Source organism: Acinetobacter towneri, assembly GCF_017498585.1.
Lineage (GTDB): Bacteria > Pseudomonadota > Gammaproteobacteria > Pseudomonadales > Moraxellaceae > Acinetobacter > Acinetobacter towneri.
In genome coordinates this window covers 748,662-806,332 of record NZ_CP071766.1, presented here as the reverse complement: position 1 = coordinate 806,332, position 57,671 = coordinate 748,662, and the positions used below count along the sequence as shown (strand labels likewise).

General features: G+C 43.0%; 52 protein-coding genes, 5 tRNA genes and 1 riboswitch (2 of these 58 cut by a window edge). Of the genes, 17 read left to right on the top strand and 40 right to left on the bottom strand.

The genetic code is table 11. From position 1 onward, the window contains the following. Together J4G44_RS03820 and J4G44_RS03815 are read right to left on the bottom strand one after the other, a co-directional pair. Nucleotides 1–238, bottom strand: the 5' end (the start) of a protein-coding gene (locus J4G44_RS03820; RefSeq protein ID WP_207973867.1) for a Na+/H+ antiporter family protein. The gene continues 1,139 nt to the left of window position 1, outside the view; 238 of the gene's 1,377 nt are visible here — the first part of the coding sequence; it begins with the start codon at nt 236–238; its stop codon lies off the left edge, out of view. A 114-nt stretch (nt 239–352) separates the two neighbouring features. Continuing rightward, entirely contained in the window at nt 353–1,243 is an 891-nt protein-coding gene (locus J4G44_RS03815; RefSeq protein WP_207973866.1) for an alpha/beta fold hydrolase, read from the bottom strand. A gap of 121 nt (nt 1,244–1,364) precedes the next feature. On the opposite strand from J4G44_RS03815, the gene J4G44_RS03810 reads away from it, so the two are divergent. Next, nucleotides 1,365–1,850 (top strand): DUF4442 domain-containing protein, encoded by a 486-nt coding sequence (locus J4G44_RS03810; protein ID WP_096902327.1) that lies wholly within the window; start codon nt 1,365–1,367, stop codon nt 1,848–1,850. A 208-nt stretch (nt 1,851–2,058) separates the two neighbouring features. Beyond that, the gene (locus J4G44_RS03805) at nt 2,059–2,910 is read left to right on the top strand and encodes an alpha/beta hydrolase (protein ID WP_096902328.1); all 852 of its coding nucleotides are present in this window, start codon (nt 2,059–2,061) and stop codon (nt 2,908–2,910) included. A gap of 102 nt (nt 2,911–3,012) precedes the next feature. Here J4G44_RS03805 and J4G44_RS03800 read toward each other — a convergent pair whose 3' ends face one another. From J4G44_RS03800 to J4G44_RS03655, 30 genes are all read right to left on the bottom strand, one after another. After that, complete coding sequence (locus J4G44_RS03800) at nt 3,013–3,369, bottom strand: DNA transfer protein p32 (RefSeq protein ID WP_096902329.1); 357 nt, start codon at nt 3,367–3,369, stop codon at nt 3,013–3,015. A gap of 109 nt (nt 3,370–3,478) precedes the next feature. Next, nucleotides 3,479–4,039 (bottom strand): hypothetical protein, encoded by a 561-nt coding sequence (locus J4G44_RS03795; protein WP_154321134.1) that lies wholly within the window; start codon nt 4,037–4,039, stop codon nt 3,479–3,481. Between the two features lie 151 nt (nt 4,040–4,190). Next, the gene (gene rpoC, locus J4G44_RS03790) at nt 4,191–8,390 is read right to left on the bottom strand and encodes a DNA-directed RNA polymerase subunit beta' (RefSeq protein ID WP_096902331.1); all 4,200 of its coding nucleotides are present in this window, start codon (nt 8,388–8,390) and stop codon (nt 4,191–4,193) included. 157 nt (nt 8,391–8,547) lie between these two features. Continuing rightward, the gene (gene rpoB, locus J4G44_RS03785) at nt 8,548–12,636 is read right to left on the bottom strand and encodes a DNA-directed RNA polymerase subunit beta (RefSeq protein ID WP_131260966.1); all 4,089 of its coding nucleotides are present in this window, start codon (nt 12,634–12,636) and stop codon (nt 8,548–8,550) included. A gap of 307 nt (nt 12,637–12,943) precedes the next feature. Further along, nucleotides 12,944–13,315 carry a 50S ribosomal protein L7/L12 gene (gene rplL / locus J4G44_RS03780; RefSeq protein WP_004975779.1) on the bottom strand — a complete coding sequence of 124 codons (372 nt, stop codon included), beginning with the start codon at nt 13,313–13,315 and terminating at the stop codon, nt 12,944–12,946. A 48-nt stretch (nt 13,316–13,363) separates the two neighbouring features. Then, the gene (gene rplJ / locus J4G44_RS03775) at nt 13,364–13,870 is read right to left on the bottom strand and encodes a 50S ribosomal protein L10 (RefSeq protein WP_004975777.1); all 507 of its coding nucleotides are present in this window, start codon (nt 13,868–13,870) and stop codon (nt 13,364–13,366) included. 321 nt (nt 13,871–14,191) lie between these two features. Next, on the bottom strand, nt 14,192–14,887 hold the full coding sequence (rplA, locus tag J4G44_RS03770) for a 50S ribosomal protein L1 (RefSeq protein WP_004975774.1): 696 nt from the start codon (nt 14,885–14,887) through the stop codon (nt 14,192–14,194). 3 nt (nt 14,888–14,890) lie between these two features. Next, complete coding sequence (gene rplK, locus J4G44_RS03765) at nt 14,891–15,319, bottom strand: 50S ribosomal protein L11 (RefSeq protein ID WP_004975771.1); 429 nt, start codon at nt 15,317–15,319, stop codon at nt 14,891–14,893. A gap of 116 nt (nt 15,320–15,435) precedes the next feature. Continuing rightward, nucleotides 15,436–15,969 (bottom strand): transcription termination/antitermination protein NusG, encoded by a 534-nt coding sequence (gene nusG, locus J4G44_RS03760; RefSeq protein WP_004975770.1) that lies wholly within the window; start codon nt 15,967–15,969, stop codon nt 15,436–15,438. Between the two features lie 7 nt (nt 15,970–15,976). Continuing rightward, nucleotides 15,977–16,417 (bottom strand): preprotein translocase subunit SecE, encoded by a 441-nt coding sequence (secE, locus tag J4G44_RS03755; protein ID WP_004975769.1) that lies wholly within the window; start codon nt 16,415–16,417, stop codon nt 15,977–15,979. Nucleotides 16,418–16,490: 73 nt separating this feature from the next. Next, nucleotides 16,491–16,566, bottom strand: a tRNA-Trp gene (locus J4G44_RS03750). Between the two features lie 51 nt (nt 16,567–16,617). After that, nucleotides 16,618–17,808 carry an elongation factor Tu gene (gene tuf, locus J4G44_RS03745; RefSeq protein WP_004975768.1) on the bottom strand — a complete coding sequence of 397 codons (1,191 nt, stop codon included), beginning with the start codon at nt 17,806–17,808 and terminating at the stop codon, nt 16,618–16,620. 148 nt (nt 17,809–17,956) lie between these two features. Then, a tRNA-Thr gene (locus J4G44_RS03740) sits at nt 17,957–18,031 on the bottom strand. A gap of 14 nt (nt 18,032–18,045) precedes the next feature. Beyond that, nucleotides 18,046–18,121, bottom strand: a tRNA-Gly gene (locus J4G44_RS03735). A gap of 36 nt (nt 18,122–18,157) precedes the next feature. Further along, a tRNA-Tyr gene (locus J4G44_RS03730) sits at nt 18,158–18,241 on the bottom strand. Between the two features lie 55 nt (nt 18,242–18,296). Next, nucleotides 18,297–18,372 (bottom strand) — tRNA-Thr (locus J4G44_RS03725). A 98-nt stretch (nt 18,373–18,470) separates the two neighbouring features. Beyond that, on the bottom strand, nt 18,471–19,964 hold the full coding sequence (gene trpE, locus J4G44_RS03720; RefSeq protein WP_104852931.1) for an anthranilate synthase component I: 1,494 nt from the start codon (nt 19,962–19,964) through the stop codon (nt 18,471–18,473). A gap of 160 nt (nt 19,965–20,124) precedes the next feature. Continuing rightward, entirely contained in the window at nt 20,125–20,796 is a 672-nt protein-coding gene (locus J4G44_RS03715; RefSeq protein WP_207973865.1) for a phosphoglycolate phosphatase, read from the bottom strand. A gap of 61 nt (nt 20,797–20,857) precedes the next feature. Further along, nucleotides 20,858–21,508, bottom strand: coding sequence for an FHA domain-containing protein (locus J4G44_RS03710; RefSeq protein WP_207973864.1), 651 nt, complete (start codon nt 21,506–21,508; stop codon nt 20,858–20,860). Between the two features lie 69 nt (nt 21,509–21,577). Continuing rightward, nucleotides 21,578–23,833, bottom strand: a complete 2,256-nt coding sequence (gspD, locus tag J4G44_RS03705) for a type II secretion system secretin GspD (RefSeq protein WP_179994905.1) — start codon at nt 23,831–23,833, stop codon at nt 21,578–21,580. 60 nt (nt 23,834–23,893) lie between these two features. Next, nucleotides 23,894–24,733: a type II secretion system protein N gene (locus tag J4G44_RS03700; protein WP_004975757.1), complete on the bottom strand. Its 840-nt coding sequence runs from the start codon at nt 24,731–24,733 to the stop codon at nt 23,894–23,896. Then, nucleotides 24,733–25,473: a type II secretion system protein N gene (gspN, locus tag J4G44_RS03695; RefSeq protein WP_096901906.1), complete on the bottom strand. Its 741-nt coding sequence runs from the start codon at nt 25,471–25,473 to the stop codon at nt 24,733–24,735. Before gspN ends, J4G44_RS03700 begins: the two co-directional genes overlap by 1 nt. Before the next feature lie 162 nt (nt 25,474–25,635). Then, nucleotides 25,636–25,962 (bottom strand): H-NS histone family protein, encoded by a 327-nt coding sequence (locus J4G44_RS03690; protein WP_004975751.1) that lies wholly within the window; start codon nt 25,960–25,962, stop codon nt 25,636–25,638. A 145-nt stretch (nt 25,963–26,107) separates the two neighbouring features. Further along, the gene (locus J4G44_RS03685; protein ID WP_004975749.1) at nt 26,108–26,539 is read right to left on the bottom strand and encodes an acyl-CoA thioesterase; all 432 of its coding nucleotides are present in this window, start codon (nt 26,537–26,539) and stop codon (nt 26,108–26,110) included. Between the two features lie 9 nt (nt 26,540–26,548). After that, nucleotides 26,549–27,742: a heme biosynthesis protein HemY gene (locus tag J4G44_RS03680; protein ID WP_207973863.1), complete on the bottom strand. Its 1,194-nt coding sequence runs from the start codon at nt 27,740–27,742 to the stop codon at nt 26,549–26,551. Then, complete coding sequence (locus tag J4G44_RS03675; protein ID WP_207973862.1) at nt 27,743–28,579, bottom strand: hypothetical protein; 837 nt, start codon at nt 28,577–28,579, stop codon at nt 27,743–27,745. Beyond that, nucleotides 28,576–29,355, bottom strand: coding sequence for a uroporphyrinogen-III synthase (locus tag J4G44_RS03670; protein ID WP_004975746.1), 780 nt, complete (start codon nt 29,353–29,355; stop codon nt 28,576–28,578). Before J4G44_RS03670 ends, J4G44_RS03675 begins: the two co-directional genes overlap by 4 nt. 21 nt (nt 29,356–29,376) lie before the next feature. Beyond that, a complete protein-coding gene (hemC, locus tag J4G44_RS03665) occupies nt 29,377–30,297 on the bottom strand; it encodes a hydroxymethylbilane synthase (RefSeq protein ID WP_096901970.1) in 921 nt (306 codons plus the stop codon). 122 nt (nt 30,298–30,419) lie between these two features. Next, a complete protein-coding gene (locus tag J4G44_RS03660) occupies nt 30,420–31,160 on the bottom strand; it encodes a LytR/AlgR family response regulator transcription factor (protein WP_104852924.1) in 741 nt (246 codons plus the stop codon). A gap of 71 nt (nt 31,161–31,231) precedes the next feature. After that, nucleotides 31,232–32,386, bottom strand: a complete 1,155-nt coding sequence (locus J4G44_RS03655) for a sensor histidine kinase (protein ID WP_167845708.1) — start codon at nt 32,384–32,386, stop codon at nt 31,232–31,234. Between J4G44_RS03655 and argH the strand changes: the two genes are divergently transcribed. After that, nucleotides 32,377–33,807: an argininosuccinate lyase gene (gene argH / locus J4G44_RS03650; RefSeq protein WP_171458207.1), complete on the top strand. Its 1,431-nt coding sequence runs from the start codon at nt 32,377–32,379 to the stop codon at nt 33,805–33,807. The genes J4G44_RS03655 and argH overlap by 10 nt on opposite strands. Before the next feature lie 14 nt (nt 33,808–33,821). Beyond that, nucleotides 33,822–34,094, top strand: coding sequence for an oxidative damage protection protein (locus tag J4G44_RS03645; RefSeq protein WP_004975738.1), 273 nt, complete (start codon nt 33,822–33,824; stop codon nt 34,092–34,094). A gap of 528 nt (nt 34,095–34,622) precedes the next feature. Here J4G44_RS03645 and phoU read toward each other — a convergent pair. Together phoU and abuO are read right to left on the bottom strand one after the other, a co-directional pair. Then, entirely contained in the window at nt 34,623–35,345 is a 723-nt protein-coding gene (gene phoU, locus J4G44_RS03640) for a phosphate signaling complex protein PhoU (RefSeq protein ID WP_004975736.1), read from the bottom strand. A 450-nt stretch (nt 35,346–35,795) separates the two neighbouring features. Further along, nucleotides 35,796–37,133, bottom strand: a complete 1,338-nt coding sequence (gene abuO, locus J4G44_RS03635) for a multidrug efflux outer membrane protein AbuO (RefSeq protein WP_104852922.1) — start codon at nt 37,131–37,133, stop codon at nt 35,796–35,798. A gap of 432 nt (nt 37,134–37,565) precedes the next feature. On the opposite strand from abuO, the gene J4G44_RS03630 reads away from it, so the two are divergent. The 7 genes from J4G44_RS03630 (at nt 37,566) to J4G44_RS03600 (ending at nt 44,354) form a co-directional block, all read left to right on the top strand. Next, nucleotides 37,566–38,630, top strand: coding sequence for a hypothetical protein (locus tag J4G44_RS03630; RefSeq protein WP_154321140.1), 1,065 nt, complete (start codon nt 37,566–37,568; stop codon nt 38,628–38,630). A 99-nt stretch (nt 38,631–38,729) separates the two neighbouring features. Then, nucleotides 38,730–38,877: riboswitch (TPP riboswitch) on the top strand. A 102-nt stretch (nt 38,878–38,979) separates the two neighbouring features. Beyond that, complete coding sequence (gene thiC, locus J4G44_RS03625; RefSeq protein WP_179988993.1) at nt 38,980–40,875, top strand: phosphomethylpyrimidine synthase ThiC; 1,896 nt, start codon at nt 38,980–38,982, stop codon at nt 40,873–40,875. Nucleotides 40,876–40,952: 77 nt separating this feature from the next. Continuing rightward, on the top strand, nt 40,953–41,573 hold the full coding sequence (locus J4G44_RS03620) for an NUDIX domain-containing protein (protein ID WP_178865952.1): 621 nt from the start codon (nt 40,953–40,955) through the stop codon (nt 41,571–41,573). 10 nt (nt 41,574–41,583) lie between these two features. Beyond that, nucleotides 41,584–42,390, top strand: coding sequence for a 3',5'-cyclic-AMP phosphodiesterase (gene cpdA, locus J4G44_RS03615; RefSeq protein WP_004975727.1), 807 nt, complete (start codon nt 41,584–41,586; stop codon nt 42,388–42,390). A 212-nt stretch (nt 42,391–42,602) separates the two neighbouring features. Then, entirely contained in the window at nt 42,603–43,130 is a 528-nt protein-coding gene (gene dksA / locus J4G44_RS03610; RefSeq protein ID WP_004975725.1) for an RNA polymerase-binding protein DksA, read from the top strand. 2 nt (nt 43,131–43,132) lie between these two features. Beyond that, the gene (gluQRS, locus tag J4G44_RS03605) at nt 43,133–44,062 is read left to right on the top strand and encodes a tRNA glutamyl-Q(34) synthetase GluQRS (RefSeq protein WP_180168569.1); all 930 of its coding nucleotides are present in this window, start codon (nt 43,133–43,135) and stop codon (nt 44,060–44,062) included. 52 nt (nt 44,063–44,114) lie between these two features. Then, nucleotides 44,115–44,354 carry a zinc-ribbon domain-containing protein gene (locus tag J4G44_RS03600; RefSeq protein ID WP_104852920.1) on the top strand — a complete coding sequence of 80 codons (240 nt, stop codon included), beginning with the start codon at nt 44,115–44,117 and terminating at the stop codon, nt 44,352–44,354. An 11-nt stretch (nt 44,355–44,365) separates the two neighbouring features. Here the strand turns inward: J4G44_RS03600 and ftsW are convergent, their stop codons facing one another. The 5 genes from ftsW to J4G44_RS03575 all read right to left on the bottom strand — a co-directional run bounded on the left by ftsW (nt 44,366) and on the right by J4G44_RS03575 (nt 49,497). Continuing rightward, a complete protein-coding gene (ftsW, locus tag J4G44_RS03595; RefSeq protein WP_207973861.1) occupies nt 44,366–45,562 on the bottom strand; it encodes a putative lipid II flippase FtsW in 1,197 nt (398 codons plus the stop codon). A gap of 19 nt (nt 45,563–45,581) precedes the next feature. Continuing rightward, the gene (gene murD / locus J4G44_RS03590) at nt 45,582–46,928 is read right to left on the bottom strand and encodes a UDP-N-acetylmuramoyl-L-alanine--D-glutamate ligase (RefSeq protein ID WP_026438396.1); all 1,347 of its coding nucleotides are present in this window, start codon (nt 46,926–46,928) and stop codon (nt 45,582–45,584) included. Between the two features lie 171 nt (nt 46,929–47,099). Next, nucleotides 47,100–47,351: a DUF6587 family protein gene (locus tag J4G44_RS03585; RefSeq protein ID WP_004975717.1), complete on the bottom strand. Its 252-nt coding sequence runs from the start codon at nt 47,349–47,351 to the stop codon at nt 47,100–47,102. A 32-nt stretch (nt 47,352–47,383) separates the two neighbouring features. Continuing rightward, nucleotides 47,384–49,240: a ferrous iron transporter B gene (gene feoB, locus J4G44_RS03580; protein ID WP_180044222.1), complete on the bottom strand. Its 1,857-nt coding sequence runs from the start codon at nt 49,238–49,240 to the stop codon at nt 47,384–47,386. After that, the gene (locus tag J4G44_RS03575) at nt 49,237–49,497 is read right to left on the bottom strand and encodes a FeoA family protein (RefSeq protein WP_004975713.1); all 261 of its coding nucleotides are present in this window, start codon (nt 49,495–49,497) and stop codon (nt 49,237–49,239) included. The genes feoB and J4G44_RS03575 overlap by 4 nt, the downstream gene beginning before the upstream one ends. 185 nt (nt 49,498–49,682) lie before the next feature. Here J4G44_RS03575 and xerD point away from each other — a divergent pair, with 185 nt between their 5' ends. From xerD to thrC, 4 genes are all read left to right on the top strand, one after another. Next, entirely contained in the window at nt 49,683–50,600 is a 918-nt protein-coding gene (gene xerD / locus J4G44_RS03570; protein ID WP_004975712.1) for a site-specific tyrosine recombinase XerD, read from the top strand. Nucleotides 50,601–50,750: 150 nt separating this feature from the next. Beyond that, a complete protein-coding gene (locus J4G44_RS03565) occupies nt 50,751–51,566 on the top strand; it encodes a DsbC family protein (RefSeq protein WP_004975709.1) in 816 nt (271 codons plus the stop codon). 199 nt (nt 51,567–51,765) lie between these two features. Continuing rightward, nucleotides 51,766–53,070, top strand: coding sequence for a homoserine dehydrogenase (locus J4G44_RS03560; RefSeq protein WP_004975708.1), 1,305 nt, complete (start codon nt 51,766–51,768; stop codon nt 53,068–53,070). Between the two features lie 57 nt (nt 53,071–53,127). Continuing rightward, nucleotides 53,128–54,267 carry a threonine synthase gene (thrC, locus tag J4G44_RS03555; RefSeq protein WP_004975706.1) on the top strand — a complete coding sequence of 380 codons (1,140 nt, stop codon included), beginning with the start codon at nt 53,128–53,130 and terminating at the stop codon, nt 54,265–54,267. Nucleotides 54,268–54,387: 120 nt separating this feature from the next. Here thrC and J4G44_RS03550 read toward each other — a convergent pair whose 3' ends face one another. Then, nucleotides 54,388–55,479 carry a serine hydrolase family protein gene (locus J4G44_RS03550; protein WP_131260992.1) on the bottom strand — a complete coding sequence of 364 codons (1,092 nt, stop codon included), beginning with the start codon at nt 55,477–55,479 and terminating at the stop codon, nt 54,388–54,390. Nucleotides 55,480–55,694: 215 nt separating this feature from the next. Here J4G44_RS03550 and gacA point away from each other — a divergent pair, with 215 nt between their 5' ends. Both gacA and J4G44_RS03540 read left to right on the top strand, forming a co-directional pair. Then, nucleotides 55,695–56,330, top strand: coding sequence for a response regulator transcription factor GacA (gene gacA / locus J4G44_RS03545; RefSeq protein ID WP_004975702.1), 636 nt, complete (start codon nt 55,695–55,697; stop codon nt 56,328–56,330). A gap of 40 nt (nt 56,331–56,370) precedes the next feature. Then, nucleotides 56,371–57,671, top strand: the 5' portion of a protein-coding gene (locus tag J4G44_RS03540) for a sensor histidine kinase (protein ID WP_207973860.1). 262 nt of this gene lie beyond the right edge of the window; only the first 1,301 of its 1,563 coding nucleotides appear in the window; its start codon is at nt 56,371–56,373; the stop codon falls past the right edge of the window.

Sequence of the window (57,671 nt, the reverse complement as noted above, 5' to 3'; positions counted from 1 at the left end):
ATAAGTCAGGCAAACCTGAACGTGCCAAAGCCAAAGCAAATGCACCTAAAATACCGTAAGCAAGGGCAATTTTTGCACCACCACCTAAGCCATTATTAAACGCATCTAAAGTGCCTTGTAAGCCTAAACCAGCCAGTAAACCACCTGAAACTGCACCAATAACCAAGGCAAAAACCACAGGCACACGAGCCAACGACAATCCGAACATGATTGCAATGGCAGCAAGAATTGCGAACATAAGAGATGAAAATTCAAAAAAGAAGCTATTTTATCAGAGATTATGCAGATTGGAGTTGACCAAACATTCAACTCCGACAAGCGTTTCTGATTTAAATTACTGCAGCATGTGAATTTAAATTACTGCAGCATGTGAATTTGAATGACCTAAGGCAAAATCACGGATGGCAGTAGCAACCGCTTGCGGCTGACTAAGAATCGCCCAGTGATTAGCTGCCAATTCCACACGTTGAAAATCATCTACCCAAAGCGACATTTCATCAATCAATTCAGCACCCACAAATTGATCATATTTCAAGACAATAGCTTGCACAGGGCAAATTGCGTAACGCTGCCGCGGCTTCAATAAACGTGGCATAAAATTAGCGCGATATAAATTGACGCCATAGCGCCCATCTTTGCGGATATTAGGATTGATCGCAATATCTTGATCACGTTCTAAACGCATCACCACCTGACGCCATTGTTCAGGTTGAAAGAACTGCCAAACTGTAGGTGCAAGTGCAGGAAGTTGAAAGGCGGCAATATACCAAGATTTACGCATTTGTTTGAAAAATTTAATTTTATTTTCAGAAAACTGCTTACGCATCCAAAACGCTGCATGATCCAAACATGGGCCTGAAATAGTACTGTAAGATAAAATTCGTCCCTTTAATTCTGGATCCGTCACTGCTTCCCAAGACTGAATTGAACCCCAGTCATGAGCTGCCAAGTGAAATGCACGCTGCCCCAAAACGGCATTAGCAACAGCCATTAAATCTGCAGCCAATTGAGCCAAGCTATAGGCACGAATGGATTTGGGAATGGAGGATTGTCCCGCACCACGTACATCGTAACTCACCACATAAAAATCTTGTACCAACACGGCAATCACGCGTTTCCAGACTACTTGGTTATCTGGATAGCCATGCAGCAAAATCAATGCAGGTGCTGTTTTTTCACCCCAAGTTTTGACATAGAGCTGTTGACGATCAGAGGTTTCAACCCATTGCGTTTGCGCTTGCATATACATCTTTTTTATTTTTATTCACCTTTGTTGCACTCAGCATAACAAAACATGCCATATTGATGCCTAAATTTTAGACTAATATAAGGCATCCAGACTTGAAAGATATAGTTAAAATCATATGAATCTGCTTAAAAAACTACAAAGTATTCCACTTATTTCTAAATATTTTTTAAATCGTTATGCACCCTATCGCGGTGCAGGTATTGAAATTGATCAAATCGATTTAGCCAACCACCATGTCCGTGTCAAAATGCCACTCACCCGCAAAAATCAAAATATTGTCGGCGTACATTTTGGCGGCAGCCTCTATTCCATGGTCGATCCCTTTTATATGCTCATTCTGATGCATCACTTGGGTTCAACATATATTGTTTGGGATAAAGCGGCAACGATTCATTTCCTCGCCCCAGGACGCAGTACGGTGTATGCCGATATTCGCCTGAGTGCCGCTGAAGTCGAGGAAATCAAACAGATCGCAGAAGACTATGCGCCTCTGACACGTCAATATACGCTCAATATTGTCGATGAATCAGGTGTACGAATTGCAGAAGTGCATAAAACGTTATATATCCGACGTAAAAAGCCCAAAGCCGTAGCAACGTAATTTTTAGCTCACATAAAAACGCAGAATCTAATGATTCTGCGTTGTTGGTAATATTATTTTAATCAAAAGACAAAAAGATCAATGTCACCGACAAACTTCTCTACTCTTTTTGAGCAGGTATGAATTAATTAACGTATTACTGTTGATACATCAGTGGATCATAAAAATTATAAACATTGATAGTATTTAAAATTAAAGGATCATTAAAATGAAAAAAAATCTTGTGCCAATCTTTTCCCTACTTTGTTTCTATTCATCGACATCCCTCCATGCTTTGGTGCCGAATACATTTACCAAAGTCCAGACTTTGAAAAATGTGGCTTATGGATCTCATCCTCAACAAGTGATGGATGTCTATTTCCCTGCCAAAGTACTCACAGATCAAACACCAGCCCCGCTCATGATGATGGTCCATGGCGGTGCTTGGAAAATGGGTGATAAAAATCATGCTGCTGTGGTCAAAAATAAGCTGAGTTACTGGACCAAGCAAAACTGGATTTTTGTGTCTATCAACTATAGATTAGTTCCAGATGTGACCGTACAGCAGCAAACTCAGGATATCGCCCAAGCGCTTATTTATATCCAAAATCAGGCACCGCATTGGCATGCTGACTCAAAACGCTTGGTGCTGATGGGACATTCTGCGGGCGCACACCTGGTCAGTCTATTAACCGTTCGCCCCCATTGGCTGGCACCCCAGCCACAGCCTTGGCGTGCTACAGTTGCTTTAGATAGCGCGGCTTATGATATAGAAAAGATAATGCAAACACGTCATGCACGTTTTTATGATCAAGCCTTTGGTGATCAACCTTCCAACTGGAAAGCCCTTTCTCCGATAGCTCAGCTACATCAAGCTTTACCTGCATTTCTCGCGGTGTGCTCAACCATCCGTGCAGATCAACCCTGTACTCAAGCTCGACAATTTATTCAACAAGCACAGAAATTCGGAACTCAAACCCAGTTATTGCCTGTCCGACTTTCACATGCTGAAATCAACAAGTCATTGGGACAAAATAATGCTTATACTCAAGCAGTCAATCAATTTATCCAAACGCATTAATTTTTCAGCTAGCGCATAAAAAACGCAGAATCATAAGACTCTGCGTTGGATGTACTGAAATATAAATACTTCAGTAGGATGGCATGGCTGTTCGTATTCAGATTAACGCTTTTGCTCGATGGCTGCACCAGCACCACCACCAACAGCACCACCGATTGCAGCGCCTGCATTACCACCTATCACTTCTTTACCTAAAATTGAACCAATCGCACCGCCAATTCCACTATAGGTTGCGTTACGGTTAGAACCATCTTGGGTTTTACTTCCAACTGCTGCACCTGCACCTGCGCCTGCTGCTGCACCAACACTACCACCTACGCTGTTACCCGCTGCGCCACCAACGGCACCGCCTAATGCTGCTGCACCAATACGTTGGTCATTTGAACTCATGCTCTCACAACCCGCCATTAACATGGTCGATACAGTTGCAACTGCCAATACGCTAAATACTTTTTTCATCGCGATGTCTCCCCGCTGTTGTTGATTTTAAGTGTAGTGCATCTTGCGGCATCAACTTTGAAAAATCTGTTACCAAGCACAGTAAGATATGAGTATTTCTGTAAAATGCTTAAGGCATCATAAAGGATTCTGTACCCTCTTCTTCAAGTACCACCACATCACGTGTGGTTTTACCATCTTCAGTAAACACAGCATGAGAAACTGTTTCTTTGCTTTCAGGCGTTTTGACCCGATCCAGTTTTAATGTGCGATGAATTGGCGCCTGCCCCTGCTTATATTCCATGCCTTCTGCATCAATCGTTTTCACTTCAGAAATGACTTTACCATCCTGCTTTAGGGTTTTATTCAACTCAATTTTTGAGGTTGGTACAATCACCCCACCTTTTTGAATCACAGGAATACCCAATTGTTTCTCTGAAAACTGTGCTTGATCATCATCAAAAACAACTTCCTTTGCCACAATATCTTTACCCTGATTGCTCACTTCAAAAATCGTGGCTTCTACATGGCGTATAGGCTTTTCACCTGTCACTGTACGAATCACTTCAGTTTTTAGAATAGGCACAATGGCTTTGTCTTTCACCACAATGCTGTTTGGCATTGGTGCAGCCGAAACAGACACACTCAGTAGCATTGCCGATAAACACAGTGTCAGTCCTCTAAATTGCATAAGCTATCCCCTTAGTTTTCTTGATATTTTTAAATTGTTCTTAATTCACTATATGCAATATTGCGGCTTTATTAAAGCAAAATATGCAACTAAAACGTTGGCAAAAAAAAGACGCCTCGAAAGGCGTCTTTAAATGATGCTTTAAAACGAATTAGAGATCGTTAAATTCATCGCTAAATGCTTGGCTTAATGCTTGATCTACATCAGAGAAATCATTCACTAATGCCAATTCAGCAGCTTCAGCTTCTTGACGACGACGCTCTAAGTGGTAAGCAAGACCCGTACCTGCTGGGATCAAACGACCCACAACAACGTTCTCTTTCAAGCCACGTAAATCATCTTCTTTACCTGTTACAGCCGCTTCAGTTAACACACGTGTAGTTTCCTGGAACGATGCAGCAGAAATGAACGAGTCTGTTGAAAGCGATGCTTTGGTGATACCCATCAATTGACGTTCAAACTTCGCTGGGAACTTGTTTTGTGCAAGTACAGCTTGGTTTTCTTGTACCACGCGAATGTAATCCACTTGTTCGCCTTTAATGAAGCTCGTATCGCCACCATCGGTGATTTCAACTTTACGCAACATTTGACGCACGATGACTTCAATGTGCTTATCGTTAATTTTTACACCTTGTAAGCGGTAAACGTCTTGAACTTCGTTCACGATGTAGTTGGTTAATGCCACTTCACCTTTCAAGCGTAAGATGTCATGTGGGTTTTGTGGACCATCAGAAATGGTTTCACCACGGTTCACATGCTCACCTTCAAACACGTTGATGTTACGCCATTTTGGAATCAACTCTTCGTAAATCTCAGAGCCATCATCTGGTGTAATCACTAAACGGTTCTTACCTTTGGTTTCTTTACCAAAGCTCACGATACCTGACACTTCTGCAAGAATCGCATGCTCTTTTGGTTTACGTGCTTCAAATAAGTCTGCAACGCGTGGTAAACCACCGGTAATATCACGAGTACGTGAAGATTCTTGTGGTACACGACCAATAACGTCACCCACACCGATATTTTCGCCATCACGGACAGAAAGAATCGTGTTCTGTGGCAAGAAGTAGAACTGTTCGCCACCATCCACAGTGTCTAATACCACAGCAGGACGTAAGTCTTTACCTGACGCAGGACGTGAAGTCACTGGCAAGATTTCAACTGTGGTCATACCTGTTGCATCATCAGTTTTCGAGGTTGCAGTCACGCCATCAGCAATTTGGCTGAAACGGATTTTACCCGCAACTTCGGTCACAAGTGGATGCGTGTGTGGATCCCAAGTCGCCACAATACCGCCAGCTTCTACCGCTTCGCCATCTTTGAGCAAGATTGACGCACCGTATGGCAGTTTATAACGCTCACGCTCACGACCTAACTCATCGGCAATACCAATTTCACCTGAACGTGAAACAGATACCAAGTGACCTTTAGCGTGTTGTACAGTTTTCACGTTATGGAAACGTACTGAACCTTTGTTACGCACTTGTACGCTATTGGCTGCAGAAGTTCGGCTTGCCGCACCACCCACGTGGAATGTACGCATGGTTAACTGTGTACCTGGCTCACCAATCGATTGAGCAGCCATTACACCCACAGATTCACCTGGATTCACCAAGTGACCACGTGCTAGGTCACGACCATAACACTTCGCACATACACCAAAGGTCGATTCACAAGATACCACTGAACGTACTTTTACTTCATCGACACCTTGCTCTTCTAAGAAGTTAGCAAGTTTTTCATCAATGAGTGTGTTACGTGGCAGAATAACTTCGTCTGAACCCGCTTTCTTCACATCTTCTGCAGTTACACGACCTAATACACGCGTACCAAGGTTTTCAATGACATCACCACCTTGAATGAATGGTGTCATCACTAAACCGCCATAAGTACCGCAATCTGGCTCAGTAATTACCAAGTCTTGTGCAACGTCAACCAAACGACGTGTCAAGTAACCTGAGTTCGCTGTTTTCAATGCGGTATCGGCCAAACCTTTACGCGCACCGTGAGTTGAAATGAAGTACTGAAGTACCGTCAAACCTTCACGGAAGTTCGCTTTAATTGGCGTTTCAATGATCGAACCATCTGGTTTCGCCATCAAACCACGCATACCCGCCAACTGACGAATCTGTGCCGCACTACCACGCGCACCTGAATCCGACATCATGTAGATCGAGTTGAATGATTTTTGCTTCTCATCTTCACCCTGTTTGTTTTTCACAGTTGTGAATGACAAGTTGTCCATCATCGCTTTAGCAACTTGGTCGTTGGTACGTGCCCAAATATCGACCACTTTGTTATAACGCTCACCCGCAGTTACGAAGCCTTGCTCGAACTGTTGTTCAATTTCACGAACTTCAGTTTCTGCTTTTTCAATAATTGCTTGTTTTTGTGGTGGAATAACCATGTCTTCCATACCCACAGAAACACCTGAACGTGTCGCTTGACGGAAGCCCAAGTACATCAATTGGTCTGCAAAAATAACCGTGTCTTTTAGACCTAATTTACGGTAGCAAGAGTTGATTAACTTTGAGATGTTCTTTTTGTTCATCTCTAGGTTAATTTGCTCGAAGCTTAAACCTTCAGGCACAACTTCCCAAAGCAAGCAGCGACCTGGTGTCGTATCTACAACAATAGTTTGTTGCTCACGCTCACCATTTTCATTGATTACGGTTTGGTGTACACGTGCTTTTACGCGAGCGTGTAAGTCAACTTGACCCGTTGCAAGTGCACGGTTTACTTCGTGCGTATCTGCAAACACCATGCCTTCACCTTTGGCATTGATTGCATCACGCGTGATGTAATACAAGCCCAACACCACGTCCTGAGATGGTACGATGATTGGTTCACCGTTCGCAGGAGACAAGATGTTGTTGGTGGACATCATTAACGCACGCGCTTCTAATTGCGCTTCAAGCGTTAATGGTACGTGTACCGCCATTTGGTCACCGTCGAAGTCGGCGTTAAACGCAGCACAAACGAGTGGGTGTAGACGGATGGCTTTACCTTCAATCAGGATCGGTTCAAATGCTTGAAGACCCAAACGGTGAAGTGTAGGCGCACGGTTCAACATCACTGGGTGTTGACGAATCACAGAGGCAAGTACGTCCCAAACTTCTGGGGTTTCGCGCTCAACCATTTTCTTCGCAGCTTTAATGGTGGTAGCTTGACCTGAAGCTTGTAGTTTCGCAAAGATGAATGGCTTGAACAGTTCAAGTGCCATTTTCTTCGGAAGACCGCACTGGTGTAAACGTAGGTTTGGACCAACGGTAATCACCGAACGACCTGAATAGTCAACACGCTTACCAAGTAAGTTTTGACGGAAACGACCTTGCTTACCTTTGATCATATCTGCCAAAGATTTAAGCGGACGCTTGTTTGAACCTGTGATTGCACGACCACGACGACCGTTATCTAACAAGGCATCAACAGACTCTTGTAACATACGTTTTTCGTTACGTACGATGATGTCTGGCGCTGCAAGGTCAAGAAGACGCTTCAAACGGTTGTTACGGTTAATCACACGACGATAAAGATCGTTCAAGTCAGACGTCGCAAAACGACCACCTTCAAGTGGAACCAACGGACGAAGATCTGGTGGAAGTACAGGCAGTACATTCATCACCATCCATTCTGGCTTGTTGTTCGACTCTTTGAACGCTTCCATCAACTTCAAACGCTTAGACGCTTTTTTCAGCTTAGTTTCTGAAGTTGTTTGTGGAATTTCTTCACGTAAACGAGCAATTTCAGCTTCAAGATCGATGTCTTTTAACAAGTCTTGAACTGCTTCAGCACCCATTTTCGCAGTGAATTCATCACCATGCTCTTCTAGAGCATTGAAGTATTCTTCGTCATTGAGAAGTTGATATTTCTCAAATGGCGTCATACCTGGGTCAGTAACCACATAAGATTCGAAATACAATACGCGCTCGATATCACGTAAAGTCATATCAAGTAATAAACCAATACGGCTTGGTAATGATTTCAAGAACCAAATGTGTGCAACTGGAGAAGCGAGTTCGATGTGACCCATACGCTCACGACGAACTTTTGCAGTCGTTACTTCAACGCCACATTTTTCACAAATGACGCCTTTGTATTTCATACGCTTGTATTTACCACACAAGCATTCGTAATCTTTTACTGGACCAAAAATTTTGGCACAGAATAAACCATCACGTTCAGGCTTAAACGTACGATAGTTAATGGTTTCTGGCTTTTTAACTTCACCGTGAGACCATGACTTAATCATTTCTGGTGACGCAAGACCAATACGGATGCGGTCAAACTCTACTGGAGCATGACCGTCTGAATCCGTCTTTTTGCGCATGATATCGAGCAAGTCTTTCAATTTTTTTCTCCGTGTGCTGGGAGGCTGTTTTCACATCCCAACTGGGTCACAAATATTGTTTTTTAACTGAGTTTTAATCCCCCTTAATCCCCCTTTTTCAAAGGGGGAAAAGTCCCTCTTTTATAAAGAGGGATCTAGGGAGATTTAATGGAGATGCTTAGTCACCATTTTTCAGTTCAATGTTGATACCTAAAGAACGGATCTCTTTGGTCAATACGTTAAACGATTCAGGCATACCTGGGTCCATATAATGGTTACCATCTACAATGTTCTTATAGATACGGGTACGACCTTCAACGTCATCCGACTTCACAGTGAGCATTTCTTGAAGTGTGTATGCAGCACCGTATGCTTCAAGTGCCCAGACTTCCATCTCACCGAAACGCTGACCACCGAATTGTGCCTTACCACCCAACGGCTGTTGCGTTACAAGTGAGTAAGAACCTGTAGAACGCGCGTGCATCTTGTCATCCACCAAGTGGTTGAGTTTGAGCATGTACATATAACCTACAGTCACTGGACGGTCGAATTTCTCGCCTGTACGACCATCGTACAACACGGTTTGACCTGAACGTGGTAATTCAGCCAGTTCAAGTAATTCTTTAATTTGACCTTCTTCTGCACCATCAAATACAGGAGTAGCCAATGGAACACCTGCACGTAAGTTGCCAGCCAATACCAAGATTTCATCATCAGTTAAGCTGTCAAGATCTTCTTGCTCGCCACCGACTTTGTTATAAATCTTGTCTAGGAACTCACGTAGTTCAGCAATTTCGCGTTGTTGTTTGAGCATTTTATCAATTTGCTCACCCAAACCTTTGGCTGCCATACCCAAGTGTGTTTCAAGAATCTGACCCACGTTCATACGCGATGGTACGCCTAGTGGGTTCAATACGATATCTACTGGTACACCGTTAGCATCGTGCGGCATGTCTTCTACAGGCAAGATGTTTGATACAACACCTTTGTTACCGTGACGACCCGCCATCTTGTCACCCGGTTGGATGCGACGCTTAACAGCAAGATAAACTTTAACAACTTTCAACACGCCCGTAGTGAGTTCATCGCCTGTAGAAAGCTTACGTTTCTTCTCAGCGAATTTCTCATCAATTTCAAAGCTCTTCTCTTTCAAGAAAGTTTGAATTTGAGTTAAACGCTCAGCAATTGCTTCATCACTTGGTTGAATTTCAAGTAGATCAACTAACTCTAAACCAGACAACACATCTTCAGAAAGTTTGTCGCCACGTTTAGTTGTACCGCCACCGTTAGATTCTTGACCTTTTAATAAGCGGATAATACGTTCACGCGCTGCTTCTTCAAAGATTTTGTATTCTTCTTTCAAGTCTTTGCGGTATGCATCAAGTTGTGCTTTTTCAATCGCTTGTGCACGTTCGTCTTTTTCTAGACCATCACGGGTAAAGACTTGAACGTCAATCACAGTACCTTTAGTACCTGATGGAACGCGCAATGATGAATCTTTCACATCTGCTGCTTTTTCACCGAAGATTGCACGAAGCAATTTTTCTTCAGGCGTTAACTGAGTTTCACCCTTAGGCGTTACTTTACCAACAAGAATGTCGCCTGCAGTCACTTCAGCACCAATGTAAACGATACCAGACTCGTCTAGTTTAGACAGTGCAGCTTCGCCCACGTTTGGAATATCAGCTGTGATTTCTTCCGCACCCAATTTGGTATCACGTGCAACACATGACAATTCTTGAATGTGAATCGAAGTTAAACGGTCTTCTTGAAGTACACGCTCAGAAAGCAAGATCGAGTCTTCGTAGTTATAGCCATTCCAAGTCATGAACGCGACACGCATGTTCTGACCGAGTGCAAGCTCACCGCCATCTGTAGATGGACCGTCAGCCAATACATCACCACGACCTACCTTATCACCCATCTTCACCAAAACTTTTTGGTTAATACAAGTGTTTTGGTTTGAACGTGTGTATTTGATCAGGTTGTAGATATCTACACCTGCTTCACCCGCGATCATTTCTTCTTCGTTCACACGAATGACTACACGTGAAGCATCGACATATTCAATACGACCACCACGGTTTGCAATCACACATACACCTGAGTCATGTGCTACGTTCGCTTCCATCCCTGTACCCACAAGTGGTTTATCAGCGATAAGCGTCGGAACAGCCTGACGTTGCATGTTCGATCCCATCAAGGCACGGTTGGCGTCATCGTGCTCAAGGAATGGAATCAGTGATGCTGCTACAGATACAACCTGCTGTGCAGAAACGTCCATGTGCGTCACGCGCTCTGGCGGCATACGCACGAAGTCACCTTGGTGACGTACAGATACGAATTCTTCTGTTAAATTGCCATCTTGGTCTACGCTTGAGTCCGCTTGCGCAATGATCGTGCCCACTTCTTCAATTGCAGATAAATACTCAACCTCATCGGTTACACGACCATCAACCACTTTACGGTATGGCGTTTCCAAGAAGCCAAAATTATTACATTTTGCATAAACAGAAAGCGAGTTGATCAAACCAATGTTTGGACCTTCAGGCGTTTCAATTGGACACACACGACCATAGTGAGTTTGGTGTACGTCACGTACCTCAAAGCCTGCACGTTCACGTGTCAAACCACCTGGACCAAGCGCAGATACGCGACGCTTGTGGGTAATTTCAGACAACGGGTTGTTTTGGTCCATGAACTGAGACAATTGGCTTGAACCAAAGAATTCTTTGATTGCAGCAGCCACTGGCTTCGCATTGATTAAATCTTGCGGAGACAGGTTGTCTGTTTCAGCTTGTGACAAACGCTCTTTTACAGCACGCTCAACACGTACCAAACCAACACGGAATTGGTTTTCAGTCATCTCGCCCACTGAACGTACGCGACGGTTACCCAAGTGGTCGATATCGTCGACTTCACCTTTACCGTTACGGATTTCGATCAATGTTTTAAGTACATCGGTAATGTCTTCGTTAGACAAAATACCTTCAACTTCACGTGATTTCTGATCTGTACCCACTTCGTAAGGACGACCCAAACGACGGTTGAACTTCATACGACCTACTGGCGATAAATCATAACGCTCAGAAGAGAAGAACAAGTTATTGAACAGATTTTCAGCGGCTTCTTTCGTCGGTGGCTCACCTGGACGCATCACTTTGTAGATTTCTACCAAAGCATCTTCACGACCAACAGTTGTATCTGCACGTAAGGTGTCCGCAATGAACGAACCACGGTCGATGTCATTGGTGAATAGGATGTTAAATTGTTTAACACCACCTTCTGCAAGTTTCACCATGATTTCATGGCTTAACAAGGTGTTTGCAGCAATCACATCGCCATCTTTTAGCTGGATGTCTTCTGCAGTAATACGTTCGTACAAGTACTCATCAGGAACTGAAAGCTTCTCAAGACCAGCTGCTTCCATTTGACGTACGTGACGCGCATTAATGCGTTTACCTTGCTCAACAATCACTTTGCCGTCAGTATCAGTGATGTCAAATTGTGCCATTTCGCCACGTAAGCGTTCTGGGACAAGGTCAATTTGGTAGCTACCCATGTCTAAATAGACAGGTACTTTCTCAAAGAACAAGTCTAGGATTTGTTCATTGCTATAGCCCAATGCACGCAACACTACAGTCGCAAGCAATTTACGACGACGGTCAATACGCACATAAACGAGGTCTTTGGCATCGAATTCAAAGTCTAACCATGAGCCACGGTAAGGAATAATGCGTGCTGAATACAACACTTTACCGCTCGAGTGGGTCTTACCTTTATCGTGGTCAAAGAACACGCCTGGTGAACGGTGTAATTGAGAAACAATTACACGCTCAGTACCGTTAATCACAAAGGTACCGTTATCCGTCATCAATGGCATTTCGCCCATGTAGACTTCTTGCTCACGCACATCTTTGATTGATTTCGTTTCACGATCTTTAATGATCAAACGAATTTTTACGCGCATTGGTGCCGCATAAGTTGAGCCGCGAAGAATACACTCACGTACATCAAACTCAGGCTTACCAAGACTATACTCAACAAATTCTAAAGCAGCATTGCCAGAATAACTTTCTATAGGAAAAACTGAACGAAATGCGGCTTGGAGACCGATATCTTCGCGGCTTTTTGGAGTTTTGCCATCTTGAAGGAAAGTACGGTACGAGTCGACTTGAATCGAAAGCAAGTACGGTGCATCCATTACTTGGGGCAATTTACCAAAATTCTTACGGATCCGTTTCTTTTCGGTATATGAGTATGCCATCTGGAGTCCTCGGAAAGTAAACTAAACCCGCCTGCAGAACGGGTTTAGAAGGAATTACGCAGGCCGATATGGCCACCACTCTTTACAAATGCTGCAATTTTTAGTGGTATTAAAACGCTTAACAATATTTTTAAATGTGGAAAAATATTGGTAAGCGTTTGATTTTATTGATTTATATTGTTTTCGATGGTTTTCCCATCATTCAAACAAAAATCGAGCCGATAATTGTAACGCAAAAAGGCTGATGACCCAAGAGCCATCAGCCATTTTTTGGAGTCGATTATAAAAAAATCGACTCCCCTTAAGATTACTTAAGTGTAACTGTAGCACCAGCTTCTTCAAGTTTCTTCTTAAGCTCTTCACCTTCTTCTTTAGAAACAGCTTCTTTGATCACTGAAGGAGCGCCTTCAACGATGTCTTTAGCTTCTTTAAGACCAAGGCCAGTAGCTTCACGAACTGCTTTAATTACAGCAACTTTGTTCGCACCGAAAGAAGTCAACTCAACGTTGAATTCAGATTGCTCTTCTGCAGCAGCAGCGCCAGCGCCTGGAGCAGCAGCAACAGCAACAGCAGCAGCTGATACATTGAATTTCTCTTCAAAAGCAGAGATAAGTTCAACAAGTTCAAGAACAGTTTTTTCAGCAACTGCGTTTAAGATTTCTTCGTTAGTTAAAGCCATGAGAATAACTCCAAATGGAAATTGAATGGTGTGGAAATAAATTTAAGCTTATGCAGCTTCTGACTCGTTTTTCTCTTTGAGCGCAGTAATAAGGCGACCCAATTTCGAAATAGGAGCTTGAAGAACGTTTGCAAGCATAGTAAGCGCTTTTTCTTGGTTCGGAAGATTCGCAATTACGCTAACTTCAGCACCTTTATAAAGTTTGCCGTCAAATGCAGCAGCTTTAAGTTCAAATGCTTTATTCGTTTTAGCGAATTCTTCGAACAAGCGTGCAGCTGCACCCATGTCGTCTTCAGAAGTTGAGAAAGCTAAAATTGTTGGGCCAACAAGGTTGTCGTTCAAGATCGTGAATTGCGTATCTTGAAAAGCACGTTTAGCCAAAGTATTACGTACAACACGTGTAGTAACACCTAATTTACGCGCTTCAACACGTAGAGCCGTTAATTGCTCAACGCTCATACCTTGATAGTCAGCAACAACAGCAGAGAACGCTTTAGAAGCAACTTCGTTAACTTCTGCTACGATCTGTTTTTTGTCTTCGATAAGAAGAGCCATTGTAAAACCTCCTAACGGTGATTTATGTGCTTACGTGAAGCACACTCCCAATTCGTAAATTCATTGCTGAACTTACACGCGGAGGAGGAATAAATCACACCACCGCGTCTACCCAGGCTGGAAGATTAAGAAAGCAGCATAAAACTACTCTCGCCTGAGGTCTTTGACGCTGATAAATTCTCATTTACCAATTCAAAGTCCGCCTGAATGTCCCCCTCTCCTGCTAGGAGAGGGTTAGGGAGAGGTTTAACCCTCATCCCGACCTTCTCCCAGAGGGAGAAGGAGACTTTTCAGGACTTTAAAATTCTTTCTAAGTCAGACTTAGTTAGAAACGTTCTGTACATCAATAACAAGACCAGGACCCATAGTAGAGCTCAAAGTGATCTTTTTGATGTATACGCCTTTAGAAGTTGCAGGCTTTAACTTTTTCAAGTCAGCAACTAAGGTTTCAACGTTTGAACGAACTGCTTCAGCAGTAAAGCCAACTTGACCAATCGCAGCGTGGATAATACCCGCTTTGTCTACACGGTAACGCGCTTGACCTGCTTTTGCATTTTTAACTGCAGTCGCAACGTCAGGAGTTACAGTACCCACTTTAGGGTTTGGCATTAAGCCACGTGGACCAAGAATCGTACCCAACTTACCTACTACGCGCATTGCATCCGGAGCTGCAATCACAACGTCAAAGTCAAGGTTACCCGCTTGAATGCTTTCAGCTAAGTCGTCGAAACCAACTACGTCTGCGCCTTCAGCTTTAGCAGCTTCTGCAGCAGCACCTTGAGCGAAAACAGCTACACGTACAGTTTTACCAGTACCTGCAGGAAGTGTAGTCGCACCACGAACAACCTGATCAGATTTACGTGGGTCAACACCTAGGTTTACCGCAACATCCAAAGATTCTTTGAATTTAGCAGCAGGAAGGTTGTTTAGAACTTCAACTGCTTCTTCCAAAGTGTAAACTTTGTTTGCTTCTACAGCAGCAGCAATGGCTTTTTGACGTTTAGTTAACTTTGCCATGTCTTATAGCTCCACATCCAAGCCCATAGAACGTGCAGAACCAGCAATGGTACGCACACGTGCTTCTAAATCAGCACCAGTTAAATCTGGTTCTTTAGTAGTCGCGATTTCTTCTAATTGAGCACGAGTCAACTTACCAACTTTGTTTTTGTTAGGTACAGCTGAACCCTTTTGAATGCCTGCAGCTTTCTTAAGAAGAATTGCAGCAGGAGGAGTTTTCATGATGAATGTGAACGACTTGTCGTTGTACACAGTGATCACTACAGGAATTGGCAAACCTGGTTCAACTTTTTGTGTAGCAGCATTGAATTCTTTACAGAATGCCATGATGTTAACACCACGTTGACCTAATGCAGGACCAATTGGTGGAGATGGATTCGCTTTACCAGCTGGAACTTGCAGCTTGATATAGCCGTCAATCTTCTTAGCCATTTCAAATTACCTCTGGGTACAAACGCCGCTAGGCTCCCCAATATTTTAAGTAACGATACCGTTACAACAACAATGCCCGATTCATCATAAATCGGGCGTTTTCCAACCACTCAAACTTAAACGGATTTTTCGACTTGACGAAATTCCAGCTCAACCTGAGTAGGTCGATTAAATACATTAATTGTCAACGTTAAACGTGACTTCTCGTATTGAACTTCTTCCACCACGCCTTTAAAGTCGGTGAATGGACCATCAATCACAAGTAATTCTTCGCCTGGTTCAAACATCGTCTTCGGACGAGGTGCTTCACCAGTATTGCGTACACGTGCAAGAATCGCGTCAGCTTCTTTTTGCGTAATTGGAGCAGGCTTTTCTGCTGTACCACCAATAAAACCTAAAACTTTTGGACACTCTTTAACAATGTGCCAAGTTTCATCGTTCATTTCCATTTCAACCAATACATAGCCTGGAAAGAACTTACGCTCTGACTTACGTTTCTTACCATCCTTCATTTCTACCACTTCTTCGGTAGGAACAAGGACTTCACCAAAGCTATCGGCAACAGCGCTACGCTGGATTCGATCATTAAGCGAACGCATCACTTGTTTTTCATAACCTGAGTAGGCATGAATAATGTACCAACGTTTCATAGCTCTTTTACCCGATAATTAACTTGATTGCCCAGCCTAACAAATAGTCAAAACACCACAATACAATTGAAGTGACTACAACAACAATCAATACATGCCATGACGTTGTTACAGTTTCCTGTTTAGTAGGCCAAGTGACTCGACGTAACTCAATACGTGAATCTTTAAGCAAACGAACAAAGCCTTTGCCTTGATGGGTGGCGTATAATAAACCTAAAGCCACAACGATACAAGCCAAAATTACCCCAACACGCACCCAAATATCATTGGCTGGTGCCCAATACGCAGGAAGATGCTGATTCACCATCATCGAAGCGATGAATAAAATCAAAGCGATACCCCACAACACGTAGTCTAATGGAGAACTCGATTGAACAACTTCAGCAGAATTATTTCTTTGAGGGATTGGCGCGTCGCTTAATGCGTCACGCGATTTATCATTCGACATTTTTGTACTCGTCGTAGAATTCGCGACTTATTATATGACTAGATTAGCCGACATCAAGCTTTTTTAAAAAAAGTGGCAGGCCAGGAGGGACTCGAACCCCCAACATTCGGTTTTGGAGACCGACGCTCTACCAATTGAACTACTGACCTACAAAACAGAACGAGAGCCAAAGCTCTCGACCTGTTTAACACATTCTATAATTATGCTGTTACTTTAGCAACAACACCCGCACCTACAGTACGACCACCTTCACGGATCGCAAAACGTAGACCTGGGTCCATTGCGATTGGGTGGATTAATTCTACTGACATTTCAACGTTGTCACCTGGCATTACCATTTCAACGCCTTCTTTCAACTGGATTGCACCAGTTACATCAGTTGTACGGAAATAGAATTGTGGACGGTAACCGTTAAGGAATGGAGTGTGACGACCACCCTCTTCTTTAGAAAGTACGTATACTTCCGCATCGAATTTAGTGTGTGGCTTGATTGTACCTGGCTTAGCAAGTACTTGACCACGTTGTACGTCTTCACGCTTAGTACCACGTAAAAGAACACCACAGTTCTCGCCCGCACGACCTTCGTCAAGAAGTTTACGGAACATTTCTACGCCAGTTACAGTTGTTTTAACTGTGTCTTTGATACCAACGATTTCAACTTCTTCGCCTACTTTCACGATACCAGTTTCTACACGGCCAGTTACTACTGTACCACGACCAGAAATAGAGAATACGTCTTCGATTGGCATTAAGAATGCTTGATCGATTGCACGTACTGGCTCTGGGATGTAAGTATCAAGCGCTTCAACAAGAGCAACTACAGCATCTTCGCCATATTGACCTGATTCACCGTTAAGTGCAGCAAGTGCTGAACCACGGATTACTGGAGTGTCGTCGCCTGGGAAGTCGTAAGTAGAAAGAAGTTCACGAACTTCCATTTCAACTAATTCGATTAACTCTTCGTCGTCTACGATATCGCATTTGTTTAAGAATACGATGATGTAAGGTACACCTACCTGACGAGAAAGAAGGATGTGTTCACGAGTTTGTGGCATTGGACCATCAGTCGCTGAACAAACAAGGATCGCACCATCCATCTGAGCAGCACCAGTGATCATGTTTTTAACATAGTCGGCGTGACCTGGGCAGTCTACGTGCGCGTAGTGACGAGTTGGAGAGTCGTATTCTACGTGAGAAGTATTAATTGTAATACCACGTGCTTTTTCTTCTGGTGCAGAGTCGATAGCAGCGTAATCTTTCGCTTCACCACCAAACTTACGTGCACATACTGTAGCAATCGCAGCTGTTAAAGTTGTTTTACCATGGTCAACGTGACCGATTGTGCCCACGTTAACGTGTGGCTTATTACGTTCAAACTTAGCCTTAGCCATGTTCATCTTCCTCGTTTACGTCGAACACAATGCTGAGTAAAACTCTGCCCCGACATATCGCCTAAAAAACTAGACACCTAATACTTGAAAAGCAGACTAATAAGCCTGCTTTTTGAAAATCTTGTGCGAATAATCGCTAAACTGTATCTGGAGCTCTTATCGAGATTTGAACTCGAGACCTCTCCCTTACCAAGGGAGTGCTCTACCACTGAGCTATAAGAGCGACAAATCCTTCGATGGAGCGGGAGACGAGGATCGAACTCGCGACATGCAGCTTGGAAGGCTGCCGCTCTACCAACTGAGCTACTCCCGCATCTATGTTGGTAATTACCACTTCTATCGAAGTTAATGGTGGTGGGAGAAGGATTCGAACCTTCGAAGCTTACGCGGCAGAGTTACAGTCTGCTCCCTTTGACCGCTCGGGAATCCCACCATTTTCACACTTACTCAGTGTTCGTTCTTTACTTAACAACTCAAACTCCCTAAGATGGTGCCGGCACACGGATTCGAACTGTGGACCTACTGATTACAAGTCAGTTGCTCTACCAACTGAGCTATGCCGGCGTTTCTTAGTGTTTCGTACGTTTCGTATCGGAACGGTGTGCAGTTTAGCAAAACTTGAAATCCGTGCAAGTGTTTTTTTCAAAAAAAACGCTAAAAACTCATAAAATCAATCCATTTGATGATAATTCAACCGCTTTGATCACTGCGCGAGCTTTTATTTGGGTTTCATTCCATTCAGATTCAGGATTTGAGTCCGCAACTAGACCTGCGCCTGCCTGCACATAGACCTTATTTTGACGAATAACACAGGTACGAATCGCAATCGACATGTCCATTTCGCCATGCCAGCCTAAATAACCAACAGCACCACCAAAAACACCACGTTTTACAGGCTCAACTTCATCAATAATTTCCATGGCACGAATTTTTGGTGCACCCGAAAGTGTCCCTGCAGGGAAAGTTGCCTGAAAAACATCCAAAGCATCGACATCGTCACGCACTTCACCTTGCACATTGGACACAATATGCATGACATGCGAATAACGCTCGATCACCATTTGATCAGTCACTTGTACTTTACCAATTTTGGCGATACGCCCGACATCATTACGCCCCAAGTCAATCAGCATTAAGTGTTCGGCAATTTCTTTTTCATCCGACAACAAATCTTGCTCAAGTGCCAAATCTTCTTCTTTGGTTTTACCGCGCGGGCGTGTACCTGCTAAAGGACGCACAGTGGCAATACCATTTTCCAAACGCGATAAAATTTCAGGTGATGAGCCGACAATATGAAACGGCTGATCATCGCCCAAAGTTTTGCCTTGTACCAAGAATAAGTACGGCGATGGGTTGAGATGGCGCAAAGCACGATAAACCTGTAACGGCTCACCATCAAAATCTGACACCATGCGATGTCCAGGCACCACTTGCATAACATCGCCTGCACGAATGTATTCTTTGACGGTATCAATGGTCGCCAAGAATTTTTCTTTGCCTGTAAGCGATTCAAAATGTGGTGGCGTATGTTTTTCTGCTTTTAGACTAATCGGGGTTGCTAAAATTTCTTCTAGTGCATCGAGTTGTTGTTGTGCCTTGTCATAAGCATCTGCCTGCGCTGCATCGGCATGCACAATTAAGAACAAGGTATCTTTTAAGTTATCAAACACGATGACTGTTTTAGACAACATCATCCAAATATCAGGCAAACCGACTGGATCTGCTGCAGGCACGTTTTTTAAACGCGGTTCGATATAACGCACTGCATCGTAACCAAAATAACCCACCAAACCACCTGTAAAGCTTGGCAATTCAGGCAAGTCAGCTTGCGTAGGCACTTTAAATTGCGCTTGAAAATCGCGGATATACTGAAACGGCTGTGCACAAGTTTGTTTTTCGATTGAACCGTCAGCATGTTGGATGGTGAGTTCACCCGCATTACAGGAGAAAACTGTAGATTCACCCAAACCAATAATTGAATAACGTGCCCAGTTTTCACCACCTTCTACAGACTCAAACAAATAGGCTTGTTGATGCTGCTTCAAACGTGCAAATACCGACAATGGAGTTTCGGTATCGGCCAAACGCTGGCGATATACAGGAATGAGGTTGTAGCCTGCTGCTTTAAGTTGTTCAAATTGAGTCAGAGTGGTCATGTGAAGCTCTCTATATTTCGATGTAGCAATGTTTTCGATAAGACGAAGTGAAGGACGGTTGTAGATTGACTAGCGTCGCCATCGAAATATGGGCATTACAGCCTGACTCATATTGATATCCTTTATAGCAATTAGCGTAAAATTATTTGATTTTTGAATCTTAAATATTTAACAATTCAGTTAAATTATCCACAATTTGTTGCGGCTGACAATTGGCAATCGGCTCACCATGATTATAACCGTAGCTGACCACAATACAATCAATCCCCGCTCGACGCGCGGCTTCAACATCATTAGAAGAATCACCAATCATCAAGACTTGAGACTTCTCCACTTGATAATGTTCAACACAATGCAGCAATTGACGCGGGTGTGGTTTACGCTCCTCAAAGCGATCTCCACCAATCACATCAGCAAAATAGTGTTGCATCTCTAATGCTTCAACAATGGCACGAGCAGGTAGTTCAGGTTTATTGGTCACACAAACTAAGGTTTTTTGTTGTGCTTTTGCCCAGTCCAAAAATTCAATAATGCCCAGGAATGGTTGTGTGTCGATACACGGATCGGCATTATAAATTTCTAAGAAGGTGTTCAGTAGCTGTTGTTGCTGTTCAGGATGAACTTCGCCCATTAAGTGCGATAAGACACTATTGCAAAATACCGCAGTTCCCTTCCCCACCCAAGTTCGCACTTGTTCCAGTGTCACCAAAGGCAGTTGCAGTGCATTTAAACTCATGTTCATGGCGCGGTATAAATCTGTCGCAGAATCGACCAAAGTGCCATCTAAATCAAATAAAATGACTTGACGTGTATCAAGCTGAGCAATAGACATTCTTCCCCCTAAATGAACAAAGGCATGCGATCGCATGCCTTGATTGTAAAGCAAAGGCTGCTTATTTAAACAATAGCCAAGCCAAAACTGCCAAAATCACCAAGACAATCAGTGAAATCAAGCCAACAGAAGCATTTTTTTGCTGTTCTTTCTCTTGTTCCACACGAGAAACAGGCTGCTCGACAGACACAGGTGTTGGCTCTGCTGGAACTGCATGAATATCCACGCCTTCTGGAATAGGTGCTGGTTTTGGTACTGCCACGCCTTGCGGCATACCATCACGGTTTAATTGCACAGAACTGTCACGTTGATTCAATTCAGGCATTCCCTGCTCGTTCATTTGCTGTGCAGGTGTTTTTTCTGTTTGTGCTGTGACTTTTTCTGCAGTTTCAGCAACATCAACCGCATGCTCTAACTCAACCGCAGGCGCAAGTACCGAAAACTTTAAGCTAGCAAATTGGACGATATCACCTTCTTTAAGTAAGGTTTCATCGGCAATGCGTAAATCATTTACAAAAGTGCCGTTGGAAGAATTTAAATCTTGCACATACAGCGCTTGTTCTTTAAGTAAAAAAGCCGCATGTTTACGTGAAATTTCTGCCGATTGCAGCACCAAATCTGCACTTTGATGACGCCCCACCAACATATCACGGTCGATACTAATTTCTTGGCCAGTAAATTCACCGCTAATTGCTTGTATTTTCCAAGTCATAAATAACTTCTCTCGTGTGATTTGGCGACATCATAACATGCCCTTAACCACAATCTGCGCAGGATACGATTAAGGTGTAGCGCGAATTGTGGTCGTAGTGACTGTATTTTTAGTTTTGCTGACTTCCTGCTGCGGCAAAACTACGTTTTGGCGCTGTACCGCAGGCTCAATCGCAACAGGGGTGCTCACCACCGTTGCTGTGCGGTTTGCAGACACTGCTGATGGTAAGGTTTGATAAGTTCCTGTTTGCGGCGCAACTCGAGATACAGGCAAACGCTGCTGATAAACATCGCTAACATTCTCAGGCAGTTTAGCAAAGCTACCATCGGCATCCATTGCCAACTGAAGGCTATACAATTGGCTATAACGCTGCTGCGAAATACGGCGAATATCCTGACTATCTCCCACAATGGTTGGGTGAATAAAAATCAATAAATTACGTTTTTGATTAGATTGACCATCGGAACGGAATAAACGTCCTAACCCAGGAATAGCGCCCAAGCCTGGCACAGCCTGACGACTATAAACCGAGTTATCAGAAATTAAGCCACCTAAGACAATGGTTTGTCCGTGCTCGGCCAAAATAGAAGTTTTAATTGCGCGTTTGCTGGTGACTAAATCCTGCGCCTGACCTTTATTGGCTTTGACATCTGACACTTCTTGTTCAACTTCCAAGCGTAGTGTTCCGCCTTCACCAATATGTGGCACGACTTTTAAAGTAACCCCGACATCTTTACGTTCAATAGTGGTATACGGATTTGCCACACCACCATTGGTAGATAATGAACCTGTTACAAAAGGAACGTTTTCACCAACCACAATATAAGCTTCTTCATTGTCCATGGTCACAATAGATGGCGTAGACAATAAATTGGATTTAGTTTTTTCCTTCAAGGCCTGAATCATCGCACCATATAGCTTGCGTGAACCATCACGACCTTCACGATAATCACCCAACACCAATGACGTACCTGCACCAATCGCACTGCCTGCGCCTGCTGCACCACCAGTTAAATAGCCTGCAGCAACATTTTTTAAACTTGCACCAATATTGTCAAAATTAATTAGACCGATACCGCTGCTTAAATCGCCCAATGCCCACTGCACACCCAATTGGTCGGCATCGGTACCTTCCACTTCTATAATCGCAGCTTCAATCAACACTTGTTGACGACGGGTATCTAGTTGCTGAATGGCCGATTCAATTTCACGCATCAACTGCGGATCGGCTTTGACCACCAAAGCATTTTGCGAGCCATCGGCAATAATACTGACACCATTACCATTAAAACTGGTGATGTTGTTTTGATTGTTGCTATTCGAGCTGCCACCCAAATTAATACTTGGGGTGGAAATAGTCGATGAATTACCTGTGTTGTTATTGGTGCTGCTTAAATTACTAGCACTGTTGTTGTTACTGTTGCTATTTGCATTAGAGCTGCTGCTCACCGCCTGTCCTGAAACCAGACCTTGCAATATTTCTGCTAAATTCTGTGCACTGGCATATTTCAAGCGAAAAACCTTCAAACCACCCAAACGATCTGCCGCAGGCACATCCATCATTTCAATCATTTGACGAATGCGTTTACGTGTTGCGGTATCGCCTTTGATGATAATACGATTGGTACGGTTGTCCGCCACAATACGCACACGCGAACCTTTAACATCTTTCGCTGCCCCTGTCGAACTCATCGACTCGAGCAAGCCAATGACTTCTTCAGCCTGGCTGGATTGCAGGCTAATCGCCTCAATATCATTTTGCCCCGTACCATCTAGGTTACGGATAATGCTTTCTAACTGGTAAATATTACTGGCACGATCTGACACGATTAAGGCATTGGTGCCCCCTACCGCTGATAAGTGTGCAAATTGTGGCATGAGCGGACGTAAAGCAGGAATCAGGTCATTGGCATTGGTATTTTCCAGCCATATCACTCGCGTTACAATTTGATCACCACGCGCATTTTGACGACTGTCATAAGGAATACCTGAGCTTTTAACATTGCTGTCAGGTACAAGGCGAATGGTATTTCCTGATGGGATAGCCACCACACCATTCACATTCAACACCCCTAGAAATAGGTCATAGACTTCATTTTTATTCAGAGCTTTGTTAGAAATCACCGTGACATTGCCACGCACACGCGGATCGACTGCAAAGTTCTTGCCCGTAATATCGGCCACTTCATTAATAAATGCAGTTAAGTCCGCATCACGTAAATTAATTTTCCAGGTTTGCGCATGACTTGCAGTACTCACCATTGCAACAAGCGGTGCAGCAGCCAGTAATGCCCAAAATGGACGCTCATGATTCAATAAAGCCATAATCTACTGTGTTTCCTAACCCTAAATATGCCTCTGCATGTAGTTACGATGCCGATCCATTTAAAAATTTTGTTGTATGGTCATCACTTGATCACCACGTTTTATTTCTAATTTCACTTGACCTTCACGACGTGCCTGTTCAAGCAATTGTGCATCGCTTTGTCCTTGCCCGACGTTTTGCCCATTTAAAGACAAAATACGGTCACCTGGCTGTAAACCCAGTTTATTTCTTAAAGCGGCTGGCGTACGTGTAGTCACTTCATAACCATTGCCCGTATTTGCTTCAACACCCATCTCTTTTAAGTATTGTTCGCGATCTTCCTGTATGCGCTGCACTGCCTGTCCAATGGCATTATTCGGTTGTGCGGACTGCGTAGGTGCAGTTACAGGAGCTTGATTACCACTTGGAATTAAAGGTGCGATAGGTTGATTTAAACCATTTTCAATACCTTTAAACAATACTTCACGCGTCGCGCCACTGCTATGACGTAAAATCACCCGATCCCAGTAGACTTCTGCCAATTGGTACTGACTCAAATCAATCACATCACCCACACGGTAACGCTCTGCCACCTCATTCACTTTAATGACCGCAGAAGAAAACTGACTCGGCTGCCCAACCACTACACCTTGCAAAGTCATATTTAATTGATCATCGGCAGTGTTGCTGCGCCCAAGTTCTTGAAACAATGCAAAGGAGGTAATATTCGGGATTTGTGGTTGCTGTGAACCCAACTCCACCCGATCAATTTGCATGACTTGGGGCGGCGCAACAACCCACCAAAATAAACTCGCCAGTTTCCAACACAGATACAAAATCAAAAAAGCTAAAAATACTGGCGCAGCACGATCAAACTGCTTCCAGTGCAAATTCCCTAATCGTTCAGAGAGTGTACGCATTAGAAACCTCCTTTTAATAGAGGTTGGCGAGTGCTGATCACATAAGTATCTAAGCCCGCTTTGCCTTCATAAGAGGCGATATTCATCAATAAGCGTTGCGTGAGTTGCACATCTAGCATCAAGCTTTGATCAAGCGCAATGTTCAACATCTTTTGTTCACGTTGATCGCGAATATCAAATAACAGTTTGCCATTTTCATCGGACAAGCTGCCTTTTAACGCGGGGATATTCATACGGTCTTGGCGCTGAGCAAAACGATACAGCAATTCACCACCCGCCCACTGCAGTTGTCCTTTGGCTTTGGTGAAGCCTTGTTGTTTTTTAAAATTCAAATGGATATCTTTGAGTTGAATTGCATTACTTGGCCACTGCCAGTCCACGATACTTTTTAAGGTTTCTGGCGCAACCTGTCCATCTAAAGATTGCACCAAGACGCTACCAAAACGATAGCCAACAATACCTTCGAGTTTAGTATTGCCACTATGCACTTCAACATCGGCAGCGACACGCAATAAAACTAAATCTAAAGGACGTGTATTCCAACTTAAAGAACCACGTAACTGTCCCTTATGCCAATCGGCTTGCCCCTTCCAGATATTGCCACTTACATTATGTAAGGTCTGATTATTTTTATAAAATTTTGAAATTAACCACGCTGCTGGAATTTGTAATAACACAAAAAACAAAAATGCAATGAGGGCGAAAATCCACCACGTGATGTATTTGGGTTTCTTTATCATGCCACCACGACCAACCTTACTAATTTTTCTATGAATGACTTTTTATAACACTCACACATTATGCACACTTTTTCGGCGTCGCCAATTGATACAGATAAAAAAACCAAGCCGTATTGCTTGGTTTTTGAACTCTAAGTCAAATCAATGACAAATTGATGAAGCTTAGATTAGAAAATCTTCAAGTTTTGCGCCTTTTTCTAATTCAGCGACTAACCAGCGTGGTTTTTTACCACGACCAGTCCAAGTATCTGTAGAATTGATTTTGCTACGATAACGTGGCGCTACAGTTTTACGTGGGCTTTTCTTACGCTTGCTTTCGCCAACTTCCAAAATCTGCTCAATGCTTAAACCCAAATTGTCTGCAATCGCTAAAATTTGATTATAGGCATCTTCAATCGCTTGATCTTTTTTCGTGGCAATTAATGCTTCCGCTTCAGCTTGTAAACGCTTTAACTGTTCTACAGACAAATTGCTAATATCAGGCATCATACTTACTCCAAAAACTATGCTTTTTATATTCAGTTATTAAATTAAGCAGATTCATTCTATTTTTATCAAACCGAAGCGTCAATAAAAAATCTACTACTCTACATATAAATAACAGTCGGACATATTATGAACTGATTATTAAGATTTAATCAAGAATATGCGGTACGGTTTTTTCTATTTTATGAATACCCGCGCGTACATTTTCAGGGATTAAGGTTTTTTGCATATTGACGCGATCTACACATACAATCACCGCATCTGCCTCTGCCACCACCATTTGCTGTGCTTCACTGTGGATTAAATAATGCATACGCATGGCACTATTACGCAATTCTTCTACCCGAACGCCAATTTTTAAAATATCAGGATAAACCACAGGACGTATATATTTGCACTGATTTGAGGCAATCACAGTCAAAACATCTTGCTGTAAAATTTTTAAATGGTCTAAATAATATAAACGCGCACTTTCAATATAACGGTAATAGATCACATTATTGACATGCCCAAAAGCATCCATATCTCCCCATGCAACACGCTGCTCAAAAACAATTGGATAATCTGCTAGTGTTAACACAACTCACCCTTAAATTTTAATTTCGACAAAATTAGAATTATTTTCAAAGATTAAATTTAACTGTTTTAATAATTCAGGCTGATCTTTTAAATTAGATTTAACTCTTAAATAACTCATTAATACGTGTTCAGGATATAAATCCAGTAATTGCTCGGCTTCTGAATAACGCGCTGTTGCTGTAAAAATATGCCATTTGGCAAAACTAAATACAGGTAATGCAGGGTATTTCTGTTCCCACAGATTTATTTGCTGTTCAATTTTTGCATAATCAGGTTGTTGTTTTAACAACTGTTGTTGAAACCATAAATAAAACACTTCCTGATTAAACTGTTCACTCAACATCTGTACCGCAAGACGTTCATGTTGTGCGGCCAAATCAGGCAGACGCGACAATAACTTCAACCACAACACCTGAATGGCATAAGACTGACTGAAAATCTGCTCACTTAAATCACTATAACGCTGCTGCAAAGCCTGTAAATTTTCTGCATCAGCCTGCTCAAATTGGGTTAATAACTCAGTCAGCCACTTTTGCTTGGTGTCTGCATCTAAATGCCCGTATTTGGTCGAACGTAAATAATGCCAAGGATATTGCGTGGCAAATTCGCCCCACAAGGCAATTAAACGTTTTTGATAAGCCGTTTTGACTTTAAATAACCACGGCGATAATTCGTGCTGATTCAAAAACTCTAAATGCGTCAAAGCTTGTTCAGGTTGTTGCTGCGCTAAATAAATTTCAATACGCTGTATTTCTGCCAACTCAAACGCCATGGCACTGCTTTGATTTAAGGCAGCCAACGCTTGCGGATATTGCTGTTGGATGGAGTGCATACGTGCTTCCATCACTCCTTTGAGCAAACCTGACTGGGCAAACACCTGTCGAATAAACTGGTGTTGATCTTCTGCAGCATCTAGCAACCAAATGACCGCCAATTGCTCATATGGATGCAGATTTTTAAAGTTAAATACTGTTTCAACCTTACGCTGTTCACGGCTAAAATAGCGCTTTAACAACAACCATAAAATTTGTAGCGAAACACTAATCGACAAGAAAAAGAACAACAACAACCAAATATTGGTTTGCAATTGCCATTCGCGCCAATACACATAAACATAGCCTGAACCATGCCCATAACTCAGTACGCTCAGCAAAGCGACCAGTACAATACTGACCACCACATAGGCGAGTAAAATCTGTTTCATTTATACCTCCCCCAATAAAGCACGTGTTTTTAAACTTGGCGTTGGAACGATATTTAAATTTTTAATTTTTTCTAATTGCTGAACCAATTGTTGTGCTTTCTGATCAGGCAATTGTTGTAATAACTGAATAATGTCATTCACTTCTTGTTGATATTGCACATATTGACCTTGTATAAAGATTTGTCGAGCCAGCAATAGACGCAATTGTGCTTCTTTTAAAATAATCTGGCGCTGCATCAACTGTGTCGCAGGTTGCTTGGCAGATTCAATACTCAGCCATTTTTGCCAAAAATAACGATCATCGACATCGGCAGGGTTCAGCTCAGGTTGTTGAGCTTGCTGTTTTAATTGTTGATCTAATTGCTGCAATAACTGACTTACTTGTTGATATTGCGCATCACGTGTTGTTATAAATTGTTGAATTTGTTTCTGATCTTGCTGAACAACTTGGTGCAAACTTTGTTTCAAAGCAGGAGCTAAAGCATATTCGTTTAACTCACGGTCTAAATGAGCTAGCTTTTCAGTCGCATAGTGAAACTGTTGTTGCTGTAAGGAAAATTCCACCAAATCCAATTGCTGCGCCACCATATCTACTGGTTGAATCGCATCTTCTTGCTGCACAGCGCTAGATACTGCGGGCTGTTCTGGTGCATCTTGGGTGTAATTACGGCGCTGCAAAGCCACCAACTGATCATTTAAATTGGCATTGGTTTTTTCTGCAAGATGCAAACTTTGACTGAGTTGCTGTTGTTGCGCTGAAATTTGCATCACATCAAAACTTAATTTGACGATCCAGACCAAAGCGATCAACACCACTATCACAACCAGTTTTTTCATAGTTTTCCTTGCATGCGCATCATTTGCTGCAATATTAATTCTGTTTTTAAATGGGTCAACTTGAATACGTTATATTTTGTATGATGCTGCGTTTGATAATCGAGCAAAATTTTCTCTAAACGATCACCCAATACCCAATAATGACCTTTGTTCAGTAGATCGAAATCCCGCTGAATTAAGCTTAGCCAGTTTAACCAACTGGCTTCACTGCTGATCATCATGATAAATTCTGAAGATTGTATTAAACGTGCGCGTACTGCCTGCATTTTTTCAATAGAACTGGCAGGACACTCCCGCCGATACAATACAAAATTATGGATCTGCATCCCCTGATCAAGCAGTGTTTGCATCATAAATTGCCGTCCGCCCTCGCCACGCCAAAAGGCAATGTGTGTGCCGACTTTCAAATTTTGCAAACACGGCAAACTCAGCATCCCTTCGGAAGTTTCAACCTGCGGGACTTCGCTGTAAAGACCATATCCACGTAAAACTTCTGCTGTTTTCTCACCCACAGCCACCCAACGTATATGCTGCAAATCCTGCAATGATATTTGGCTTCGGGCTAAATATTGCATCCCAATATCGACAGCAGTCGGACTAACCACCACAATAATATGCGTGTGAGGCAACTGGGCATATAAATTAGCCAGTTGCTCCGACCACGGCTGTGCAGAAAGCTGCAACAAGGGCAAATCAATGACCTCAATATGCTGTTGTTGCAAAGCCTGAGTTAAGGCCTCTGCACGATCTTGAGGTCGGGTATTAATGAAGAGCATGGGCTTCTGGTGCAATATGAATTATTGATACAGGGCTTTGAGTAATTCGCCCGCACCCTGTGCCAATAAAGCTTTTGCCAATTCTTCACCTAGCATTTCAGCCTGTTCAGGTGCGCCAAATTGCACAGCTTTAAGAATGGTTTGCCCATCGACACTACCAACACGACCTTCAATCTGCAACTGACCATTCTGCAAAGTTGCGTAGCCTGCAATTGGCACCTGACAACCGCCTTCCAAGTAGGCATTAAAAGCACGTTCGGCACGTACACAGACATTGGTTTCGGCATGCATTAACGGCAAAATTAAATCCAACACCGCCTGATCTTGGCTACGACATTCCAGACCCAAAGCCCCTTGCCCAACGGCAGGTAAGCTCACATCAGGCTGAATGGTATGACGAATACGCTCTGCCAAGCCCAAACGCTTTAATCCTGCACTGGCTAAAATAATCGCGTCATACTGACCATCATCTAGCTTAGACAAGCGCGTACCCACATTGCCACGTAAATCAATAATCTCTAAATCTGGACGTGCTTTTAAAATTTGGCATTTACGGCGCAAGCTTGAGGTTCCAACTTTAGCGCCCTGTGGTAAATCTGCAAAACTGGCATAGTGATTCGACACAAAGGCATCGAGTGGGTCTTCACGCTCACAAATGACCGCCAAGCTCAGACCTTCAGGCAATGCCATGGGTACATCTTTCATAGAATGTACGGCTAAATCGGCACGCCCATCCATTAAGGCAGCTTCTAATTCTTTGACAAATAAGCCCTTCCCCCCAATTTTTGCCAATGGGGTATCTAAAATTTTATCGCCCTGCGTGACAAAGGTCACCAACTCAACAGTTAAATCGGCATGCATCGCCTCTAAGCGGGCACGAATGTGTTCAGCCTGCCATAACGCAAGCGGGCTTTGTCGAGTTGCAATTTTCAGGGTTTTCATCATAGTGGCTAAGCAAGATAAATAAGTTCATCTAAACTTAACCTGATCCCCTAAAAATGCAAGTCTATTTCTTTACCGATTTATCAATCTGTTGCGTATTCATCTGCGATGATGCTGACAAATTAGAGTTTTTGGATGCGTTCTCGCAATAAAGGCAAATGTCGTCGGCTAACAGCCAAACGCTCATCTAGCTCACGGCAACGTACCTGATACTGTCCTGAATTGACCACTTCTAGCCCCTCCAAAAACTGAATCGAGACCAAGGCATTTCGGTGAATCCGAATAAACTGATCACCAAACTCGGTTTCTAAATCTTTCAGCGTTTCATCAATCAGGACACTGCCATTTTTATGACGCACAGTGACATATTTCTGATCAGCTAAAAAATAGTAGATATTTTCTATTGGCACCAATTCTACACCGCGATAGGTTTTCGCCGCGATTTGGTGACGTTTTATTTTTAATTCGTCCATATTTTCTTTTTGTTTTAAATGACTCATCTGCGCTTGCGTGAGTTTTGTTAAATGATCTAAAACCTGTTGCAATTCCTGTTGCATTATCGGTTTTAACAAATAGCCTTCCGCATTGGATTTAAACGCATCAAGTGCGTGTTCATCATAAGCGGTACAAAACACAATGGCTGGCATAGGGTCAAGCTCACGCAAATGTTGAGCACAACTTAGACCATCCATTCCCGGCATTTGAATATCTAATAATATGACATCCGGCTGATGTTCATCCGCCAGTTCAATCGCCTGTTGCCCATGAGCTGCCGTTGCCACCACATGATGCCCCAGTTGAGTGACCAAACGTGATAATCGCTCTCTAGCTAGAGGCTCATCATCACAAATTAGGATGTCCATTTTTCCTCCTTTTTAAGTCAATAACTTTATTTTTATCAAGTCTAGAAAAATCAGAGCAATCACAGCTTATTTTATTTATAACGGTATTGCAGCACCGTGGTGTACATACCATTCCCCGCATAATTTTTGAAAGTAACACTGCGCCCATAATACGCTTTTAAGCGCTGTTCCACGTTTTGCAGTGCAATCCCATGTCCAGATCTTAAATTTATTTTATCGCTGACATACGGATTTGTAATGACAATATTGACTTGGTTTTGCAATATTTCGATCAATATACTTATCGTACTCTTTGCTAAAACTTTTTCAACTCCATGAAAAATACTATTTTCTAGCAAGGGTTGTAAAGTTAATAACGGAATTTGTACCTGACTGAGCAGTTGCGGTTGTTCAATTTTCCATTCTACCGCCAACCGATCACCCAAACGAATTTGTTCAATCTCTAAATATCGCTGGCAAAGTTCAATCTCATCTTTCAGGCTCACCAGTTTTAATTCCTGCAAACTGGCACGGAATAAACGTGATAAATTCAGCAGCATCTGCTCGGCTTTATCGGGATCAATTGCAATTAGACTGATCACATTATTTAAGCTGTTAAACAAAAAGTGTGGATGAATACGGGCCTGCATAGCATGCACCCGCGCTTGCAATTCGCTATGCCGCTGCTGAATAGCTTGTTCTCGGACATAGATATAACGAAAGCAAAACGCACCCAATAGCACGCCATAACTCAAATGCAGTCCGACACCTTGTAACAGATCATCTATACCAAACTGCTGTAGATGAAAGTTTTGCCCAAAATGCAACAAGGTATTTAAACTGAGCGTGGTCAGCAACACGATGCCTTGCAGCAGCAAAAAACTGACCAAAAAAGATAAACTCAAGCCCATGCGTAAAAAACGCGCCTGAAAAAACTCCACCAAGGCCGCAAAACACAACACCACCCAATTGATATAGAGTACGTATTGCAGCACCCGAGCAAAACTTAAGCCGTGCCAACCTTGTGCTTCAGCCAGTGCCAAAACCATTGCCAAGGCATTACTGCCAATAAATAATTCAATTAGATATTGCCAACGTCCTATTTTCGTAAAAAAATACAGCTCATGTTGTTCTGCCTGCGTATCAGCATAAGTTTGATTGGCTTGTTCTTCGGCAAGTGAATCTGAATTTGTTATACTCTTGTCCAAATCACCGCTTTTTACTTTATTGAGCCGATATGACCACATCTTCTAATTCCTCAAATCCGTCACAAGCCCAAACTTCGGGTATGTGGGGCGGTCGTTTCTCTGAAGCGACTGATGCTTTTGTTGCTGAATTTACAGCATCTGTTCAATTTGACCAACGCTTTTATAAACAAGATATTGCTGGCTCAATTGCACATGCAACGATGCTTGCCAAAGTAGGCGTACTTACGACTGAAGAGCGTGACGATATTATCCAAGGTTTAAATACCATTCAGGCTGAAATTGAAGCAGGTCAATTTGAATGGCGTATTGACCTTGAAGATGTTCACATGAACATCGAATCACGCCTTACTCAGCGTATTGGCATTACAGGTAAAAAATTACATACAGGTCGTAGCCGTAACGACCAGGTGGCAACCGATATTCGTTTGTATGTCCGTGACGAAATTGATGCCATTTTAGAATTATTAAAAAAATTACAACACGGCATTTTAAGCTTGGCAGCCAAAAACACGCACACCATTATGCCTGGTTTTACTCATTTACAAACCGCACAGCCTGTGACTTTTGGTCATCACCTTATGGCGTGGTTTGAAATGTTGGTACGTGACTCTGAGCGTTTAATTGACTGCCGCAAACGTGTTAATCGTATGCCTTTAGGTTCTGCCGCTTTGGCAGGTACCACTTACCCAATTGACCGCGCTTTTACCGCAGAATTATTGGGCTTTGAAGCCGTATCTGAAAACTCGCTAGATGCTGTATCAGACCGTGATTTCGGAATTGAGTTTAACGCTGCTGCATCGTTAATTATGATGCACTTGTCACGCATGTCTGAAGAGCTGATTTTATGGACATCGGCACAATTTAAGTTTGTGAATATTCCAGACCGTTTCTGCACAGGCTCATCCATTATGCCGCAGAAGAAAAACCCAGACGTACCTGAATTGGTGCGTGGTAAAACTGGTCGTGTCTATGGCGATTTAATGAGCCTATTAACCCTAATGAAAGGTCAGCCTTTGGCTTACAACAAAGACAACCAAGAAGACAAAGAACCTTTATTTGATGCAATTGATACCGTACGTGGCTCACTCATGGCATTTGCCGACATGATTCCTGCCTTAGTACCAAATATTGCAGAAATGCGTGAAGCAGCATTGCGTGGTTTCTCTACCGCAACCGACCTTGCAGATTACTTAGTAAAAAATGGCGTGGCATTCCGCGATGCACATGAAATTGTAGGTAAAGCCGTAGCATTGGGCGTACAAGAAGGCAAAGACTTGTCTGAACTTAGCCTAGAACAATTACAGCAATTCTCAGATTTAATTCAAGCTGATGTATTTGAAAAAGCACTGACCCTTGAAGCCTCTGTAAATGCACGTGATCATATTGGCGGTACAGCGCCTGCACAAGTTGCAGCGGCAATTGAACGTGCTCAAACACGTCTTGCTCAACTTTATGCATAATCAGGAAGTGAGAGATGTCTAAACAAGTATTTTGTCGTAAATATCAAACCGACATGGAAGCGATGGATTTCGCTCCTTTTCCGGGTGCCAAAGGTCAAGAATTACTTGAAACGGTATCTAAACAGGCTTGGCAGGAATGGCTCAAACACCAAACTACGCTCATTAATGAAAAGCGTTTAAATGTGTTTGAACCTGAAGCGAAAAAGTTTTTGGAAGAACAACGTGAGAAGTTTCTCAACAATGATGCCAGTTTGGAAGTCGCAGAAGGCTTAAAACCTCAAAACTAATCCAAGTACTGTTTTTTCATTTTGGAAAATTCAAACCTTGTTTATTTTACAATTAAAAGAGTCTTTATGAAGGCTCTTTTTTTATGCCATTTGTGATTATGAGTTGCCGCAACAATGTTTTAAATAAATGAAAATAGATTCAAAAAATTAAGCTAATTTCCTATTTTTATTTCTCGATTGAAGCGTATATTTTATAGTCACAACAAAACACTTAACAATAGATTAATTATTGATTTCAAAAAGAATAGTTTTAAAAATAATCACACTAAAAATAATGTAATTTAAAAATACATTTGTATATAAAACGCTACATTCCACTACAATAAACCACATGATTCTTGAGTGTGATTTTCCTATACTTATTTTCAAGGAGATAAGCAATTATCTCTCACTATAATAAATATCCCCGATTTCAATCTCAGATTTCCCCCAAAGTCTGAGATTTTTTTTATCCAAAATTTCGGCTGTTTCAAGCCATAAAAAAAGCCCCATCATTAGATGATGGCTGAATATTCAAAAAAGCTGAACTTAGCGTTCCTGTACTTTTTCTTCAATTTCTTTGACACTGGTATGACGTACGTCAAAACCTTTGACCATATAAATCACTTGTTCTGAAATATTTCGTGCGTGGTCACCAATACGCTCTAACGAACGTAACACCCACATCACATTAATCACACGTGAAATATGACGCGGATCTTCAATCATATACGTCATTAGAGTACGTGTTGCAGATTGATATTCACGGTCAATATCGGCATCGGCAAGTAAAACACGCAGTGCTTGATCGACATCTAAACGTGCAAAAGCATCCAGTGCATCGTGAATCATGACACGCACTTGGTTACCAATATGACGTGTTTCCATATAGCCGCGTGGCGAACCACCTTCTTCACATAAGTTTTGGGCAATACGGGCAATTTTTGCAGCTTCATCACCAATACGCTCTAAGTCAGTATTGGCTTTAGACATGGCAATCACCATACGCAAATCAATTGCGGCTGGATGACGACGCGCCAAAATCAACGTTAAGGCTTCATCAATTTCGGTTTCCATGCGATTGACAACATTGTCTTGGAACTGAACTTCTACCGCCAAGGCTGCATCGGTATCCAAGAGTGCGTGAATCGAGTTGGCAACCTGCTGCTCTACCAAACCACCCATGGCCATAAATTTGGTATTTACATCCTGCAAATCTTCATTGAACTGAGAAGAAATATGGTGACTTAACACAGGATTATTCGTACTCAAGGAATACACTCCACAACAAAAGGATAGACTGACGCAATGATTGAATATTAAAGCACAGCAATGATGACGTTTTTATGACATTTTCTCACCAAACTCTCAAGTCTGATCGTTTCTGCCTTTAAACAGCATAAGCCATTCAGATGACAAAATGACTTGGGTCTGTTGACATTTCGTCTATGTTTGCGGCAACGCATATTTTTTAGCTGATATAAGGCATGGGACAGGAAATTTAGTCATTCTAAATGACTGACTCATAAAGCAATAGTAGCAAAAATATGCTCGCCCCCTTGCGCAGCAAACAAAGCAACGCTTTGTTCTTGCTCATGTGGCTAAAACTTTCTCAGATTGCGTTATGAAACTTGGCAATAGTCTCGCTATTCCCTGCGTTTCATGCCTGATCTGCTCAGTTTTAGCCTACAGCGCAAGCCATTTATGAAATGTCAACAGACCCTATATGGCTTTCCGAATCAACCAAGCATTCATTTCCTGCACATCTTGTTCAGTCAATTGCCCAACGGCTGCTTTCAACTGTAACACATGCTTCAAATAGTCATACTGTGCATTGAGATAATCCTGCTTGGCAGAAAAGGCGTTACGCTGTGCCAACAGTACATCCACCATGGTTTTTAAACCTTCCTGATATTGCGCTTTGGATGCTCGTGCCACTAAATCTGCTGAATTCATTGCAGCCTGTCGCGCCTGCAATTTGGCTTGATCAGTTTCGACTTGTAAATATGCCTGTTTCACATCGGTATTGGCTTTACGGATTGCTGCATCTAGCTCGGCTTCAGATTTTTGTACCAAAACCACTGCTTTTTGCACATTTTTATTGACCCGCCCACCGCTAAACACATTCCAGTTCATTTCAATCCCGACCTGGTCGAACTGACCATCGGGCGACATGATACTTTCAGGGCTTTGTTTGGCATAACCATAACTGCCCACAGCTTCTACCTGCGGATAACGTGCTGCTTGTTCAACCCGACGTGCATCTTCGGCATATTGTCGCTGCAAACGTGCCTGTTGAATAGCCAAATTTTGAGTTTGTGCCAATTGCGACCATGCCTCTAAACTTTCAGGCACAGGTTTTTGAAATTGAAAGTCATCTCGCAAAACTGCCAAACTTTCTTGATATGGCCCAATCAATTGTGCCAACTGCTCTTGTGCCAAAACCAACTGCACATGTGTTCCAATCCTGTTCGCTCGTGCATTTTGATATTGCGCATTGGCTTCACTGACTTCACTTTTAGCCACCAAACCTTCACGCAGTTTGGCATTCATCATATTGAGCTGTTCCAACAAAGCTTTTTCTTCTTGTAAATATGCTGTTGTTAAAGACTGCTGTCTCAGCACATTAAAATACGCTTCTGATACATTCAAAATATGTTGCTGTTGTTGTAAACGTAAGGTGACTTCACTCAGGCTTAACGAGGTTTTGACTTGTTTCAGGGCTTGCCAAGCATCCCAACGAAATAAAGGCTGACGTGCTGTTAACGCGACTTGACGTGAAGTTGAAGATGAACTGCTTAAAAGCTCTGGCGAGGAACTGGCAATATTGACTCGACTCATTTCCTGACTTTTACGGGTGATATTGCCCGACAGAGTCACAGTTGGCAGTAAATTGCCTTGCGCAAGCCCTAAATTTAATTGATCGGCCTGATATTGTAATTGCTGTGCGCGCCAAGTCGGATCGCTATTTTGAGCACGCTGATAGGCTTGCATTAAATCCAAAGCAAAAGCGCTTGAACTCATCCAACATAAGCATGTTACTAACATCATTTTTTTCATTATTTTTCGATCAACCCACTCTGTAATTTCGTCAATCCTACTGCAATGTATTTTTACACCGCCCATACTAAAGCGAATTTGCATTTTTTTCGTATGACTTTCATTAATTTTGATAATTTTTCATATTATTTCAATTCATTGCAATAATTAAGCAAAGCCATACACGTGCTAACAATCGCTGCATAAAGTGGTACTTACTCACAGGCATGTAACCAAACTCTAGCAGAATACTACAATTTACTCCGTGGCTTTGACTTTACAATGCAAGCTCTCCCCTCGTCCTTCGACCCAAGCTTCTAAAACCGTGTGCCTCACAGCGGATATTTTAAATTTAGAATTTTGGTATGAATGACTCATTTTGAATTTTTGGAATCCATAGTGCCTAAATGAAGGCACTAGATGATGAATGAATACTCATGTTGAATTGCTGTAATGGTTAAATTTCTTCGCGCCAGTAAACTTGCCCTACTGCTTGGCAGTTGTCTGTATTTGCTCGCCTGCCAAAATTCAGATACACCTCCCGTAGCTGAACCACCAAAGGTACAGGCCAGTGCCAGCGAGCCTGTGGATTTGACCCAAATATGTGAAAATATTCAGCACAATATGCAGCAAATTGACAATACCCGCACCACGTTTGCGCTAGAACAAATTAATCAGGATTTAAAAGTCTGCCTACCCTTGCTGCCTTTGAATGAACAATTAAATTTGCTCAATCTTTCGACCCAAATGTATCAACGCTTTTTGCATGTAGAACGCAGCGCTGCAGAACAAGCTGCCTTTGACCAACACGCTTTTGATATGGCACAGCATCCGACCATTCAGCAAAGTCATTTTGAAAACTTTGCCTTGCGTGATCAATATTTATTGAAACATAAGGGACAAGCCTATTTAGAGCTATACGATGCAGGTGAAGCACAGTTGGTTTATCGTCGAAGCCCGCAATACTTAGCCATTATTTTTGCGCCTTACATGCCCGATGCCGAGCAGATTTTTATTGAAAGAATGGCCAATGACAATATGCAGCACAGCCTGCGTGATGGTGGACTCACCCTTGATGCTGCCGATTTGACTGAACGCGCCTTATTTTGGGAAGATTACGTGCAGCGTTATCCTAAAAGTCACTTTATACGGGATGCACGTTATCTAGCCGAAGTGTATGCCTTGCTGCTGTTTAAAGGCACAGTCAACAGTCCTGTTTCTCAGGATTATGTCGATGAATACAGTATCCAACCTGCCGTATTATTTGAAATTAAAAAACTGGCAAAGTTGCAAAAATCTCCCTTAGCACAGCAAGCGCGTAAATTCCTTGCCTTTTTACACATGAGCAGTGAACAACGACTCACTGAAATTGCAGCACAGCCCACTGCACGTGAACAGCGTGAATATGGCGATGATGCTTTAGTACATGCACAGTTGCATCAATATTTAAATTTAAAGAACATCTCCATCCATGCAAAACGCGATTGTTTTAGTGATGCCGTTTGTATTACTCGCTAATTATCCAAAGTCGCTTAAAGCTCAAATACTTGTCATTAGGCATCAAAGAATAAAAGCCGCGCGAAGCCTGCTTTTATACCAACAACGTGCTACTATTTATACAGCTTGACGGAGCGCGAGTAATTCCTCGCTGAGATTGTGTCCATTCTTTGTTGTTTGCCCAAAGGTCTGCAACACAGATTTAAACCCAAGTACCGTTGAACCTGATCAGGTTAAAACCTGCGTAGGAATCAAGCCACCTAAAAACCCCGCCACACGGTTAATGTTGAACTATTAAAGTTTCAACAACTCAATTGCAATGTTTTTGGTCGTGCTTGATTCGTTGATTTCATTCTTCAGGATCATTGCAATGAACCAATTAACGAATCTATCCCCTGCTGACATTTCTGCTCAACACGAGCAAGATGCCAAAGATTTAACCCGCATTTTGCCTGCATCGAAAAAAGTCTATATTCAAGGCTCACGCCCAGACATTCAGGTGCCAATGCGTGAAATTGAACTGACCGACACTCCAACAGGTTTAGGCGGTGAGCACAATCCACCGCTCATGGTGTATGACACTTCAGGTGTATATACCGATCCAAATGTTGAAATTAATCTGAACAAAGGCTTGCCGAACATCCGCGACAGCTGGATTGAAGAGCGCCAAGACACCGAAAAACTAGAAACCCTCAGCTCAGCCTTTGGTCAAGAGCGTTTACGCGATATTCGTACTGCAGAGATTCGTTTTGCCCATATTCAAAAGCCGCGTCGTGCCAAAGCGGGTAAAAACGTCACCCAAATGCACTATGCCAAACAAGGCATCATTACCCCTGAAATGGAATATATCGCCATTCGTGAAAACCAACGCCAACGCGAAGGTGTCGATATGCGTCAGCATCCAGGGCAAAACTTTGGGGCTAAAAACTTAACTGAAATCACGCCTGAATTTGTACGTCAGGAAGTGGCTGAAGGCCGTGCAATTATTCCTGCCAACATTAACCACCCAGAATGTGAGCCAATGATTATTGGTCGCAACTTCTTGGTCAAAATCAATGCCAATATTGGTAACTCGGCACTGGGTTCAAGTATTGATGAAGAAGTCGCGAAAATGACTTGGGCGACCCGTTGGGGCGCAGATACCATCATGGATTTATCGACAGGTAAAAACATCCATGAAACCCGTGAATGGATTATCCGCAACTCGCCTGTGCCAATTGGTACTGTACCTATTTATCAGGCACTAGAAAAAGTAAACGGCATTGCCGAAGACCTCACTTGGGAAATCTTTAAAGACACGCTGATTGAACAGGCTGAACAAGGTGTGGATTACTTCACCATTCACGCAGGCGTGTTATTGCGTTATGTACCACTCACGGCCAATCGCTTAACAGGTATTGTATCGCGTGGCGGTTCAATCATGGCGCAATGGTGTTTGGCGCATCATGAAGAAAACTTCCTTTACACACACTTTGATGAAATCTGCGAAATCATGAAAGCTTACGATGTATCGTTCAGCTTAGGTGATGGTTTACGTCCGGGTTGTATTCAAGATGCCAACGATGAAGCACAATTCAGCGAACTGCGAACTTTGGGTGAATTGACTCACCGCGCTTGGGAACATGATGTGCAAGTGATGATTGAAGGCCCGGGGCACGTACCAATGCACATGGTCAAAGAAAATATGGACTTGCAACTTGAAGTCTGTAAAGAAGCACCATTCTATACACTCGGCCCATTAACCACGGATATTGCACCAGGTTATGACCATATTACTTCTGCAATTGGTGCAGCGATGATTGGTTGGTACGGTACTGCAATGTTGTGCTATGTGACACCTAAAGAGCACTTAGGCTTACCGAACAAAAAAGACGTCAAAGACGGCATCATCACCTATAAAATTGCAGCACATGCGGCTGACCTTGCCAAAGGACATCCGGGCGCGCAAGCACGTGACAATGCCTTATCTAAAGCACGTTTTGAATTCCGCTGGGAAGATCAGTTTAACCTGAGCCTTGACCCAGATACCGCACGCAGCATGCATGATGAAACCATGCCAAAAGAAGCGCATAAATCTGCACACTTCTGTTCAATGTGCGGACCAAAGTTCTGTTCGATGAAAATCACGCAAAACGTGAGAGATTATGCACAAAATCAAAATGCTGCGAACAAAACGGAGCAAGTAGATGCAGAGGTCGAATCAGGTCTCAAAGCCATGAAAACCGCTTATCAGGAACATGGTCAAAAATTGTACCATAAGCTATAAATTGTTTAAAAAGCGTTTGTATTCAATCAAATCTCAGTTAGGATGAAATCATGCTTTGCTCATCCTGATGAGAGTTTATGAAGATTATTCAACAAGCAACTTATGGTCAACACGATGCACAGATTCACCAGCGTGAATACCTGTATCGCGGGTTTATTCAGGTTGAGAAAGTCAGCCTGAGCCATCGCTTGTTTAATCAAACCACCTATACCCCAGTCCTTCAGCGTGAACTTATTCAGCGCCCTGAAGCGGCTGGGGTACTCATTTATGATGCCGCACAACAAAAATTTGCACTGATTGAACAGTTCCGCATTGGTGCAATTGACGACAGCGACTCGCCTTGGCAATTGGAAGTGATTGCAGGGGTACTAGATGGCAATGAATCGCCTGAAAGCTGCATTCGTCGTGAAGCCTTAGAAGAGTCAGGCTGTAAGCTGCAACAACTACAACATTTATTCAGTTTTTACCCTTCTGCAGGGGCATGTGCAGAGTTGTTCCACTTATATAGTGCGAATACCACGCTACCACAGGAAGGTGGCGTTTTTGGAATGCCCGATGAGGGAGAAAACATCCAATTACATATTATTGATTATCAGGACATTCCTGACTTACTGACCAATGGTCGGCTAAAGAACGCACCTGTCATTATGGCATTGCAATGGTTACAACAACAGATTAAAACCGTAAAGGATGTCTAAGGGGTCAGGCATGACTTTATTCTCAAACAATCACCAGCAACGCTGGACAATTGTACAAATTTCAGATACGCACCTCATGAATCAGGAAGATTTAGAGTTTGTGCACATGAATCCTGAACGCAGCTTTCACGCGGTAATGCACGATATTCAACAGCAATATCCGCAGCTCGATGCTATTTTCCATACAGGCGATTTAGCACAAATCCCTGTTGCTGAAACCTATCAGCGTTATTTGCAGTTTATGCAGACTTTGAATACGCCGCATTTCCAGATTCCGGGCAATCATGATGATGCCGCGGTTTTTCCATTCCATTTACAGTCCAATCAAGTTCATGCAATTGAGTTGGGCAATTGGAGTGTCATTTTACTGAATACTGCGGTTAAAGGTCGGATTGATGGCTGGATGGACGCAGCACAATTACAGCAGTTAGATCAGCTTTTACAGCAACATGCGCAGCAGCAGGTGATTATTGCCTGTCATCACCATCCTTTTGATATGCAATCGCACTGGATAGATCAGCACAAACTTAAAAATACCGAAGCCTTAATTGATGTATTGGCACGCCACAACAATGTCAAATTGGTGCTGTGTGGGCATGTGCATCAAGACTCATTAAATGAATGGCAAGGGATTCAATTTTACTCTACGCCTTCGACCTGCGTGCAATTTAAACCACATAGCCAGCACTTTGCGCTTGGGCCTGAGGCACCGGGTTACCGTGTGTTACATTTGAATGCAGATGGCAGTTTTAGCACCCAAGTGCATCGGGTTGAGCATGTCACACAACAAATAAATTTTGAAATTTCAGGTTATTAACTTTCCATTTTATTTTTTTTGCTTTACTTTATGCCTTCAACGAAAAAATGCGATAACACATCCAAACATCAAAGACTATCCATAATCAAAAAAAGTCTATATGATGACGTCCCCCGAAGAGAGAATTCTTTCTGAGGGAGTGGATAAAAACACTTGCATATCACCATATTTTTCGCGTATGAATCTTACGCATATGATGAGGAATGCCCTACATGGCGAATGACAACCAAAATCAAGTCTTGGACGAACAAACAGATCTTGTAGAAGAAAAAGCTACAAAACGCGTGCGTAAGGCAAAGCCAAAGGCTTTAGAGGGTGGTTCTACAGCTAGCTTATTTGGTATTGCACCTTATCAGCCTAAAAAAAATGAAGAATACATGTCTGAAGGACAGCTCGAGCATTTCCGTCAAATTCTCATGGCGTGGAAAGAAGAGTTAATGTCAGAAGTTGACCGCACTTTAAACACCATGCAAGACGAAAATACAGCCTTGCCAGATGTAAACGACCGTGCGACTCAAGAAGAAGAGTTTGCAATTGAATTGCGTACTCGTGACCGTGAACGTAAATTGATTCGTAAAATTGAACAATCTATTGAAGCGATTAAAAACGATGACTATGGTTTCTGTGAAACTTGTGGTATCGAAATCGGCTTACGTCGTTTAGAGGCGCGTCCAACTGCAACGTTATGTATTGATTGCAAAACTTTGGCAGAGATCAAAGAGAAGCAAAATAACGGTTAATTGTGACTGTTGAAAATTCTTTAGCGGAGCATGCTCCCCATGCGCAGCAGCGAGATCATATTTCGCTGACGCGCTACTCAGGTCGGTTTGCGCCATCGCCAACCGGCCCTTTGCATTTTGGCTCTCTCATTACTGCCGTTGCCAGTTATTGCGATGCCAAAGCCCAGCACGGCACTTGGCTGGTACGTATTGAAGATACTGACATCCCACGCATTTACCCTGGCAGTGAAAATCATATCTTGCGTTGTATTGATGCCTTTCAATTTGAGCCGGATGCCGAAATTATTTTCCAGAAAGATCGCCTCGATCTCTATGCAGCCGTGTTGCAACAATTGCAGCAACGCGACTTGGTCTATGCCTGTCAATGCACCCGCAAAATGCTTGGCTCCAATCATATTTATGCAGGGACTTGCCGCAATTTAGGTTTAAATTTTGCCAATCAAGCGATTCGAGTCAAAGTCACAGACCAAGAGATTTGCTTTCAAGACCGCCTGCAAGACAAACAATGTTCCAACCTTGCGCAGGACTTGGGCGATTTTGTCCTAAAACGGCGTGATGGCATTATCAATTATCAACTGGCAGTGGTGGTGGATGATTATTTGCAAGGCATTACCCATGTGGTTCGCGGCGCAGATTTACTCGACAACACCGCACGGCAAATCTATTTGGGGCAACTGTTAGGCTACCCTAAACTCAGCTACACGCACCTGCCTTTAGCCATGAATGCACAAGGGCAAAAACTGTCTAAACAGAACTTGGCACAAGCTTTAGATTTAGCCCAAGCACCGAAGCTGCTACAAGCCGCTTTAACTGCCTTAAATCAAGCCACTGTCGAATTAGACACCCCTGCACGCATGCTTACGCAAGCCATTCAGCAATGGGATCTTTCACGTATTCCTGCAGGCACAGCTTTACACGGCTATTATTTATAAAATTTAAAATTCAGTTATGCTCAAATTGAAATGGATCATTTGAGATTGTGTCATGTTTTTTATTTTTGGTGTTGGACCGAAAACCAAAGTGGTCGAGAAAAGTCAATTTAGCTGCCCCGTTTGCCGCACTCGCAGTAGCTATGAACTCAGACAGCAACGACAATATTTTTCCTTATTTTTTATTCCCTTGTTTCCTATGTCTAAACAAAAAAATACTACAGTCAAGTGCTTACACTGCGGAACAGTCATGCCAAGCATGGTCTTGCACCATGCTCAGCCAGAAGCGAAATAGAAGGATAAATTCTAGAAGCTGGATTCTTCACGGCTAGGGTTAATCTCATGCGTGCTGGCTTCAATTTTCAGAATCAAACTCACCATCACTGCACACATAATTAACGATGAACCACCATAACTAATAAAAGGTAGAGTCAAACCTTTGGTAGGCAACATACCCATATTCATGCCTGCATTCACCATAATCTGTAATAAGAAGATAATGCTGATGCCATAAGCCAAATATCCTGCACGTAAGTATTGGTTTTTCAGGGCGCGATGACCAATTTTAATGCAGGCAATCAGTATAGCAAAAGACAAGCTCAACACCACAAAAATGCCTAAAAAGCCAAACTCTTCACCTAAGACAGCCAACATAAAGTCCGTATGTGCTTCAGGTAAATAGGACATTTTCTGGATACTATGCCCCAAGCCTACGCCTGCCCATTCACCGCGTCCAAATGCCATTAAGGCGTTAGACAACTGATAACCGACACCCAAAGGGTCATTCCACGGGTTTGAGAACGACATTAAACGCTCAAAACGATAAGGCTCAAATACCACCAAAAACACAAAGGCGGCAATAATCGCGCCAAAGGCAATACCAAACTGAATTAATGGCGCACCAGCTAAAAAGAAGACCCCTAACATGGCCAAGGCAATCACCACGGTCGCCCCCAAGTCAGGCTCTGCAATCACCAAACCTACCGTGACTGCCATAATCACTGCAAGACGAATCAGACCTTTAATGTTATTACGCACTTCTTCGGCACGGCGCACCACATAGTCAGCGGTAAAAATGGCCATCATCACTTTAGCGACTTCGGAAGCTTGCAGGGTAAAACCTGCGACCCGAATCCAGCGTTTAGAACCATTGACTTCAGTACCCACCAGCAACACTGCAGCCAACAAGGCAATGGTCACAATCCACAGAAAGAAAGTGTTGTTAAACCAGGTATTCAGCGGCACTCTATAGGCAATCACGGCAGCGATTAATGCCACCACAATAGAAATGCCATGACGCAATACATAGTGAAAGGCATTTTCATGCATGCGCTCGGCATAAGGCATAGAAGCCGATGCCACCATGATTGAACCAATACATAACAGCGCCAGTACGCTAAAAATCAGTACATTGCGTACATTCACTTCCGCTGGCAGTTTGGGTAACCAGCGCTCATAGACCTGATTGAGTTTATTGATTGTTGTCTGAGCAAAGCCAGCCATATCTCACACCTTATTGTTGTTATACCAGTGCGTTGACATAAGCAACGAACTTGTGACCACGTTCTGGATAGCCCGAGAACATATCAAAACTTGCACATGCAGGTGACAATAACACCACATCATGCGCTTGTGTATGTTGTTGGCAGATTTCAACTGCTTGTTGCAAGGTATCTGCAGTTAAGAGTTGGGTTGTTCCCGCAACTGCTGTTTCAATTTTCGTAGCATCCTCACCAATCAACACTGCCAGTTTGGCATATTGTTGCAATGATTGGCGTAGCGCAGTGAAGTCCTGCCCTTTGCCTTGCCCACCTAAAATAATCGCAACCTTACCGCCTTGTGCCTGAATTGCTGCACCCAAGCCATCTAAAGCTGCCAAAGTTGCACCGATGTTGGTTCCTTTGGAGTCATTATAATAACGCACCCCATGTAATTCTTTGACGAATTCACAACGATGCTCCAAACCTTTAAAGGTTTTCAGCGTTTCCAGCATGCTGTGCATAGATAAACCAATGGCTTCACCCAATGCCAAACACGCTAATGCATTAGCAATATTGTGTGTGCCTTGAATATACATCTCGGTGCTTTTTAATAAACGCTCACGCCCACGTGCCAACCACATGCTGCCATCATCATCTTTTAATAAGCCGTATTGGTTTAGGTCAGGCGCATTTAAGCCAAAACTTTGCATAGGAGTCTGATCTGGCACCAACGGACGACTCAAAGCATCATCACGGTTAAACACCACTTTTTTCACACCCTGAAAAATACGATGTTTGGCGGTGTGATAACCGAGCATATCGCCATGACGGTCTAAATGGTCTTCACTCATGTTCAGCACTACCGCCACTTCTGCATTTAAATTCGAGGTGGTTTCTAGCTGAAAACTGGAGAGTTCTAAAATATACAGTTCAGGATCATCTTTGATCAGATCCAGCGCAGGGCGTCCCAAATTGCCACCTACCGCGACTTTTTTGCCTGCCTGCTCTGCCATTAAACCAATCAGTGTGGTAACGGTACTTTTCGCATTAGACCCTGTAATTGCCACAATAGGTTTGTCGGTCGCACGACGTAAAATCTGAATTTCACTCACCACAGGAATGCCCTGCGCCATCGCAGCCTGAATTTCAGGGAGTTTTGGATCTAAACCTGGGCTAATCACAATTTCTTCCGCAGACAGCAATAAATCCTGATCAAACTGACCAAAACGGGTTTCTACTTCGGCAGGAATTTGGTCATGCCCTGGAGGTGTGGGGCGAGAATCTGTCACAGCAACGCGGTAACCCTGATGATGTAAAAAATTAACGGCTGCAACACCAGAAATACCAAGTCCTGCAACGACTTTTAATCCACCACGTTGTATTAACATTTTTGCCCCATTTTGTGCGCTAATTTTGAAACAGACAAAATAGTAGCACTTTGCTGTTTTGAATGCTTTTTCTGTTTGCAGTTCCTGCAGTTTTTTTGTGTCAGTGCGTAAAAAAACCGTCATATTGCAGACGGTTTTTAAAAAGAATATTGCTAAAGTGAATAAACAAGCCTATTTCCACTTCACCGCTTGAACTTCAACTTTCTTTTCTGCGGGTTGATCTTGAGAATCACAACCACAACTGCCGCCACAGCCTGCCGCGGCTGCAGGTTTTAGCCATTTGGCCAAGCCATGCCAGCCTTTTTCAGTACAGAAATTGGAGAGTTTTAGAAAAACTGCGCCAGAAGTCTTGGGAAAGACTTTTTTAAAGACTACTACAGCACTCCACAGTACCAATGCAGCAACAATTAAAATTTCAACCATGTTCATCTACTCCTGTAGGTCAGGCATGTGCCTTAACCCAACAAATACGATGCCGTTTGATAAGTCAGGAATGACATGAAATAAGCCAAACCAAATAGATAGCAGGTCATAATACTGACCGTACGCCATGATCCTGTTTCGCGTTTTACCGTTGCTAAAGTTGCCAAACAATGCGGTGCATAAATAAACCACACCAATAACGATAAACCCGTTGCCAATGACCAGCCCAGTTCACCACCACCACTAATTAAAGCAGCCAAACCTTGGGACATGGCATCTTCATCCACTGCAGATAAGGCATAGACTGTGCCTAATGCAGCCACCACCACTTCACGCGCTGCCATCGCAGGAATCAAGGCAATCACGATCTGCCAGTTAAAGCCCACAGGAGCAAAAATTGGCTGTAATACATGCCCCAGCATCCCTGCAAAACTATAGTCAATTGCAGGCATGGTCGCGCCTTCAGGCGGCTGCGGGAACGTACACAAGAACCACAATAAAATCGACAGTGCAAAAATAATGCCACCGACACGCTTTAAGAAAATTTTGGCGCGATCTAGCAAACCAATCCAAACACTTTTTAGGTCTGGAAAACGGTAACTTGGTAGTTCCATCAACAAGACATGCTCAGATTTATCTTTTTGCAAAAATTTAAGCACAAAAGATACGCCCAAGGCACTCACAATGCCTGCCATATACAGACCGAACAAGACCAGACCTTGTAAATTAAACATGCCCCATACAGTTTGATTGGGAATGAATGCTGCGATGAGTAAGGCATATACAGGCAAGCGCGCAGAACAAGTCATTAACGGCGCAACCATAATCGTGGTTAAACGATCACGTGGGTCAGCAATACTACGTGTTGCCATAATGCCCGGCACTGCACAGGCAAAACTAGACAGCAATGGAATAAAGGCACGACCACTCAAACCTGCGCTAAACATCAGCTTATCGAGCAAGAATGCGGCACGTGGCAAATAACCCGATTCCTCTAAAATTAAAATAAACAGGAACAGAATTAAAATTTGCGGCAAGAACACCACCACACCGCCTGCGCCCGCAATAATGCCATCCACAATCAAGCTGTTCAGCAAGGGATGGCTAATGTTTTCGCCAATCACTTCACCTAGCCAGCCAAATAAACTTTCGATGCCATCCATAAACGGTGCAGCCCAAGCAAATACCGCTTGGAAGACAACAAACATCATCACCGCAAGGCTGACTAAACCGAATACAGGATGTAAAAAAATTTTATCGAGGAAGTCGGAGCGTTTGTCTTCTTGATCTACAAAGTGCACCACATCATGCAAAATGGTTTGAATCCGTTGATGCTGACTGCCTGTTAAGCCTGTCAATTCTGTCTGCGGAACAGCAAATTTGCCCTGATCTAAGGCATGCATTAAGTTTTGAATACCTGAATCACGCACTGCCACGGTTTCCACCACAGGTACACCCAAACGCTCAGACAATTTTTGCGTATTAATTTGCATCCCGCGGCGGCGTGCTTCATCCATCATGTTGAGTACCAACAAAATCGGACGTCCCAACTCAATCATTTCAAGCACCAAACCCAAATGCAGTTTTAAGTTGGTCGCATCGACCACACACAAAAATGCATCTTGCTGCCCTTCTTCAGCAATTTTGCCTTGTACCACATCTCGAGTAATGGCTTCGTCGGGACTGGTGGCTTCTAAACTATAAGTTCCGGGCAAATCCAACACCCGCACCGCCTGTCCCGAAGGCAAGGTGAATTGCCCGACTTTACGCTCTACGGTCACGCCTGCGTAGTTGCCAACTTTTTGACGTGTCCCTGTCAAATGGTTAAATAAAGATGTTTTACCGCAGTTTGGATTCCCTACAAGTGCGATACGTAAGGCATCGCTCATGCGGACACCCCTTGTTCAATTTCAATGCGTTCAGCTTCTACTTTGCGCAAAGCAAAACGGGTAAATCCCACTTGAATCAGGATTGGATCACCACCAAAAATACCTTTGGTAATCACCTGCACCTGCGTACCCGGCACAAAACCCAGTGTTTCTAAGCGGTTTGCCACCAAGTCACTAAGGGATGTTCCACCATCGGCGGTACGTAATACCTGACGGATGATGGCTGTTTGTTTTGCTTTAAGTTCTGACAAACGCACCGTGAAATTCCTATACCATTTTGCATATTATAACATGCAAATGAGAACAATTAACAAATAAGGTCGACTTACATTTAAATGCTTTATATCACATCGACAGCCTTGCTGAATTGGATTAGAGTAGAAAATAACGCTGCTTATTATCGAATTTCTCAATTAATTTTGTGATTTCGTCTGTGATTCCTATGCTGAACAAAAAACCTCGTATTCCTGCTGCAATACAAATTCCAGAAGCTTTGAGCTTTTTGGAAGGCTATCGCAACGATTTAATCGCGCAAAGTGTCAGCCCGCATACCCGCAATGCCTATCTGTCCGATTTAATTCAATGCAGTGACTATGTCAGCAAACCCATGCCTGAATGGAATCATGACGATATTTCAGATGTACTCATCGAACTCACCAAACAACAAAAAAGCCCCCGCTCTATTGCACGCTGCCTGTCTGCACTACGTTCTTTTTATAAATTTTTAAGAGAGCACAAACTGCGCTCTGACAACCCTGTTGCTGCGCATAAAACCCCAAAATTAGGTCGTGCCTTACCCAAAGATTTATCCGAAGCCGATGTTGAAGCCTTAATTCACGCTCCTGACATCAACACTGCACTCGGATTACGAGATCGTGCCATGCTTGAAGTCTTATATGCTTGCGGTTTACGAGTGACGGAATTGCTGAATTTACGTTTAGAATTAATCAACCTAAAACAAGGCTATTTACGAATTGTAGGTAAAGGCAATAAAGAGCGTTTGGTGCCTATGGGACAAGTCGCTTGTGAATGGATAGAAAAATATTTAACCGAGTCGCGTCCGCAACTGTATAAAAGTGCCACCGATTATCTATTTTTAACGGTGCATGGCGGCATTATGAGCCGACAAAATTTTTGGTATGCCATTAAACGCTATGCCCTGCAAGCAGGCATTCAAGCCGAGTTATCGCCACACACGTTAAGACATGCCTTTGCCACACACTTACTCAATCATGGGGCAGATTTACGTGTGGTACAAATGCTGCTCGGGCACAGCGATTTATCCACTACACAAATTTATACCCACGTTGCACAAATCCGTATGCAGCAATTGCATGCCCAACATCATCCACGGGCTTAAAAAAACAAAAACGACGTAGAAGCATAGGGTCTGTTGACACTTCATCTATGAACGTAAGCCATTTATGAAATGGCAACAGACCCTAACGATCACGAATATTTTTTGTTATGCTAACGCTCTATTTTTTATGCCAACAAGAAAGGGTTGTTTATGACATTTACCCGCTCGACACTTTTGATTGCCTGTTCACTGGCAAGTGCTTTTGCAATCACCGCATGTTCAAATGCAAACAATGAAGATAAAAAGCAAACCACACTCACCGCCAGTGCGCCTGCAACGGGTGAAGCATCAACCCTAATTGAACGCAATGCACAACAGCGTTTAAGTACAACCTTGCAGCAACATTTTAAAACTGCAGGTATCAACGCCAAAATTACCGACATTAAAGCCACTGAAGTTCCAAATTTATTTTGGGTGAGTCTTGAAGGCATGTCATCGGTCTATGCCACCAGTGATGGCAAATACATTATTCAGGGCGATGTGATCCGTTTAGGTGACAAAGAACTACATAACGTCAGTGAAAACCTGCAAGCAGGCGTGAACAAGAAAATTTTTGCTGAATTAAAACAGGAAGATTTATTGGTATTCCCTGCCAAAGGCAAAACCAAACACGTCATTTATGTATTTACCGATGTCAGCTGTCCATATTGCCATCGTCTACATGAGCAAATGGATGAAATGAATGGTAAAGGCATTGAAGTCCGTTACATTGCTTGGCCGCGTGGTGAACAGCACATGCCTGCTATGGAAGCAATTTGGTGTAGCGAAGATCGTCACGCTGCCTTTAATCAGGTCATGAATGGCGCACAAATTGCACCTGCCAACTGTAAAAACCCTGTTCGTGCTCAGTATCAATTGGGCTTAAATATGGGCGTCAATGGCACACCTGCGATTTATAATGCCGAAGGCGTATATTTAGGCGGCTATCTGTCTACCGCTGAATTGATCAAGCGCTTAGACAAATAAAAATAGCGGATCTGTGGATGCTGCATCATCCCAATACACCAAGACGTAGCATCTATGAAGCCAATATAAATAACGATTTTTTATGCGTTATTTTACTTTTTTTTATACTGTGAAGATAAGTGAGATCTGCCCTAGAGTCAGCGCGTTTTTTTAGCTATGATCTAGGCTTGCTTAAAGTTATTAAAATATGGAGTGTGACGTGAAACCAGTTCGTCTGGCAATCCTCGGTCTTGGTACTGTGGGTGGTGGTGCCCTTAAACTATTAAAAGAAAATGCTGCTGAGATTAGACGTCGCACCGGTCGTGAAATTGAAATCACTTATGTGGGAACACGTCGTCCGCGTCCTGACCTAAACTTGCCTGAATCGGTCAAGCAAAGCTCCGACTTGATGGACATTGTCCGTCAACCCGATGTAGACGTGGTGGTTGAAGTGATGGGCGGTATTCACCCTGCTTATGACGTGATCATGGAAGCCATGAAGCACGGCAAACAAGTAGTGACAGCCAACAAAGCCCTACTTGCAGAACACGGCAATGAGCTATTTAAAGCAGCTGAAGACAATGCCGTACAAATTGCCTATGAAGCTGCGGTTGCAGGTGGTATTCCAATTATTAAAGTCATCCGTGAAGGTTTGGCTGCCAACAAAATTGAATGGTTGGCAGGCATCATCAACGGTACAGGCAACTTCATTTTAAGTGAAATGCGTGAAAAAGGTCGTGCATTTGAAGATGTACTGAAAGAAGCACAAGAATTAGGCTATGCCGAAGCCGATCCGACTTTTGACGTCGAAGGTATTGATGCTGCTCACAAACTGACTATTTTGGCTTCATGTGCATTTGGTATTCCGCTACAGTTTGACAAAGTCTTTACCGAAGGTATTGGCAAAGTGACCGCGCAAGATGTGAAATATGCCGAAGAACTCGGTTTCCGCATCAAACACTTGGGTATTGCCCGTCGTACCGATAAAGGTATTGAACTGCGTGTTCACCCAACTTTAATTCCTGAAGAAGAATTGATTGCCAATGTTAATGGCGTGAAAAACGCGGTCTTGGTACAAGCCAATGCGGTTGGTCCAACGCTCTATTATGGCGCAGGCGCAGGTGCAGGCCCAACAGCCTCTGCGGTAGTTGCCGATGTCGTTGATATTGTCCGTGACATTTCTTATACCGAAGATGGCGCAGGTACAATTCCACAATTGGCATTTGAAGCCTTAACCGACTTGCCAATTTTAAGCCGTGAAGAAATGACCACGGGTTACTACATTCGCATTAATGCCGAAGACCAAACTGGCGTACTTGCCGATGTAACCACCATTTTAAGCCGTGCGGGAATCAGTATTGATGCCATCATGCAGCAATCACGCTTAAAAGACCTTATTCCTATCGTGATTCTGACTGACCCAGTCCTAGAATCGAAAATGGATGAAGCGTTACAACAAATTCAAGCATTGCCAACCATTCATGGCGAAATTGTACGAATTCGTTTAGAATCGCTTGATAATTAATCGGGTGAAGGGGAGTATTTCCCCTTGCCAAGCTCTACACACAATTGGAACATCATCATGTCGAATGCCAATCGTTATACTGGTTTAGTTGACCGTTATCGTGACCGTTTACCAGTGTCTGCAACCACACGTGCAATCTCTCTAGGCGAAGGAAACACGCCACTGATTAAGCTTGAGAATATTCCACGCATTATTGGTAAAGATGTTGAAATTTATGTGAAGTATGAAGGCTTAAACCCGACAGGTTCATTTAAAGACCGTGGTATGACCATGGCAGTTACTAAAGCAGTTGAAGAAGGTTCAAAAGCCATTATCTGTGCATCTACAGGTAATACTTCTGCTGCTGCTGCTGCCTATGCTGCACGTGCAGGCATCAAAGCATTCGTTTTAATTCCTGAAGGCAAAATTGCCATGGGTAAAATGGCACAAGCGATGATGTACGGTGCCATCACCATGCAAATCCGCGGTAACTTTGACGATGGTATGCGTCTAGTTAAAGAAGTTGCTGACCAAGCACCTGTGACCATTGTGAACTCGATCAACCCTTACCGCCTACAAGGTCAAAAGACCATTGCGTATGAAATTGTAGATGAGTTAGGTCGTGCACCAGATTACCACTGCTTACCTGTAGGTAACGCAGGCAACATTACTGCACACTGGATGGGTTATACCGAAGCGGTTGCCAACCAATCTGCCGATCAATTCGAGCAAGTGGTCTATGACGCAGCAACGGACAAATTCACAGGTCCAAACCCTGAAGGCCGCCCAATCATGGTGGGTTATCAAGCGTCTGGCGCTGCGCCATTCTTACGTGGTGCGCCTGTAGAAAACCCTGAAACTGTTGCAACTGCAATTCGTATTGGTAACCCACAAAGCTGGAACCATGCCAAAGCCGTTGTACGCGATTCAGAAGGTTGGTTTGATGAGCTAACTGATGCTGAAATCTTAGAAGCACAACGCATGCTTTCAATGTATGAAGGCGTATTTGTTGAGCCTGCATCTGCTGCGTCTATTGGTGGTGCAATGCGCGACATCAAAGCAGGTAAAATCAAAGAAGGTTCTGTGATTGTATGTACCGTAACAGGTAACGGTCTGAAAGATCCTGACACTGCAATGAAACAATGTGCAGATGCGGTGATGCTCTCTATTGATGCTACAATGCAACAAGTAAAAGACTCTATCCTTTCAAACATGTAAGTTTTGAATCGTGATCAAAAAAACCTGCATTAGCAGGTTTTTTTGTATTTGGAATCATGCAACTTTAACGGAAGTTGAGTCATACGATTGATAACTCAACGCTCCAAGCTGAATGTGCTCTTAAATACGTTTAGGTAACTGGCTTGCCCAACTCATTAAGCGAGTTGCATCATTGGTACGTGCTTGTGAAGTATCTGCACCCAAAAGCACCACCACTGCAGGACGGTTATTCAAAGTGGTATGCATCACCACACAACGCCCTGCTTCATTGATATAGCCTGTTTTAGACAGATTAATATTCCAACCACCATTACGTACCAGTGCATTGGTATTGTTAGATTTTAAAACACGATAACCCAAGTTAAAGTCATAGGTTGGCGTGGTTGAGAATTGGCGAATCAAACCATATTGCGAAGCGGTGCTGACCAAAATACCCAAATCACGCGCAGAAGATACATTACGTGGGTCTAAGCCTGTTGCTTCGGTAAAACGGGTAGAATGCATGCCCAATTCACGCGCTTTAGCATTCATTGCGGCTACAAAGGCATTTTTCCCACCTGGATAAGTACGTGCCAACGCTGCTGCTGCAGGATTTTCAGATTTCATTAATGCAAACAGTAACGCTTCGGCACGGTTTAACTTGTCGCCCACACGCAAAGTTGAGCTTGAGTTTTTACCTGCTGCACCTGCAAAATCAATCGATTGCAAAGTGATTTGTTCAGACATATTCAAACGTGCATCAGAAGTCACCACGGCAGTCATCACCTTGGTCACAGATGCAATAGGTAATGCCACATTGGTATTTTTGCTATACAGCACTTCACCTGTTTGCGCATCCATCACCAAAGCCGCACGTGCATTAACTGATGGTTGGTTGCTATAAGCAGAGGTATCTAAAATACGGACTGTTTTAGGCGCAGTGGAAGCAGGTGCAACACCATTGCTACTACGCACTGTAGTGGTAATTTTCGTTGAACCTGGCGGAGTAGGTTCAGCAACATAGCTCTCTGGCGCAGCCTGAGCGCTCGCACTGGTACTTTCCAGATCACCATTTAAGAATTGATCGGCTTGCTCCGAAGACCAACTTAAGGTCGCCTGACCGTCGCTCCCAGAGGAAGGATTGATGACAAGTTCAGCAAAACTGACAGAACTTAGGCTGAACATCATAGATGCGACCAGCACATGCATGAACGACTTCTTAGAATTTTTCACGACTGCTTACTCAACTCAGGGAGGTAAGATACATTTGCGTATTACCTCAAATATGCCTTACATTTAAAAATACAACAATGAATCGTTTTTGACACCATATTGTGCAGAACTTTTCATTCTAGATTAAGAATAGCATTGCTAATTTTGTCGTTTCATTGCAAGCTAATTTTGCTTTATGTAACAAAAAAGATGATTTTTTCAAAGGGAGAGTGTAGGTGATCACAGTTTTAGTAGTCGACGATCATGAATTGGTACGTACTGGGATTTGCCGTATGCTCGAAGACCATGCCGATGTGCAGGTGATTGGACAAGCTGAATCGGGTGAAGAAGCGATTACCTTAGTGCGTCAGCATCATCCCAATGTGGTGTTGTTAGATGTGAACATGCCTGGGATTGGAGGCGTAGAAACCACACGTCGTCTATTGCAAACTGCACCAGACACTAAGGTCTTGGCGGTGAGTGGTTTGGCAGAAGAACCCTACCCTTCTTTATTGCTGAAAGCAGGTGCAAAAGGCTATATCACCAAAGGCGCACCTGTCAGTGAAATGGTACGTGCCATTAAAAAAGTCATGCAGGGCGGTAAATACTTCAGTGCCGACATTGCCGAACAACTGGCAAGTTCATACTTATCTGACACACAACAATCGCCTTTTGATAGTCTTTCAGAACGTGAAATGCAAGTGGCGATGATGGTGGTGAATTGTATTAGCGCACAGGAAATTGCCGATAAGTTGTTTGTCAGTGTAAAAACCGTAAATACCTATCGTTACCGTATTTTTGAAAAATTAAATATTGATAGTGATGTCAAACTGACTCACCTTGCCATTCGTTATGGACTGATTAAACCCTAAATTTTCAACGCTGTTGATGCACAAATAAGACCTTTACGATATGCCAGATTTAAAACAACATTCTGAGTTAAATCAGTATCATCTTGGCATGTGGTATGGTACTTACCGACTGCTGATTGCCTTTTGTTTGCTGCTGATTACCCTACTCACCTTTCAGCAGCTTGGCACACAATATCAGCACCCGGGTTTATATCTATACACCTTGGTCTGCTATTTTATTTTTAGCTGCCTGCAACTGATCAGCTATAAATATATTCCTTTTAAAAGCACGCAACAACTGACCCTGTTTTTTGCAGTCGATATTATCGCGCTCAGTAGCCTGACTTTTGCGAGCGATGGCCCTAATTTATATTTAAGTCTGCTGTTTGTGATCACGATTTTTGCAGCATCACTCTTGCTGCAAAAGCGTAAAGCCTTAGCCATTACCCTCATCGCGATGATTATGGTGATTTACCAACACTTTGTTGGGAGTTTGCTGGACTTTTCATCGCTAAATAATATTGGTCAAAGTGCGCTATTGGCATTTTTATTTTGGGTGGTTTATGGCAGTGGACGTATTGCAGTACGGCGTTTCCAAATTTTAGAAAATCTAAATTTTTCGCAATCTTTGGAATTAAACCGCCTACAAAATATCAACCGTTATATTTTAGAACAAACCGAAATGGGCTATTTGGTTTTAGATGAAAATTGCCATGTCGTCCTCAGTAACCCTGCAGCCTGTCATCTGTTGGGGATTCATCCTAAATATGCGCACGCGACCTATCCATTGTATAAAATTCAGCCCGATTTATTTGATCTGTTCAAATTTGATCAATTGCAAGATGGAGAAAAATTTCAATTCGAGTCGCAACTGAGTCATTTTCATGTGCATATTCAGGTACAAAAACTCAAAGTGCCACATCAAACGCTGACTTTATTGGCGCTGCAGGATGGACGTAAAATCAATCAGCAAGTCCAGCAACTCAAATTAGCCGCCTTAGGACAACTCTCTGCCAGTATTGCACACGAAATTCGCAACCCGTTGGCAGCCATTGTACAAGCCAACAATTTATTTACAGGCAGTGATGCAGCACAGCAACAATTGCTGTCCGACATGATCAGCAAACAAGCGACACGGATTGATAAAATTATTCACGATACGCTGAGCATGGTCAAAAATAAACAAACCACGCCTGTCGCGATTCAGCTCAATCAATTTTTGCCACAATTCATTCAGGAAGATTTACCTGATGCAGCGAGTCAAATTCAGCTTACACTGACCGAACAACTGAGTATTCAGTTTGATGAATCGCAGTTTCGCCAAGTGCTAATTAATCTGATTCGTAACGCCATTCGGCACAA

What these genes read in the sequence shown, in the direction of transcription:
- J4G44_RS03815 (WP_207973866.1), bottom strand. Translation starts at nt 1,243, where the DNA reads ATGCAAGCGCAAACGCAATGGGTTGAAACCTCTGATCGTCAACAGCTC.
- J4G44_RS03810 (WP_096902327.1), top strand. Translation starts at nt 1,365, where the DNA reads ATGAATCTGCTTAAAAAACTACAAAGTATTCCACTTATTTCTAAATAT.
- J4G44_RS03805 (WP_096902328.1), top strand. Translation starts at nt 2,059, where the DNA reads ATGAAAAAAAATCTTGTGCCAATCTTTTCCCTACTTTGTTTCTATTCA.
- J4G44_RS03800 (WP_096902329.1), bottom strand. Translation starts at nt 3,369, where the DNA reads ATGAAAAAAGTATTTAGCGTATTGGCAGTTGCAACTGTATCGACCATG.
- J4G44_RS03795 (WP_154321134.1), bottom strand. Translation starts at nt 4,039, where the DNA reads ATGCAATTTAGAGGACTGACACTGTGTTTATCGGCAATGCTACTGAGT.
- rpoB (WP_131260966.1), bottom strand. Translation starts at nt 12,636, where the DNA reads ATGGCATACTCATATACCGAAAAGAAACGGATCCGTAAGAATTTTGGT.
- rplL (WP_004975779.1), bottom strand. Translation starts at nt 13,315, where the DNA reads ATGGCTTTAACTAACGAAGAAATCTTAAACGCAGTTGCTGAAAAAACT.
- rplJ (WP_004975777.1), bottom strand. Translation starts at nt 13,870, where the DNA reads ATGGCTCTTCTTATCGAAGACAAAAAACAGATCGTAGCAGAAGTTAAC.
- rplA (WP_004975774.1), bottom strand. Translation starts at nt 14,887, where the DNA reads ATGGCAAAGTTAACTAAACGTCAAAAAGCCATTGCTGCTGCTGTAGAA.
- rplK (WP_004975771.1), bottom strand. Translation starts at nt 15,319, where the DNA reads ATGGCTAAGAAGATTGACGGCTATATCAAGCTGCAAGTTCCAGCTGGT.
- nusG (WP_004975770.1), bottom strand. Translation starts at nt 15,969, where the DNA reads ATGAAACGTTGGTACATTATTCATGCCTACTCAGGTTATGAAAAACAA.
- secE (WP_004975769.1), bottom strand. Translation starts at nt 16,417, where the DNA reads ATGTCGAATGATAAATCGCGTGACGCATTAAGCGACGCGCCAATCCCT.
- tuf (WP_004975768.1), bottom strand. Translation starts at nt 17,808, where the DNA reads ATGGCTAAGGCTAAGTTTGAACGTAATAAGCCACACGTTAACGTGGGC.
- trpE (WP_104852931.1), bottom strand. Translation starts at nt 19,964, where the DNA reads ATGACCACTCTGACTCAATTTGAACAACTTAAAGCAGCAGGCTACAAC.
- J4G44_RS03715 (WP_207973865.1), bottom strand. Translation starts at nt 20,796, where the DNA reads ATGTCTATTGCTCAGCTTGATACACGTCAAGTCATTTTATTTGATTTA.
- J4G44_RS03710 (WP_207973864.1), bottom strand. Translation starts at nt 21,508, where the DNA reads ATGACTTGGAAAATACAAGCAATTAGCGGTGAATTTACTGGCCAAGAA.
- gspD (WP_179994905.1), bottom strand. Translation starts at nt 23,833, where the DNA reads ATGGCTTTATTGAATCATGAGCGTCCATTTTGGGCATTACTGGCTGCT.
- J4G44_RS03700 (WP_004975757.1), bottom strand. Translation starts at nt 24,733, where the DNA reads ATGCGTACACTCTCTGAACGATTAGGGAATTTGCACTGGAAGCAGTTT.
- gspN (WP_096901906.1), bottom strand. Translation starts at nt 25,473, where the DNA reads ATGATAAAGAAACCCAAATACATCACGTGGTGGATTTTCGCCCTCATT.
- J4G44_RS03690 (WP_004975751.1), bottom strand. Translation starts at nt 25,962, where the DNA reads ATGATGCCTGATATTAGCAATTTGTCTGTAGAACAGTTAAAGCGTTTA.
- J4G44_RS03680 (WP_207973863.1), bottom strand. Translation starts at nt 27,742, where the DNA reads ATGAAACAGATTTTACTCGCCTATGTGGTGGTCAGTATTGTACTGGTC.
- J4G44_RS03675 (WP_207973862.1), bottom strand. Translation starts at nt 28,579, where the DNA reads ATGAAAAAACTGGTTGTGATAGTGGTGTTGATCGCTTTGGTCTGGATC.
- J4G44_RS03670 (WP_004975746.1), bottom strand. Translation starts at nt 29,355, where the DNA reads ATGCTCTTCATTAATACCCGACCTCAAGATCGTGCAGAGGCCTTAACT.
- hemC (WP_096901970.1), bottom strand. Translation starts at nt 30,297, where the DNA reads ATGAAAACCCTGAAAATTGCAACTCGACAAAGCCCGCTTGCGTTATGG.
- J4G44_RS03660 (WP_104852924.1), bottom strand. Translation starts at nt 31,160, where the DNA reads ATGGACATCCTAATTTGTGATGATGAGCCTCTAGCTAGAGAGCGATTA.
- argH (WP_171458207.1), top strand. Translation starts at nt 32,377, where the DNA reads ATGACCACATCTTCTAATTCCTCAAATCCGTCACAAGCCCAAACTTCG.
- J4G44_RS03655 (WP_167845708.1), bottom strand. Translation starts at nt 32,386, where the DNA reads ATGTGGTCATATCGGCTCAATAAAGTAAAAAGCGGTGATTTGGACAAG.
- J4G44_RS03645 (WP_004975738.1), top strand. Translation starts at nt 33,822, where the DNA reads ATGTCTAAACAAGTATTTTGTCGTAAATATCAAACCGACATGGAAGCG.
- abuO (WP_104852922.1), bottom strand. Translation starts at nt 37,133, where the DNA reads ATGAAAAAAATGATGTTAGTAACATGCTTATGTTGGATGAGTTCAAGC.
- J4G44_RS03630 (WP_154321140.1), top strand. Translation starts at nt 37,566, where the DNA reads ATGGTTAAATTTCTTCGCGCCAGTAAACTTGCCCTACTGCTTGGCAGT.
- thiC (WP_179988993.1), top strand. Translation starts at nt 38,980, where the DNA reads ATGAACCAATTAACGAATCTATCCCCTGCTGACATTTCTGCTCAACAC.
- J4G44_RS03620 (WP_178865952.1), top strand. Translation starts at nt 40,953, where the DNA reads ATGAAGATTATTCAACAAGCAACTTATGGTCAACACGATGCACAGATT.
- cpdA (WP_004975727.1), top strand. Translation starts at nt 41,584, where the DNA reads ATGACTTTATTCTCAAACAATCACCAGCAACGCTGGACAATTGTACAA.
- dksA (WP_004975725.1), top strand. Translation starts at nt 42,603, where the DNA reads ATGGCGAATGACAACCAAAATCAAGTCTTGGACGAACAAACAGATCTT.
- J4G44_RS03600 (WP_104852920.1), top strand. Translation starts at nt 44,115, where the DNA reads ATGTTTTTTATTTTTGGTGTTGGACCGAAAACCAAAGTGGTCGAGAAA.
- ftsW (WP_207973861.1), bottom strand. Translation starts at nt 45,562, where the DNA reads ATGGCTGGCTTTGCTCAGACAACAATCAATAAACTCAATCAGGTCTAT.
- murD (WP_026438396.1), bottom strand. Translation starts at nt 46,928, where the DNA reads ATGTTAATACAACGTGGTGGATTAAAAGTCGTTGCAGGACTTGGTATT.
- J4G44_RS03585 (WP_004975717.1), bottom strand. Translation starts at nt 47,351, where the DNA reads ATGGTTGAAATTTTAATTGTTGCTGCATTGGTACTGTGGAGTGCTGTA.
- feoB (WP_180044222.1), bottom strand. Translation starts at nt 49,240, where the DNA reads ATGAGCGATGCCTTACGTATCGCACTTGTAGGGAATCCAAACTGCGGT.
- xerD (WP_004975712.1), top strand. Translation starts at nt 49,683, where the DNA reads ATGCTGAACAAAAAACCTCGTATTCCTGCTGCAATACAAATTCCAGAA.
- J4G44_RS03565 (WP_004975709.1), top strand. Translation starts at nt 50,751, where the DNA reads ATGACATTTACCCGCTCGACACTTTTGATTGCCTGTTCACTGGCAAGT.
- thrC (WP_004975706.1), top strand. Translation starts at nt 53,128, where the DNA reads ATGTCGAATGCCAATCGTTATACTGGTTTAGTTGACCGTTATCGTGAC.